Here is a 42,683-nt window from a genome sequence, read left to right as displayed (position 1 = left end):
CTAGTGTCCCGTTTGGTTAATTCGTTAGTCTACCTGGATTCTGAAGCCCTGGCTGCCATGGTGGATGCTCGTGGACAGTGGGAAGGTCCTGCCAGGGCTGCTTTCCGTAAAATGGCGACAACGTCGTAAATCTGCGACAATACCGCGCCGATTTTTCATCACGATACCTGATCCTTGAAGGGGAAGGCTCTGAATGACACCCTGGGAACGATACCAGCAAGACCTTGAGCGACCGGACTTTGAAAGGGATCCGGCGCAGGAAGATGCCGTAAGACGGTTGCAGTCTCTGTACGAGCGTCTGGTGGAGGCGGAAAATGAACGCGCCAGGCCACTGAAGAAATTTTCCCTGAAAGTACGCAAAAAGCGAGAGGAACCGGTCAAGGGCCTCTACTTCTGGGGTGGCGTGGGTCGGGGCAAGACTTATCTCATGGATACCTTCTACGAGTCGCTGCCTTTCGAGCGTAAAATGCGGGTGCATTTTCATCGTTTCATGCAGCGAGTTCACGGTGAACTGAGAAAGCTGAAGGGAGAGAAAAACCCCCTCGAGAAGGTTGCCGCACAGTTTGCCGATGAAGCCCGGGTTATCTGCTTTGACGAATTCTTCGTGTCCGATATCGGCGATGCCATGATCCTGGCCACGCTGATGGACGGTCTGTTCAGTCGCGGCGTATCCCTGGTGTGTACGTCCAACATCCAGCCGGATGGACTCTACAAGGACGGCCTGCAGCGGGCGCGCTTCCTGCCGGCCATCGACCTGGTAAAGAAATATACGGATGTAGTTAACGTGGACGGCGGAGTGGATTACCGGTTGCGGACGCTGGAACAGGCGGAGCTTTACCACTCGCCCCTGGACGAGCAGGCCGATATCAGTCTTCAGAGCAGCTTTGATGGCCTGGCAGTGGAAGCGGGCAGCCACTCCCTGAACCTGAAAGTTAACGGCCGGAAGCTCCAGGCCCGGGCCCACGCAGATGACGTGGTCTGGTTCGAGTTTCGTGAACTCTGTGATGGCCCCCGCAGCCAGAACGACTACATTGAACTGGCGCGGGAATTCCAGACTATCATTGTGTCGAATGTGCCGGTGTTGGGCCGTGACAAGGACGACCAGGCCCGCCGTTTCATCAATATGATCGATGAATTCTACGACCGGAACGTGAAGGTGATTATCTCGGCGGAGGCGCCGATCACCGAGCTTTATGCCGGGGGGCGCCTGGGCTTCGAGTTTGAGCGTACCGAGTCAAGGCTGCTGGAGATGCAGTCCAGGGAATACCTGGGGGCTCCTCACAAGGCATGAAGTCAAGGCAAGGAATGAGCCAGGCGTCCCTGCAGCGGGCGCCTGTTCAATCTGCCAGTGCCGTGTCCGGTGTCTTTCCGAAATCCGGCTGCAGCTGGTGTTCCGCTGCGGTCGCCAGCTCCAGCAACCCCTCGATATTATCCCTGCCCATAATGGTCTCCCGGTATTTCTGATCGTACCAGGCCAGGTTGTTGTAACGGATCATACTGCGAATTTCCTGAATATAGGCTGCTCCCCGCTCTGAGTAATGGCTGAGCCCGGCGGCCAGTTGGACCCCGGAGGGGTGTTCTCCCCGGTCATGGGTCCTGGCACGCAGGTCGCGTAAGGTCGTGTAGCTGGGGTGCCGGTTCAGGTTCTGTACATAGGCTCGTACCGAGTGATACGGGGAGCGGAAGCGGGCGACTTCGTGACTGGCACCTTGCGGGCGGTTAAGGGGGATCAGCCCGCAACCGGGGGAAAAGCACCACTGGCCGAACAGGTTGTTGCCCTGACGGGCGAATCGTGACGTGCCCCAGGCGGATTCATTGGCGGCCTGGGCAAGGACCAGGGAGGGGGGCACGGTGTCAAGCCTCCTGAACAGCAGGCGGAACATCTCATCACTGGCGTTATCTTCATCCACCCGCAGGCGTTCGGCCTGGGCGGCGAGCCATCGCTTGTCCTCTTCAGTGAGAGATTGCTTGTTCTGTAACAGGCGAAGATGGTGCCTTTCCAGCAGGATGCGGCTGTTTACCAGCACTGTACGGCTGTATACATAGGAAAAGAAAGCGGCTTTTTTTTCAGTGACGTCGTAGTAAAGGTCAAAGTTGGGCAGGGCGTCCTGGGTCCAGCGGGGCAAAGGAGGCAGGGTGGCCAGTTCGATATCATCGTCTGGCCCGGCCCGGTCCAGGGGGGGAGGGGAGTGTAGTGTGCCCCAGAGCGCGATAGCCGCCAGGGGCACGAATAACATCAGACTTCTTAAACCTGCAGACATTCGAATCCTCGTAGCCGGTACTGATAATCGGGAGTGTACCAGTGACTACGACGACAAACCTGTTCAGGTTTGTATCAGAAGAAGATCTTCATACCGGCCAGAACGCCTTCGTCCAGGTTAATATCTCCCTGGCTGTCATCCAGGTCGGTATTGACGTAGCGGTAACCCGCAAATACATCGGCGTTGCGAATAATCCGGTAGCTTGCGCGCAGCTCCAGGTTGGTCAGGTCATCAGAGTCGCCGAACGACAGGATGCTGGGGGCATAGTGAGCGCTACCGCTGAATGACAGCCCAGGAACATTGGGGATGTTTACAGTGGCGAAGCCGCCAATACCCACTGCGCCGCCATCCAGGTCATCGTCATCCCACGCCATACCACGGAAACCGATGCCGGCCGTGGTGGGCAGGTTGCCCAGTGCTGTGCGGCCCTGGGCATGGAAGTCACCGTTCATCAGGTGACGGCTGCCTTCATGGTAGGTATAACCTGCGCCAGCCTGGATGTCCGAGCGTGAATCAAAGAAGTTTACCTGGCCCTTGACGGATTCGTTGGTCAGGCTGAAATCCACATCCGAAGCGAATGCCGGCGCTGCGGCCAGTGAAAGCGCGACAGGCAGGGCAATGGCAGAAGTCCTGAACAGCATGATGGGATACCTCTGGAAAGTTGGTTAAAGCGTTTTTATCGAATCACAGTGATAACGCCAAGGCATACTACCGGCGGCAATGATGGCACTCAACTTAAAGTCCGTTCAGCTGGCGCGGGGGTCAGTGTGGTTTGTCGGTGCCCTGCTGCTGCAGGGACTCCAGCAGGTCATCCTCGGAAACCGGCTCCCGGGACGGAATACGGTAATCCTCACTGGCCCACGCACCCAGGTCGATCAGGCGGCAGCGATCAGAGCAAAAGGGACGGTGGGGGTTGCTGTCGTTCCATTCCACGGGGGTTTTACAGGTTGGGCAATCTACATACATCAGGTTTCTCGCACGGTATCCGGTTGGTGTTCCGCACAGTATTGTTCCAGAACTGCCCTGAGCATGTCGATGTTAACCGGCTTGGCGACAAAGATATCCATGCCAGCCTGCCGGCTTCTTTCTTCATCCTGCTCCATGGCACTGGCAGTCAGCGCAACCACCGGGGTATAGGGAACACCGGTGATCGCCTCCTGCTTTCGAAGTTGCCGGGTGGCCTCATAGCCGTCCAGGCCTGGCATCACGCAGTCCATGAAGATCAGGTCAAATCGGGCACCCTGCCAGGCCTGGAGTGCTTCCTGGCCATCGTTGGCGGTAGTGACCCGGCACCCCAGCTTCTCCAGCAGCCGCTGGGTCAGCGCCCGGTTGACCGGGTTATCCTCGGCCAGCAAGACCTGCATCGGGCCGCAGGGCAGGGGCGCCGGAGCAGGCAGGGGCGCCATCGGGGCCTGTAATGAGAAGCGGGTCAGGAACGGGCGCTTGCCCTGGTCCGCGTCCTTGAACAGCTGGTTAAGCATGGGAGCCAGGCGTGATTCCCTCAGCGCCTTGCTGAGGAAAGCATCGGCCCCGGCTTCGCGGAAGTGTTCGCCATCGCCCCGTTGCGGGTTGGCCGAAAGAATGAAAATCCGGGTATCTTGCCAGGCCGGATTTTTCCGCACCTTGCGACATAGCTGGTCGCTTTCCATGTCCGGGACAAAGCCGTCCAGGATAACTGCGTCAAACGGTGTTCCGGCTTCCTCGGCGGTCGCCAGGGCTGAGAAGGTCTCGGCGCCTGAGCGCGCCGCTTCGATATCCACTTCCAGTCGTGACAGCATTTCCAGGGTGATCTTTCGGGACAGTGCGTAGGAGTCTGCCACCAGGATGCGCCTGCCGCGGACGTGTCCCAGGCTTGTCCGGCTTCTGGGTTGCCGTTGGCTGGTTTCGGCCAGGGAGAGTTCCACCCAGAAGGTGGAGCCTTCGCCGGGGGAGCTTTCCACGTCCATGTGCCCCGCCATCAGCCGGACCAGCTGGCGGCAGATGGTCAGCCCCAGGCCCGCCCCGGGCAGCTGTCGCCGGTGCCGGGCGTCCAGCTGTACATAGGGCTCGAAAATCAGGGGCAGGTTGGCGGCGCTGATACCTGTGCCAGTATCTTCGACCGACAGGCGTAACTGCACCCGGTTTCCCTCGTGCCCCAGCACTTCGGCGCTGACCAGCACATGGCCTGAGTCGGTATAGAGTATGGCGTTGGATGTCAGGTTTAGCAGTATTTGCCGGACGCGGATAGGGTCGCCCATGACCTGCGCCGGCAGGTTATCATCGACCCTCAGTTCCAGTGCCAGGCCCTTTTCACGGGCCCGTGGGCCGAGCATGCTGACGAGATCGTTGAGGGTTTCCCGCAGGTCAAAGGGGATTTCATCCAGCTCAAGCTTGCCGGCCTCGATACTGGAAATATCCAGCAGGTCGTTGATGATCGCAGACAGACCTTCGGCGGCGTTGAGCAGCGTATCGATATAGTCCCGCTGCTCCTGGTCCAGGCGGGTGTCCTGCAGCAGGCTGGCATAGCCCAGTACCGACTGCAGGGGAATTCGCAGTTCGTGGCTGAGGTTGGCCAGGAACAGGTTCTTGGCGTGGTTGGCTCGAACCGCCTCGTCCCGCTCGTCCATGGACTGTCGGCTGGTCTGGCGCAGGTCTCGGGTTTCGTCCAGCAGGCGCTCCCGCATCTGGTTCAGGGCCTGCTCCATCTCGCTGAGTTCATCCGGGGATGGCGGTGGCTTACGCTGAAGCCGGAGCGGTTCTATCAGCGCATCCAGGTTGAGTCGCGTGGTCCAGGCGGCCATGGTTTCCAGGTGGCGCGAAAGCATGAATCGGACAATCACCAGCAGGCCCAGGGTGCCCAGCATGACAATGACAGACTGGAACAGTAACAGGGTGAATGCCCGCTCCCTTACGGCGGCCTTTACCTGGTCCGCCGATGAAGTCAGCACCAGCCGGCCGAGGGTCGGTGTATCCACCAGCGATGAGCCGCTGATGCGAAGCGGGTGTTCGTGGGTAATGGTGCTCCCATCCGGGAATTCGCCGATGCTGAACTGCTGACCGCTGGTCGTGGTGATTTCGGCGTGCCGGATAACCTCGAACGCCAGCAGGTCGTTCAGGGTGTTTTCCACCTCATCGAAGTTCATCAGCCACAGTTGCTGGCTGAGGTTGCCTTCAGTTATTTCGGCAGTTTTTTGCTGGAGGTGACGGATTTCGTCGACCCGCCGGCTGGTTTCGCCTGCCAGTTGAAGGCCGGTGGCCACCAGCGCCACCACGAGGCTGAACAGCAAAACATAGATCAAAAGGCGTGCGGCCAGGGGCCGGACACTGAGTATTCGGGTCAGGGCAGCGATCACTCTGGATGCAGACAAAGCACATGTTTCCCTGTGATACAGAATTCCAGAAGTCAGTCTAACAGACTGTCAATATAACGACACCGACCATATCGAACCTGAAACGGACGTTCAGGTCATAGAGGTGCGCGCCGTAAATTCGGTTCTCATCCTGCCTGCCCCGACGGAACGATGGGCGGGGATCGTAGCAGGTCACGTCTTCGATTAACCCTTGCAGGTCAGGGTAGTCGTCCGCGGGGAGAGCGGCAAGTTGCGCCCGGGCCTCGTCGGAAAATCGGACTGGCAGACGCTCCGGCGCGGTTTCGCCGGCCCAGCCAATCCGCGCATCCGGTATTGCATCGGCAAAGGGAAGGTAAGGTTTGATGTCGAGAATCGGTGTACCGTCGATCAGGTCATGGTCGCGAATCCGCAAGATCAACTCACCGTCCTTTCTGGTCAGTCCTTCATTGCGCACCACGGACAGTCCCAGACTGTTGGGGCGAAACGGGGAGCGGCTGGCGAACACGCCGACCTTGCGGTTTCCCCCCAGCCTTGGTGGCCGCACTACGGGGCGCCAGTCAGCCCGCACCGCTTCATGGAACTGGAACGTCAGCCACAGGTGTGTGCAGGTTTCCAGGCCCCGGAAAGCATCTTCCCGGTTGAACGGGGGACGGATAACCAGGTCGGCCCAGGCGTGGCGGGTCAGGCCTGGCTGGCGAGGCACGCCGAACTTGTCCCGGAAGCAGGAACGTGTGATGGCAATGGGGGTCAGGGTAAGGGCTTCATCTGCAGGCCTGGCTGGATGGCGTGGCACAGTAGCTCCCGGGGTCTGGTAATGGTCAGCGTGACAGGATACTGCCGGAAAAGTACATTTCCAGGCGCAGGAGGAACGAGGTGTGTTCCTTGAAGTCGTTGTCCCGCCGGAACTCCACCGAAGGGATGACTTCACCGTACAGCCAGTTCTGGTAAAGGCGATAACGCCAGGTGACGTCGGCGAAGTAGCCGGTTTGGCGCCATGTTGGCTGGCTTTCACCCAGTACGCCCAGCCGGGGGTTGAGTTCGGAGCGGTTATTGAGCCGTTTATGGAAGTCCAGAATCTGGGCAAGGTCAAACTGTCGCTCGTCATGTACCCAAACGGCTTCTGAACTGGCGAGGAAGGTCCAGCCTTTACCAATGTCCTTGCCGAACCCTAACCAGGTGGAGGCGCCCCAGCCATCCTGGTGGAAGTAGTACACCCGCTGCCGGGCACCCAGGCGCCAGCCATCCAGTTTCCAGTTCCCCCGTGCAGTGGCCCGCCAGAAGGCATCCGGGGGAAATCGGAGGCGTGCGCCCAGGTCGTTGCTCAGGTTAATGGTGTCGGAGATCACTGACAGGTAGCGCAGGGCGCCCGTAGCATCGGTATCAGAGCGCTGGTCATCGGTGAGCTGGCGACTGCGCCGGCGTTCGCCCAGGGGGATAAGTTCATCACTCTCGCTCTCCAGTACCACCCGGAGCTGCTCTTCGGCAGTGGGCAGGTCAATGCGGAAGCGAGCCTCCGGTTCAATGCTGGCCAGCCTGCCGGTTTCGGATTCGGCAGCGAGGCCCAGGCGCAGGTAGCTTTCGTTGCCGGGCAGGGCGCGGGGGTTGCCGGAGAGCGTGCGGTCTGCCCAGGCACCCAGGGCCTGGATACGATCAGACTGCACCTGCTCCTGGCGAATGACCCAGTTGGAGAAACTTGTCCAGTAGGTGTCCCTGGGTTCCAGCCAGAACTCGTCCGGGCTGAAGGTATAGAAATTCCCCGGCAGGTTTTCCGGTGAAAGCATGTCTGAGGCTGACTGAGCCGACGCCGTTGCCGGGATGCCAGCCAGGCTGGCAATGAATGCCAGCATCAGGTGCTGGAGCAGGATGGTTCGATGGCGCACCCGTAGCTAATCCCGACAGATGTCCAGGAGTTGCTGGTGCAGCTCCTGCACCTGTTGTTCCACCTCGGGCAGGGGGCGGTCGTTCCGGATGATGTGATCCGCACGGCCCAGGCGGTGCTCCCGGGGCATCTGGGCGGCGATGATCCGCTCGACCTGGTCGCGATCATTGTTGTCGCGGCTCATGGTGCGTTCGATCTGGGTCTCAACGGGTACGTCAACGACGATAGCCCTGCTCGCCAGTGTATGCTGATCCGTTTCCAGCAGCAGCGGCGATACCAGCAATACGTAGGGCAGGTGGTAGTTCTCCGGTTGAAGCTGGCGGGCCAGTTCGTCGCGGATGGTGGGGTGCAGCAGGGATTCCAGCCATTCCCGCTCGTTAGGGTCCTTGAATACGATGGTACGCAGGGCCGCCCTGTCGAGCTGGCCGTCATCCTGGAGGATCTCTGCGCCGAAGTGCTCGGCAATTTTCCCGAGCGCAGGCGTGCCCGGCTCCACGACTTCCCGTGCCACGATGTCCGCATCGACCCAGTGCACGCCCAGCGCGCCAAACATCTTTGCCACGGTGGACTTTCCGCTTCCTATACCGCCGGTCAGGCCAATGACTGCAGGGTTGCTCATCAATACCTCGGGTTCTTCTTCAGTGACAGGCCGGAGTCACAGGGCCGGCCAGGCTGGTCAATGGGAGGGGATTCTGCCATGGACCAGCCCCGGGTTGCACCTTTGTTTGCTGTCGAATCAGCCCAGCCTTGCCAGAACCGAGTCACCGATGGCCCGGGTATCCCGACGCTGGTTGCCATTTTCGGCGAGGTCTGCGGCAACGGCATCAAACAGCTCCTGCCCCGCCCTGGCCAGCAAGGGCTCCCTGCGTCCGAGCCATTCCAGCATGCGGGCGGCGGTGAACAGCATGGCGGTCGGGTCGGCGAGGCCCTGGCCGGCGATATCCGGGGCACTGCCGTGTGTTGGCTCGAACATGGAAGGCATGTCCGGGTTGTCCGGGTTCAGGTTGCAAGAGGGGGCCACGCCCATTCCGCCGGAGAGCACGGCCGCCAGGTCGGTGAGGATGTCGCCCTGGAGGTTGCTGGCAACCACAACGTCAAATGCCCATGGCGCCTGGACGAACTTCATACAGGCAGCATCTATCAGTTCGTGGTGGGTGGCTACATCCGGGTAATCCCGGGCAACGTCTTCGAATACCTCGGTATACATATCGCCCCAGTAGCGCAGGGCGTTTCGCTTGGTGATGATGCAAACCTGACTTTCGGCGACCTGGCCATGGTGACTGCGAAATTCACGCTGGCGGCCTTCGGCCCGTCTTGTCTCGGCTCGTAACCGCGCCTGCTCAAACCCGTACCGGATGATGCGCTCGGTGCCCCGGCGGGTGAACACCTCCATCTGTGTGGCCACTTCGTGCTCGGTGCCCTGACGAAGCCGACCGCCCTGACCGACATATTCTCCTTCGCTGTTCTCACGAATGACCAGCATGTCGATGTCCCGGGCCCGGTCGTCGGCCAGGTACTGCCTGGCGCCGGGCAACAGTCGTGCCGGCCGCTCACAGACCCACTGGTCGAACCCCTTGCGCATGTCCAGCAAGGGGGCGAGTGAAACACTGTCAGACAGCAGGTAACGTTCCGGGTCGTCCGCGGGACCTGGATCACCCAGGGCCCCCAACAGGATGGCGTCATAATGGGCCAGTTGTTCAAGGGCGTCAGCCGGCATCACCTCGCCATGTTGCTCATGCCAGGCGTGGGATGGCCAGGGAAACCGGGTCCACTCCAGGGGGAGCTGGTGCTTTTTCCGCAAACGTTCCAGACAATTAATCGCCTCGGCCACGACTTCCGGGCCAATTCCGTCGCCGGGTGTAACGGCGATGCGCAGGGGCTGGGGCATAGAGCGACACTCCAAGAGCTACGAATTTACAAGTATTTGCAAAAGCGGCACCAGGTTACAGGTACCCTTGTCATATTGGCATAGACCCTGACACCGGACGTTGTCCGGTGTCCTTGGCCCAGTGTAGTCAGCGGGGCAGGATTCGTCAGTCTTTAATGCGTTTACGGACCCCTGAAGGGTGTCTATAGTGACTCGGTGCGTCTTTGTATAAACCGGATTAACAAGAGCAGGGTCTCCCTGACTCACCAGCCAGATAGGAGCATGCGTGGAGCGGCCAGAAGTTTTGTATGATGAGTCTCATTGCGGCCAGTGCGCCTGTGGCGAGGGTCTGGATTTTCAGTTTTCATTTGCTTACCAGCCCATAGTAGACGTCTCCGACAAGAGCGTATTTGCCTATGAAGCGCTGGTCCGGGGCACCTCGGGTGAGAGCGCCTGGAGCATCCTTTCAAAGGTGAACGACAGGAATTGCTATTCGTTTGACCAGATCTGCCGGGTCAAGGCGGTCAAGCTGGCCTCCCGCCTCGGGATGGATACGATGCTCAGCATCAACTTCATGCCCAACGCGGTGTACCAGGCAGAATACTGCATCCGGACGACCCTGGCGGCCGCGAAAACCTATAACTTCGACACCCGGAAGATTATCTTTGAACTGACTGAAGGCGAAGACCTGTCATCGGTGGATCACCTGGTGTCAATTATCAAGGCCTACCAGAGCATGGGCTTCAGCACGGCCATCGATGACTTTGGTGCAGGCTTTTCCCGCTACAACCTGATGACCGCCAGCCCTCCGGAGCTGCTCAAGCTGGATATGGGCCTGATACGTGATATTGACCGGGAGCCCAACAAACAGGCGGTGGTCAATGGCATCGTGACCATGATGACCCAGCTCGGTGGCCGCATTGTTGCCGAGGGCGTTGAAACCGTTGAGGAGTATGCCTGGCTCCACGGGCGCGGTATTCGGCTATTCCAGGGCTACCTGTTTGCCCGACCGGGTTTCGAGACCCTGCCTGAGCCGTTTTTCCCGGACATTGGCGAGGGGGCCTGACGCCAGTGCTCTATCGTCTGGTCACCCTGGTTGGCGGCATTGTCTTTGTTGGTGTGCTCTATGGTTTGATCTGGCTGCTTTGCCGGAAATTCCTCCAGGGCCACCAGGTCACGGAAAACCTTAACGACCGTGCCACGGCCCTGGCAACCTGGACCTTTACCGGCGTTTGCCTGGGATTGGTGTTTGCCATTTTCGGCGCTTTCCTGCTGGGCCCCTGGGCGTTTTATCGAACCGTCAGGGCCCATGATGTCGGGGTTTCCGACGGGGCGGCCGTGTGGTGGGGGCTCGGCGTGGTTACCCTGGCCCTGGCAATCACCGGGGCCGGGTTTGCCGGCTTCCTGTGGGTCGTGGGTGTTTTCTGAGCCCGGCCAGCCATTTGCCCGGTAGACATGATGCCGGGCAACTGCCGCGCAGCGGTGCAGGCGTTCTGCCTCGCAGACCCGTCGCGCCCTGGTTCAGGTGGCTGCCTGGTACTCCGCCGCCACGGCATGGAACTGCTCCCTGAGCCAGAGCAGGGCGGGCTCTTTCTCATAGGCCCGGTGCCAGTACAGTTGGATGTCCACGTCCGGCAGCCCGGGTGGCGGGTTAAGAATGCAGGTATCAGAGCGGGTTGCCATCTGGCGGGCGTAACCCTCCGGCATGGTCAGTAGCAGGTCAGAGCTCTCCACCACCTGGCAGGCGGCGTAATAGTGCTGGCAGCGCAGACGGATTTGCCGTTGCAGGCCCATACGGGACAATTCGAAATCTTCGATGCCCGGTCCCTCATTCCGTGATGACACCAGGATGTGCTTTGCTGACAGGTAATTGTCCATGGTCAGGTCCTGCCCTTCCAGTGGGTGTCCTTTCCTGGCGATAACCACTCGCCGGTCCTTGCGCAGCTGCTCGTGGGCAGTCTGGTCACCAATAGGCAGCAGCACATCCACGGCATAATCCAGCCGGCCCGCCGCCAGCAGACTTTCCATATCCCGCCTGGCTACCCGCTGACTGTTGATCTCGATTTCCGGGTAGTCGTTCAGCCGGGTAACCAGTTGCGGCAGGAACGTCGACTCCAGCACGTCCCTGAGCGCCAGGGCAAAGGTCTTGCGGTGGCTGGACGGGTCGAAGGCGTGGAACTGGTTTACAGCACTGTGGATCTGGTTAAGTCCCGGCCGCATGGATTCCACAAAGCGACGTGCCAGCGGGGTGGGTACCATCCGGTTCCCTTGCCGGGAAAACAATGGGTCATCGAAGTGTTCCCGCAGCCGGGCAAGGGAATGACTGACCGCCGGCTGGGTCAGGTTGAGGGCTCGGGCGGCGCGGGTAAGGCTGCCTTCCCGGTAAATGGTATCGAACACGTGAAGCAGGTTAAGATCTAGCCGGTTTGAGGCCATGGGAGCAGTGTCTCGTAAATGAATCAATCTCGATAATGGTACGGAATTAAAACAATTCAGTCGCGTAATACAGTGCATGTTACTAGACTGGCCCGTTACGACAAATTTGAGTGGGTTTCGGAATGTCCCAGAGAATATTTATAACCGGTGGTGCCAGGGGCCTGGGCCGGGCGCCGGCGCTGGATCAAGTGAATGGCGGGGGTGATCCATGGCAACCATCTATCTGATCCGGCACGGTCAGGCAAGCTTCGGCGAAGATAACTACGATCAGTTATCAGAAACCGGCTGGCAGCAGGCCCGGGTTCTGGGGCGCTGGCTGGCAGGGCGGGTGCACCCGGACGTAGTGATCGGTGGCGATATGCAGCGCCACCGGGAAACGGTGGAAGCCATTGCCAGCGGCTATCGCGGGGCGTTCCCGGATATGCAGGTGGCAACCGGTTTCAACGAGTTTGACCATGCCAGGGTAGTTTTCCGTTTCCGGCCCGAATGGGCAGACCGTGAGCGGATGCAGGCTGACCTGGCCGCCACGGGCCATCCGGCAAAGGCGTTCCAGCAGACCTTCACCCAGGCTGTTCAGCGTTGGGTGAGTGGCGACCACGACGAGGATTACCCTGAGACGTGGCTACAGTTCAAGGCCCGGGTTAATAAGGCACTGGACGACCTGGTCAGCTGGGCCAACGGTGGTGATGTCTTTGTATCCACCTCTGGCGGACCAATTGCGGTGATCCTGCAAAACCTGCTGCAACTGAGCGACAGCCGGGCGCTGGCGTTGAACGAGGTTATTGCCAACACCAGTGTCACCCGGGTTCTGTATTCAGGGGACAGGCGCAGCCTGGCGGTTTTCAACAACTACAGCCACCTGGAGGCGGAAGGGCAGGAACTGGTCACCTTCCGCTAAACGGAAGAAAGTTCGACTGAAAGGAAAGAGAACATGAGCAAGAAGAATCTTTTTGACCTTGCAGGCAAGGTCGCCCTGGTTACCGGTGCCAGCCGTGGTATCGGTGAAAGCGTTGCCCGGCTTCTGGCAGACAACGGAGCACATGTCATTGTCAGTAGTCGCAAGATTGACGGTTGTGAAGCGGTGGCGAGCAGTATCCGGGATAACGGCGGCAGCGCTGAAGCTGTTGCCTGCCACATCGGTGAGATGGAGCAGCTGGAAGCCATTTGGAAGCATATCCGTGACAAGCATGGCAAGCTGGATATCCTGGTGAACAATGCGGCCACCAATCCGTATTTTGGCAAGATTGAAGAGACCGACCTGGGCGCCTTCCAGAAGACGGTGGACGTCAATATTCGCGGTTATTTCTTTATGTGCGCGGAAGCCGCCAAGTTGATGAAAGAGCAGGGGCAGCCAGGGGCCATTGTGAACGTGGCGTCGGTGAATGGTGTTACCCCGGGCTTTATGCAGGGTATCTACTCCATTACCAAGTCAGCGGTGATTGCCATGACCCGGGCCTATGCCCGCGAGTTGGGACCGGATAATATCCGCGTCAATGCATTGTTGCCGGGGCTGACTGACACGAAGTTCGCAAGTGCCTTGACCACCAACGACAGTATTCGTGACCGGGCGATGGAGCATATTCCCATGCACCGGATGGCACACCCGGATGAAATGGCTGGCACCATTCTTTACCTGGTATCCGAAGCGTCGAGCTACACCACCGGCACCTGCGTTAACGTGGATGGCGGCTACCTGACGGTCTGACCCAACGGATGGTGACCAAAAAGCCCCGGCTCTGACCTCAGGCCGGGGCTTTTTTCGGGTTGTTACTGGACCGTTGGTGATCCGGTTTCCGCCTGGGAAATGGCAGTACCGGTGGGCGGGTTGCGGTGGAGCGAGTACAGCACCTTGTCCAGCAGGGCCTGGCCGTTCCAGGCCGGGGAGTGGTTGACGATACCTACCACGGCCCAGGTAGTGTTATTTGCGTCCCGGGTGTAGCCGGCTACAGAACGCACGTCCTGCAGCAGGCCGGTCTTGATGCGCCCCATACCTTCCATGCCCAGGTTGCGCAGGCGCCGTGCCATGGTGCCATCCATGGCGGTCAATGGCATGGATGTCATCAGGTCCGGGCCGTAGGGGCTTGCCCATGCCTGTGTCAGGATGCTCGACATTTGCCGTGTACTCATGCGGGCGTGCCTGGAAAGGCCGCTACCGTTGTCAATCACCATGCCCCGGGTGTCGATTCCTTTACCTTCCAGCCAGTCATAGATTGCCCGGATGCCGGAAACACGGTCATCATTGTCGGCCGCGTGGCGATTCCGGGCCCCGATGGTCAGCAACAGCTGGCGGGCCATGACGTTGCTGCTCCACTTGTTAATGTCGCGGACCATGGTCACAAGGTCCGGTGAGGTGGTGCTGGTGACCAGGCGTGTACCGGACGGGATGGTGCCTGTGCGCCAGCTTCCGGTAATTGCACCGCCAAGCTCACGCCAGAGGGAGATGAGTATCTCGCCGCTGTACTGGTCGTGGGGTAACAGGGACAGATAGTTTGTGGTGCGGCAGCCCTCGGGCAGCTTGCCCTCTACACGGACGGTGACCTTGCCGGCCTGGTCAAATACCGGCGTCCAGTCAATCTGGCGGCGTCCGGGGCAGGACCCTTCCTCGACAGGGGTGATGCGGTTGTCGATGCTGACAGATGGCAGGGCCGGCGTGGTCCAGGCACGAGTGCCCCGCTCATCCGCCCGTACCTGGAAATGTACCAGGTTCATGTTCAGCAGCACCGGCGAAGGTTCGACCAGGAACGGCCGGTGGGGGTTGTTGCCGTTATCATGGAACCGTGGCAGTCCGTCAGGCAACAGGAAGGCCCGGTCACTCAGCACGATATCACCCTCGATGGTTGTCACACCCAGCGAGCGAATGTCGTGAATGACGGTCCAGAGCCGCTCGATAGTCAGCTTGGGGTCGCCACCAAAGCGGACGTAAAGGTTACCCTTGAGGGTCTCGCCCTCGAAGGTGCCATCCGTAAGGAAGCTGGTTGTCCAGCGGTGGTTGGGGCCGAGGATTTCCAGTGCGGCATAGGTGGTCAGTACCTTCATGATGGACCCAGGACTCATGATGGCGTCCGCATTGATGTACTGCTCAGTGCCGGGGCCGTCCATGGGTATCGCGGCCACGCTCAGGCCGTTCAGGTCATCCAGGGATTCCTGCGCGAAGCTCCTCACCTCACTGCCCCAGACCCGCTTGTCCAGCTCCCCTGCGGTGGCTGTAACTGCGAGCAGGGCGCCTGAAATAAGGCCCGCCCCGATTGAACGGACCGTGTTTCGGGCCAGGGAGCTTAGTCCGGTGCTAGTGAGTTTTTGAAGTGGCATGGCAGCAACGTCCGTCGTGGTGGGTACTTATTTTCTAACCATAGCTTAATTTTTGGACGACGACTATGTTCTCGTCCTATACATAACGTTAAAAAATGACAGCAGGGTTTCGGAATTTAAGCACTTTTGTGACGGCCCGTTACAGAGTGTGGCGCCACGGTTACCCCGTTTCGGGCAATCAGGGGGATTTCAGGGCTGCCGGGCCTGGCGGACGTTGCTAGAATGCGCCGGACAAAACCGTATTTCATGTCGTTGAATCAAGGAGTTGGATAAGATGCTGACAGGGCACTGCCTGTGTGGTGAGGTAACCTTTGAATACGACGGGCCCCTCGGGCCAGTCGCCCTTTGCCACTGCAGCCAGTGCCGCCGGGCCCATGGCAGCGCGTTCTCTGCCAGCGCGCCGGTGCAGCGGGTTCATTTCCGCTTTACGGGCGGCGAAGAGCGTATTACCGAGTTTGAGTCCAGGCCGGGAAAATACCGGGCTTTCTGTAATCGCTGCGGTAGCCAGCTGTACAGTCGGGTGGATGCCATTCCCGGCATCCTGCGGCTCAGGGTCGGTGTGATCAACGAGCCGCTGGGCAAGGGGCCGGCTGGCCATGTTTTCACCGGCTCAAAAGCAGACTGGTTCGCCATCAACGATGACCTGCCACAGCACGAAAAGACCGAAAGGGCCAACGACCCCCACTGAACGACCCCCACTGAGTGCCGCGCCTGGTCAAGTCGCTGGCTGACTGCGTGACGCGGAGGCTCCAGTTCAGGGCGTCAGTCGCAGGACCTCACCGTTGCCGGAGTCGGTCAATAGCCAAAGCTTCCCGTCTGGCCCCATGGACACTGCCCTGATGCGCTTGTTCAGGCCGCTGAGGAGGTCCTCCGTTCCGGTAATTTCCTGGCCTTCCAGCTCCAGGCGTACCAGCTTCTGCATTTTGAGCGCGCCAACGAACAGGTCCCCCTGCCATTCGGGAAAGTCCTCACCGGTATAGAACGCCATCCCCGACGGGGCGATGGAAGGGTCCCAGTAGTGCAGGGGCTGGGCCATGCCGTCCTTTTGGGTCTGGTCGGTGATGGACGTGCCGTCATAGTTGATGCCGTAGGTGATCTCCGGCCAGCCATAGTTGCTACCGGCCTCGATAATGTTTACCTCGTCGCCGCCCCGGGGGCCGTGTTCATGGCTCCAGATTGCGCCGGTCTGCGGGTGCAGTGTCATGCCCTGGATGTTCCGGTTGCCCTTGGTGAACAGCGTATCCCGGGCTCCGTCCCGGTCTGCAAACGGATTGTCTTCCGGAATTGCTCCGTTGATGGTAATCCGGTGCACCGCGCCGGCGTCGTCACCAAAGTCTTGCGCGCGGTTCATTTCGCCACGATCTCCCACTGCTACATACAGGTAGCCATCCCCGGGAATAACCATACGACCAGCGAAGTGCCGGGTCGTCCCTGAGCGGGGCTCTGCCTCAAAAATTACCTCAAGGTTTTCCAGGGCCCTGTCGTTCATTTCGGCCCGCGCTACGCGGGTTGTCATGCCTTCGTCACTGGCATGGGCATAGCTGAGAAACAGGAGCCGGTTCTGATCAAAGTCAGGGTGAAGAAGGATATCCAGCAGGCCTCCCTGACCACGGGCTGCTACCTCCGGCACGCCAGATACCGGTTCCTCTTCCAGCTCACCATTACGAATGATCCGCAACCTGCCCGCACGCTCTGTGACCAGTTGGCTGCCATCGGGCAAAAAGGCGATAGCCCAGGGGTGTTCAAGGCCTGATGCGACAGTGGTTACTTCGAACCTGGCCTGGTCTGACTCGTGGGTCGTTGCTGTTGCCAGCGGCACAGCTGTGGTGGTGGCCACAAGGAGTACAGTGGTACAGATGACGTTTCGCATGGGTACTTCCTCCGTAAGCGGGGGGCGCTACACCCCTGAGCTTACCAACCCTGTGAGGTGCGGCGACAGTTCCCTCATTACTGTACGTTAACGTATACGCCATACGGGCAGTACCGGTTTGATTAAAGTGCCTTCAGGGTAGCTCGCTGGCCTCCTGTCTTGTTTTTTTGCAAACGCGAATCAGTTGCATTAAGGTAGGTAAATGAGGGCAGCACTGAGGTCGCTGCCAATATCAGATCAGGGGGAACAGGGTATGTTCGAACAGGAAGCGAAAGAGGGGATCAAACTCGCCGGGGTGGCCCTGGGGATTATCCTGGCAGTGGCACTAATCACCTTGCCCGCCTTATGGGGGTGAACCAGTGAGGCTTGGGTACACGTAACTGATGTCGACCGTTGAAGTTCAGCAGTCACGACTACACTGACGGTGTGAGGTTACTCGAAATGCCCGTACAGGGTGTTTCTCACGCGGAAAACGACAGGAGGTAATTCCATGTCAGATCATCACGTGTACAAGAAAACCGAAGTGGTAGGTTCCTCGAAAACCAGTATTGAAGACGCCATTGAGAACGCCCTGGCGGAATGCGCCAAAAGCATCCGTAACATGGAGTGGTTCGAAGTGACCGAAACCCGTGGACATATCGAAAACGGCAAGGTCGGCCACTACCAGGTCAGCCTGGTGGTCGGTTTCCGGATCGAGAACAGCTGACCTCGCTGGTCGGCGTAGCCGGCACCCGGTGGCGTGGATTCGTCGGTCGCGGGGTGCCGGTTGCTTCGTAGCCGGTTTACTTTTCCTGTCTGGCCTGTCGTCCTGACAAGCCTTTACATTCAGGGTTTGCGGTGACTCTTCTGGAGCCAGCGGTCCAGCTGGTCAGCAAACTCCTTGCGGTCCTGCTGACTGAACGCCGCCGGCCCACCGGTCACCTGGCCCGCATTGCGCATCTCCTCCATAAAGTTCCGCATGGCCAGGCGCTGGCGAATATTCTCGCGGGTGAAAGCCTGCCCACGTGGATTGAAGGCATCAGCACCCTTGTCGATGGCCTCAGCGGCCAATGGAATATCCTGGGTGATAACCAGGTCCCCTGTGGTCAACTGCTCAACAATTTCCTGGTCCGCCACATCGAAGCCGTGGGGAACCTGGCGGGCGTGGATCCAGGGGCTGGGGGGCAATCTGATAACATGGTTCGCTATGAACGTGGTATTGATCTGCCAGCGGGTTGCTGCCCGGCAGAGTATTTCCCGGATGGGGACGGGGCAGGCATCCGCATCGACCCAGATAGGCATGGTAGTGGTTCCGGCTGTGACCTTGGCGGGAGTGTAACCGCCAGCAGGTAGTAATGATAGTCGGTGGTCCGCCAGGCGCAGGTCGCTAGCGAGAATCATGTCTCGTTCCCGTTGAACAATTGCTGACCATCGACTAGAAAATAAGGACAGGCCCGTGAGATCCACGGGGTACCCACCAACAGCCATCGTGATGCAACAGGCCACAAGCCCGGGAAGCCACGGTGTGAGGAGACGGGGATGAAAAACCGTTATGAGTTTACGATGGACTATGTCCGCTACCTGGACGATGCCGGTGATCCGCTGGATGAATTGCCGGCACTGGCCGCCGATGCCGGCCGTCTGATCGATGCCTACCGAAACATGGTGCTTGCCCGCACCCTGGACCAGAAAATCATTGCCCTGCAGCGAACTGGCAAATGTGGCACCTACCCTTCCGTGCTGGGCCACGAGGTCATAGGGACCGCCATTGGTCAGTGCATGGACCGCCATGACGTATTTGCACCCTATTACCGTGACCAGGCCACCCAGCTGCTGCGGGGTGTGCCCATGGTGAACATGCTGCTTTATTGGGGCGGCGATGAGCGAGGCAGTGCCGGCTGGGAGCTGTGCCCGCAGGACCTGCCCATTTCGGTTCCCATTGCCACCCAGTGCTGTCATGCGGTGGGCATTGCCGCCGCCATGCGTATCCGGGACGAGCAACGGGCCGTAGTTGTCACCCTGGGCGACGGCGCCACCTCCAAGGGGGATTTCCTTGAAAGCGTCAACCTTGCAGGCGCCTGGCATCTGCCGGTGGTGTTCGTGGTGGCGAATAACCAGTGGGCCATCTCGACCCCGCGTGGCCTGCAGACCGGCAGTGAAACCATTGCCCAGAAGGCCATCAGCGGCGGGCTGCCCGGCCACATCGTTGATGGTAACGACTATTTCGCGGTCAGCGAGGCCATGGAGCATGCCCTGGATCGCGCCCATGGGGGCAAGGGAGCGACGGTTATCGAAGCCGTTACCTACCGCCTTGGTGACCACACCACCGCTGATGATGCCACTCGCTACCGCAGCGCGGACGAATTGCGAAGCGCCTGGGACAGGGATGGCATCAAGCGCTTGCAGAGTTACCTGCACCACGCCGGGCACTGGGATGCGGCCAGGGAAAAAGACCTGCAGGCCCACTGCCGGGACAAGGTGGAGAAGGCTGTCCACGTCTATCTTGAGAAAGCGCCTGAGCCTCCTGCGGCCATGGTGGACTATCTGTTCGAGTCCTTGCCCTCGTCGCTGGCTGGCCAGCGTGAGCGGCTTGCCCGCAAGGTGGAAGGAGGTGTGTCATGAACGCATCCGCAGAGAAAGCTATCCGTCAGGACGAGGCCGCACCGATCTCCCACAGGGTTACCCTGGTGGAGGCGGTCAACCTGGCCCTGGCAAGGGAAATGACCAACGACGAATCGGTGGTCGTTCTTGGTGAGGACATCGCCACCAATGGCGGTGTGTTCCGGGCCACCGTGGGCCTCAAGGAGCGTTTTGGGTACAAGCGCGTGATGGACACGCCGCTGGCAGAGAACCTCATTGCCGGCGTCACTGTGGGGATGGCTACCCAGGGATTGAAACCGGTGGCGGAGTTCCAGTTCATGGGGTTCATCTATGCCGGCTTTGAGCAGATCATCAGTCACGCGGCCCGCATGCGTAACCGCACCCGGGGCCGGCTCCATTGCCCGCTGGTCTACCGTGCGCCTTTTGGTGGTGGCATCCATGCGCCCGAACATCACAGTGAAAGTACCGAAGCCCTGTTTGCGCATATTCCGGGGCTAAGGGTGGTGATCCCCAGTTCGCCCCAGCGTGCCTATGGCCTGCTGCTGGCTGCCATCCGGAACCCGGACCCGGTGATCTTCCTGGAACCGAAGCGCATCTACCGGGCCGTAACCCAGACGGTAACGGACAACGGCGAGGCGTTGCCCCTGGATACCTGTTTCACCTTGCGGGAGGGCGACGATGTCACCCTGATAAGTTGGGGCGCGTCCATCATGGAAACCCTGCAGGCGGCCGATCGACTGTCAGAGCAGGGCGTTTCGGCAGAAGTCATTGATGTGGCCACTATCAGTCCGCTGGACCGGGAAACCCTGCTGTGCTCCGTGGCCAAGACCGGCCGGGCGGTGATTGTCCACGAGGCCTGTCGCAACGGCGGTGTCGGGGCCGAGGTGGCCGCCTCTATCGCGGAAGGCGCCTTCCTGGACCTGCAGGCCCCGGTGGTACGGGTGACCGGTTACGATACGGTGATGCCCTATTATCGCAACGAACAGCACTACCTGCCGCAGGTAGAAGACATAGTGGCGGCGGTAGAGCAGGTGATCGCGCTCTGACCGGGGAGGTTTTCCATGAAGTACTTCAAACTGCCGGATCTGGGCGAAGGCCTGCCGGAAGCCGAGATCGTCGAGTGGCACGTGAAGGTAGGCGATACCGTGGAACTGGACCAGGTGCTGGTGAGTGTCGAGACCGCCAAGGCCATTGTGGAGGTGCCCTCTCCGGAGGCCGGTACCATTGCCAAATTGTTCGGCGAGGCGGGGGATATCATCCATACGGGGGAACCCCTGCTGGCCTTCGAAGGTGCAAGCGAGGACACCGGTACCGTGGTGGGCGAGCTGAAGTCTTCCGGTTCCGGGGAAAGTGAAGGCGAGGTCGATTCGTTCATTATTGGTGCGGCGCCATCCAGCAAGCGGGCCCGGGCCAACCGGGCAACGCCGGGCGTACGTGCCCTGGCGGAACGATTGGGAATCAGCCTGGAAAATATCAGGGGTAGTGGCCCCGGTGGCCTGATCACCAACGACGACGTACATCGCCAGGCCAGCCACCAGAAACAACTGGGCGAGGCTGAAGCGCTGCGGGGGCCGCGGCGCACCATGGCGAAGAATATGGCTCTGTCCCACGCCCAGGTGGTACTCGTGTCCATCTTCGAGGATGCGGATATCCATGACTGGAAAAAGGGCACAGACATCACCATGCGCCTGGTCCAGGCCATTGCCCGTGCCTGCGAGGTGTCACCGGCCCTTAATTGCTGGTTTGACGGGGATAATCTCAGCCGGCGCCTGCTGGACGAGGTGCATATAGGCATTGCCGTGGATACCCCCGACGGGCTTTTCGTGCCCGTGCTGCGGGACGTCAATCACCGATCCATGGAAAACCTGCGCCAGGGCCTGGAAAACCTGCGGGAAGCGGTGGCGACCCGAAAGATCCCGCCACAGGAGATGCAGGGTGCCACCATCACCCTGTCCAACTTCGGCACTCTGACTGGCCAGTACGCCAACCCTATTGTCAGCCCGCCGCAGGTGGCAATCGTGGGGGCCGGGAAAATACGGGAGAAGGTGGTGCCACACAAAGGCCAGCCCTCCGTGCGGCGGATCATGCCCCTGTCAGTCACCTTCGATCACCGGGCGGCCACCGGTGGCGAGGCAGCGCGTTTCATGGCTGCCGTGGTGGAGGCGCTCGGTTCCGAGGCGTCCGGATAACAATTCCGGTGACGGTTGAAACGGTGCGTTGGACGGACCATAGTAGCGAGTATGACAACACTGTTCATTATACTGGTGGTTCTCTTCGCAGCCCTGTTTATCCTGGTGCCCTTGCTGGAGAAACATGCCTCGAAGGGGGATGCGATTAATGAGAGCCGGATTTCCCGGTGGATCATTCCGCTGATGGCTGCGGTTTTGATTCTGGGGATACTGAGGCATTACTTCGGATAGGGGCAGGTCTGCCCGTCAGTACGTTATTCAGGGCGGGGCACAGGCACAAAAAAAGGCAGCCGAGGCTGCCTTTTTTGCGTGTTGTGGCCTGTTATTTACAGGGCAACAACGTTTTCCGCCTGCGGGCCTTTCTGGCCCTGAGTAACGGTGAACTCAACCTGCTGGCCTTCTGCCAGGGTCTTGAAACCGCTGCTCTGAATAGCGCTGAAGTGAACGAATACGTCGGGGCCGCCTTCACGAGTGATAAAGCCGAAGCCCTTGGATTCGTTGAAGAACTTGACGGTACCGGTAACTGTAGACATATCTTTTAATATCCTGAAATCAATCTGATTAATGCGCCGCCAGGGACCATTGTTGGGCTGGTCAGCATTGTGCGGAAAAGAAACGCGCGGGATCAAAAACAGGACGTACACTACAATTACTGACAGGGCGTCTTATTGATGAACTGCTTTGCTAACTCTTTCCTACGCCGCCCAATCTACGCACCTTATTCGGGAAAAGCTACTGTTATTTTCACCGGTGGGTATATTTACGCATCCCGGGGCGGACCAGGGGGACGAACCAGGGGTTCGATAGCGCCCCTGCTGGTCTACACTGCATTCCCAGTGCCGTACCCGGCTAACAACAATTTTGAGAGCGAGGTTCCATGTCAAAGCGGCAAACCTGGTCCCACATAGTGCTGGCCTTTGCCACCGCCCTGGTTATCGGCGCAGCACTGGGTTCCATCGTGCAGACCCAGATCAACCTGTTGGCTCTGAGGGGGTTGGGGGTAGAGATCGGCGCAGGCGCCTGGTTTGCCACCACGCTGGAGGACCTGGCCAAGTTCGGACCGGTTTACCTGGTAATGTTCGGCGTGGGCTTCCTGCTTTCCCAGCTGGTTGCCATGACCCTGACCCGCCACAAGCTGCACGCCTGGCGCCGGCTGGTTTGTTCTCTGGCAGCGGTGGTTGGCCTCTGGGCCACCTTTACACTGGTGGATGCCCTGGCGCCACCACCCACCCTGATCGCCGCCACTCGCAGCTCGGGCGGTATGCTGGCCAAGCTGGTTACGGCTGCCATTGCCGGTTGGCTGTTCGCCACCATGGCCACAGAATCGTCCGGTAGCAACCGCAAAACCGGTTCGGCCACAGCACTGCTGCTGATTGCCTTGCTGGTAGCCCCGTCAGACCAGGCCCTGGCCCAGTCCGGACCGGGCTATCGACTGGAGACAGTGGTATCCGGCCTGGAACATCCCTGGTCCCTGGCTTTCCTGCCGGATGGCCGCATGCTTGTTACTGAGCGCCCCGGCCGGTTGCGTATTATTACCGCAGACGGCGAATTGCAGCCTGAGCCTGTAGCCGGAGTGCCCGAGGTATTCAGCGAGGCCCAGGCGGGGCTGTTTGAGGTCCTGCCGGCCCGGAACTTCCCGGAGAGTGGCCATATTTACCTGAGCTACGCCTGCGGAGCCGCGCAGGCCAACCATACCTGCCTGGCCCGAGGCCGTCTGGAGAGTGGCCGGTTGGAAGACGTGGATGAGCTGTTCCGGGCCAGTCCGGCGAAGGTGGGGGCGGTCCACTATGGCGGCCGCATGGCCTGGCTCGAAGACGGCACACTCCTGCTGACCCTGGGTGACGGTTTTGACTACCGGGAGCAGGCCCAGCGCCTGGACAGTCACATCGGTACCATCGTGCGACTGAACGCGGACGGCTCGGCACCGGAAGATAACCCCTTTGTGGATAACCCGGAGGCACTTCCGGAAATCTTCAGCTATGGCCATCGCAATGTACAGGGGCTGGTTGTCGACAAGAGCAGCGGACAGGTCTTCGCCCATGAGCATGGCCCCCGCGGGGGCGATGAGATCAACCGTATCGAAGGCGGGAAAAACTATGGCTGGCCGGTGGCAACCCATGGGCTGGATTACACCTGGGCCCGGGTCACACCTTTTACTGAGTACCCCGGCACCGAACAACCAGTTTTGCACTGGACGCCCTCCATCGCGCCCTCGGGCATGACACGGTATGACGGGGATCAGTTTCCTCAATGGCAGGGTGATCTCCTGGTTGGCGGCCTGGTGACCCGCGCAGCCCACCGGGTTGAAATGGACGCCGATGGCGCCAGAGAAAGGGAAAGGCTGTTCGAAGAATTGGGCGAGCGTATCCGCGATATACGTACCGGACCCGACGGAGCTGTTTATCTGTTGACAGACAATGCTGATGGCAGGCTCGTCAGGGTTGTTCCCGAACCGCAGTGATCGCTGATGCCGCTGCTGTTGTACAGGCCCCGGGCGGGCCTTCAGCAGGAACGATTGATCAGAAGTACGTAAGGGGGAAGGTTGAGGCAGCTAAAAAAGGTTGCACTGGTCACAGGTGGTGCCCGGGGTATTGGCCGCGGTATTGCCCGGTTTCTGTTGCGCGAAGGCTGGCGGGTCGCAATATGCGATGTTGACGATGGGGCAGCCGAAGAGTTCGTCGCATCGCACCGGGGCAGCGACGACGTCTGTTTCGTTCAGGTTGACGTCTCAAGCGAAGACCAGGTGGAGCAGGCGATCAGTAAGACCCTGGCCTGGGGCAGGCGCCTTGATGCCCTGATTAACAACGCGGGGCTGGCAGACCCTGAGACCGGGCCGGTGGACCAACTGGACCTGTCAGTGTGGCAACGCAGACTGGACGTTAACCTCACCGGTCCGTTCCTGATGACCAAGCACAGTACCAGGTACCTTCGAGAAACCCGGGGGAGTATCGTTAACATCGCTTCCACCCGAGCGCTGCAGTCCGAGCCTGACACGGAAGCCTACGCGGCTACCAAGGGCGGATTGGTAGCGTTGACCCACGCATTGGCGGTCAGCCTGGGGCCGGAGATCCGGGTGAACTGTATCAGCCCGGGCTGGATCGATGTGCGGGGCGAACAGCCGGGTGGCGGAGACAGCCCTGAACCCTTGGCGGAACGTGATCACAGTCAGCATCCTGTGGGGCGGGTAGGCCGCGCCGACGACATTGCGGCTACCGTGGCGTTCCTCCTTTCAGAAAACGCCGGTTTTGTCACCGGGCAGAATATCGTGGTGGATGGTGGGATGACCCGCAAGATGATCTACGAGGACTGACCAGGAGGGCTATGTGAAATTTATCTTCGAGGTTCGAATCAGGGAGGGCCATACCGCTGAGGAGTACGCGGATGCCTGGGTAAGGGCCAGTGAGCTGATCCAGCAGGCTCCGGGCGCCCGGGGTACGGAGCTGCACCGCAAGATTGGTGATCCCAGTACCCTGATCGCCATTGCCAGCTGGGAAAGCAAGGCCCAGCGGGATGCGATGGAAGGGCAGCATAACCCTGAAATCGCCGAGATTATCCGCAGTGCGGCGCCGTTCGTGGAAATTACGCCCATTGGTGAATTTGAAGACCCGGAGTGGGTGGTGGTGCCCCCCGACCGGAAGGAGTCCTGATATGGCCGGAGGCTGGTCAAAGGACGGTGCGGTTCAGGACCAGATCGACAGCACCGTGGAAGACGCCCTCGAACGGGCTCGTGCCAATCTTCCTCAAGGCGAGAGCCTGACGCATTGTGAGGAATGCGACGAGCCTATCCCCGAGGCTCGCCGACAGGCCCTGCCAGGCGTTCGACTGTGTGTGCGTTGTCAGAGTGAGCGGGACAGGGAACAGGCGGATAATAGCCTGTTCAACCGCCGGGGCAGTAAGGACTCCCAGCTTCGCTGAGGGCACTCGCCACACCCGGTAACCGGCTCCTGGTTCAGGCCAGGGCTTCCTCCACCATCCACAGCCGGTCCTGGCCGAAAAACATGTGGTCGCCCACGAACAGGGTCGGTGCCCCGAACACACCCCGATCTACCGCTTCGGTCGTTATATCCTTCAGGCGTTCCTTCACCGCCGGGTCGCTGGCACGAGCCATCACATCGTCCGGGTCGAAACCGGCAGCGGTGAGCACGCGGGTGACCACGTCGGGGTCGCCCATGTTCTCTTCGTCCACCCACATGGCGTTAAACACTGCGGTCAGGTAATCATCGAAACGGGGCGTGTCCAGAAAGGCCACGGCGCCGCGCATCAGCTGAAGGGTGTTCACCGGAAAGTAGGGGTTCTGGTTCAGGGTGACGCCATAGCGCCTGGCGAACCGCTGCATATCCATGCGGGAGTAACGGCTCTTGGCTTCAATGGCGGCCGGGGACTGGTTGCCGGTGGCCTGGAAGACGCCGCCGAGCAGCATCGGCTTCCATACCAGTTCGGCGTTGTGCCGCCGGGCAAGGTCAGGCAATTGGGTCCAGGCCAGGTAGCTGGCGGGGCTGCCTACGTCAAAGTAACACTCGATGGTCTTGCTCATGGATTGTCTCCGGTTTTGTTTTCGGTCAGAAGGTTTCCATCCAGGGGCGCAGGTCCAGTTCGTGGGTCCAGGCATCCCGGGGCTGGTTATGGAGTTGCACATACTGCTGGGCAATGTGATCGGGGTTCAGGATGCCATCCTGGTCCTTCAGGGCGTAACGGTCCGGGAAGTTGCTCCGGATGAAGTCGGTGTCGATGGCGCCATCAATAATGCTGTGGGCCACATGGATGCCTTGCGGGCCCAGCTCCCGGGCCATGCTCTGGGCCAGGGCCCGCAGAGCGAACTTCGCGCCGGCAAAGGCCGAAAATCCGCTGGCGCCTCGAAGGGACGCCGTGGCGCCGGTAAAGATGATGGTACCCCGCTGGCGGGGCAGCATGACCCGAGCCGCTTCCCGCCCGGTGAGGAAGCCCGAGAAAGCTGCCATTTCCCAAACCTTCCGGTAGACCCGGGCGGTGGTTTCTGTGATGGGAAAGCGGACGTTGGCGCCAATGTTGAACACCACGACGGCCACCGGGCCGACGTCCTGCTCAATGTGATCGAACAGGCGGGTCATGGCGTCTTCATCGCGGGCATCACAACCGAAGGCATGGGAGGCACCGCCATCGGCCGTAATCGCTTCGGTAAGCGGCGCGAGGGCCTCAGCGGTGCGCCGGGTGACACAGACGGTATAACCTTCCCGGGCGAAACGGCGAGCTATGGCGCCACCTGTGGCGTCGCCTGCGCCGATGACTACGGCAACTTCATTGGTGGGCATGATGGGTCCTCCGGAATGTTTTTAGGGTTCTTTTTTGGAACTAACCAATAGTCGGTTCCAAAAAAGAACCTGTCAAGTTATTCTGTATCTGAATGTCTTGGTGAGGTCATCCATGCGCTGGCAAGAGCTTGATCAACAACCCTGTTCCCTGGCCCGAACCCTGTCAGTAGTCGGAGACCGGTGGACCCTGATGGTCCTGCGGGACTGCTTTCTGGGCATCCGGCGGTTTGATGAGTTCGAGAAGCGGCTTGGAATCACCCGGCACGTGCTCACCGATCGACTGAAGAAGCTGGTGGAAGAGGGCGTACTGAAGAAGGTTCCCTATCAACAGCGGCCCTTACGTGAGGAATACCGGCTCACCGAGAAAGGCCTTGACCTGCACCCGGTCATCCTGGCGCTGGTGAACTGGGGTGACCGCCACATGGCTGACGAGCGTGGCGCACCCATAGCGCATGTTCACAAGGCCTGCGGCAAGGTCATGCAACCGGTAACCGTATGCTCGGAATGCGGGGAACCTGTCACAGCGCGGGATATTCATGTGCAGGTGGGCGCTGGTTGGGAGCCGGAAGACGAAGCCGAACAGGTTCTGCCCTGATCACATCACCTTGCCACGAAGGGCCTTGGTCTTTCCCCGCTGGGTCTTTTTATCCACCCGTTTGCGCTGGGACGAGCGGGTAGGTCGTGTTGGCCGGCGTTTTTTCTGAATTTTCACCGCATCCCTTATCAGCACCTGAAGCCGGTCCAGAGCGTCCTGGCGGTTCAGTTCATAGGTGCGGAAGGACTGTGCCTTGATAACGATAACCCCATCCTTGGTGATGTGGTGATCGGACAGGGCCAGCAGACGTTCCTTGTAGAAGGGCGGCAGGGAGGACCGGTTGATATCAAAGCGCAGGTGAACCGCGCTGGCCACCTTGTTCACGTTCTGTCCGCCGGCCCCCTGGGCGCGGATCTGGGTGATCTCCACTTCCCAGTCAGCCAGTTCTACGTAGTTTGAGATTTGTATTAGTGTTGCCATGGAACGTTTTCGTCAGTATCGGCGTTGCAGTGTAACAAATCCATGGACGGGGCTGATCCGGGACGGGATGGGATCATGGCCCCCAGGCCGCCAGCAAGGTATTTGTGAGTCGGTCCATAAGGTTGCCTCCATGTCTCCAGAAGTGCCAATAAAGGGGAACATCAAGCTGTTTGCCGGGGACGATACTGGACAGGATGCCTGATTCCAGTTCCTGGCGCGCCTGTATCTCCGGCAGCATACCGTAGCCCATGCCGCTGGTAGCCAGTCTGAGAAAGCCTTCTGATGAGGGGCATAAGTGATAGGGAAAGCGACCATGGTAGCCGCACTGGGCCAGGAACCGGTGCTGAAGCTGATCGTTGGGGCCGAATACGATAACCGGCGCTGACTGGAAAGCTTCCAGGGTGGGGCCGTCCGGAAAGTAACGAGCCTGGTAGGCCGGGGTGGCCAGCGGCAGGTAGACCATGCTGCCCAGCGGCACGCAGCGGGCTCCCGCCACCGGCTGGGGGCTACTGCACAGGCAGGCAGCCACGTTGCCTTCACGCATTCGTTGCAGGCCGATGTCCTGATCCTCTATTACAAGATCCAGGAGCAGTCCTTCCTGCTGGCAGAAGTTGCTGATGGCGCCCGCCCACCAGGTGGCAAGGCTATCGGCATTCAGGGCGATACGCAGACGATTGGTGGATTCGGCCAGGGTTGGAATGCTTCGCGCCAAGTCTCGTTCAAGCAGTTTTACCTGTTGTACATGGTTCAGCAGTTGCTGGCCCGCCGGCGTCGCCCGGGGCATTGGTGAGCGGATCAATACTGGCTGACCGATCCGGATTTCCAGAGAGCGAAGTCGTTGGGAGACGGCTGACTGGCTGATACCCAGTGACTCCCCGGCACGCTCGAAGCTGCCGTGTTCAATTACAGCTGAAAGGGCCTCCAATAATTTGTAGTCGATCATAAGAAAAACTGATGTGGCAGTAGGAATATGATTTCTGAGTATAGCCGGGAGTCGCTATGCTTGCTTCGCTTTCATACGCGAGAAAAAGAGGATGACATGTTAGAAAGTTATCTCACCGGATTATTGGTGTGTGGCGGCATCATTATTGCCATCGGCGCCCAGAATGCCTACGTGCTGAGCCAGGCCATCCGGCGGGAGCACCACTGGTGGTCTGCCGGGCTTTGTATGATTTCGGATGTCGCCCTGTTCAGCGCTGGAATGCTCGGGGTCAGCGCGGCGTTGATGGCCGTGCCGGAAGCGCTGGAGGTGCTGCGCTGGCTCGGCGTCGTTTTTCTTGGCTGGCTGGCGGTGCAGGCGTTTGTCCGGGCAGGCCGGGGGCGGAACCGGCTGGAGACCGGCGAAGCCGGGGCAAAGAGTCTGAAAGGGGTGTTGTTCACCACTCTGGCGGTCACCCTCCTAAATCCCCAGGTATACCTGGATACGCTGTTGCTGATACCGGCCATTGGCGCACAGCAGGAGAGTGCCACCACGTTCGTCGCCGGTGCCAGCAGCGCATCCATCCTATGGTTCGGGGGGCTGGCCTGGGGTGGTTCAGCGCTGGCCCCGTTGTTGTCCCGACCGATGGCGTGGCGGGTCATCGATGGGCTCATCGGTTTGATGATGGCGGGTATCGCCCTGCACCTGGCGATCAGCGGGCTGGGTTGATCTCCCGGGTTCTCAGTGTGTCGCCGTGCCACCACTGACCTTGAGACCTGGCGGCTTCGGCTCCCGGTCGAGAATGCGGTCCGCATCCAGGGAGGCAATGGGTACCCGCTTGTCCGCCGGCACCTCGCCACTGAGCTGCAGGGCCAGGTAGCGCATGGCACACACGCGCAGGAACGAGGTGAAGTTCCCCAGATCGTGCCCCGCGTCAATGGACTCGTGGTACAGGCGGGTGATGAGTTGCGGAACGTTCATGCCGTCCCGCTCTGCCAGTTCTGCCAGCACCGTCCAGAAGGTGTTTTCCATTCGAATGCTGGTGACCATGCCGTCAATGCGCAGGGAATGGGTGCGACTGACCCAGAGGTCCGGGTCAGCGTTGATAAAGAGTTTGCACATGGGTTCCTCTCCCTGAGGCACGTGAGGGCCGGCACCCGGCCCACGTTAAACCCGAGACTCAGCGGTCCAGCAGTTTGAAGAACTGGGCCAGCCAGGCCGGGTGCGCAGGCCATGCCGGTGCTGTTACCAGATTAGCATCGGTGACGGCCTCGTCCACTTCAATGCGTGCAAACTGACCGCCTGCGAGCTCCACTTCCGGCTGACACGCGGGATAGGCAGAGCACTTTCGTCCCTTAAGAACCCCCGCTGCTGCGAGGATCTGGGCGCCATGACAGATGGCCGCCACCGGTTTTTCCGCCTCGAAAAAGTGGCGAACCATTTTCTGAACCTGGTCATTCAGTCGCAGATATTCCGGCGCCCGGCCGCCAGGAATCACCAGGGCGTCGTAGCTGGCAGGATCCACCGACTCGAAATCCGCCGTCAGCGCGAACCGGTGGCCCGGTTTCTCGGTATAGGTCTGATCGCCCTCGAAATCATGGATCGCCGTTGCCACCGTGTCGCCGGCCTTCTTGTCCGGGCAGACGGCATCCACCGTATGGCCGACTGCCTGCAGGGCCTGGAAAGGCACCATGGTTTCGTAGTCTTCGGTGAAGTCACCGGTAATCATCAGAATCTTTTTGCCGCTCATGTCTTTCTCCTTGTTGTTGCGTCGGACAGCGATATTCAAATTAGCAGGGTGGGCCCACATGCGGGTATTAATGGGCTACTACAGTGCCCGGCCTGCGTGTGACCAATGCTCCGTATCCTCGTCTTTATGGCGGAGGAGAGGGCGGGTACAGTGGGCCCCTTTATTCTCACGAGGATCCAGTGCCATATGGCCAGACGCGCACGGGGAAGGTTTTCACCGCTGATGGGGTTGGTTTTTCAGGCAGGTATTGTGTTGTTGGGGCTAATCCCTTTGTGGCTGTTTGATATTCCGGTTGCTACTGAAGGTCTGCCGGTGTTGGGCTATCTTGCCTGGGGCGTTGCCGGTGGTGTGCTGACCTATGGATTGCTGTTGCTGCTCTCGGTCATGGATGTGCTGTCCTCCGACAGCTTGCAGAAACATATCCGTGACCTGCACCGCTTTGTGCGATCCCAGTCATGGCCTGTTCTGATCGGCCTTGCGGTATTAGCTGGTGTTGGTGAAGAACTGTTGTTCCGGGCGGTCATTCAGGGCTGGGTCGGGGAGCATATGGGAACGGCGGCAGGTGTCCTGGCAGGGGCGGTCGTGTTCGGGCTTGCCCATGCCATGTCGCGGGCCTATTTTCTGGTGGCGACGGCATTGGGGGCGGTGTTCGGGGTGGCCTATGCACTCACCGACAGTATCCAGCTGGTGATGGTGTGGCATGCGGTCTATGACCTGGTGGTGATCCTGGTGTTGCGGCTTTACCCGCAATTGTTCGGGATCAGTCGAAGCGTCGGGCCTGGGTGAAGCGGTCCCGCCAGTAATAGCCATTCAGGGACGAACGGGTGACGCCTACCGACGTGGACGCATGGATAAAGTCGTCGCCGCCCATGAAGATGCCCGCGTGTTGCTCCTTGCCCCGGATCCGGAAAAACACCACATCGCCCGGCTGAAGCTCCTGCGGCGACACAGGTGTTCCGTGGCTGAGCATGGCCGAGGTGGTTCGGGGCAGTTCCATGCCAAACGCTTCCTGGTAGGCCTGTCCGATAAAGCCGGAGCAGTCAAACCCCCGGGGCGTGGTGCCACCGTAACGGTAGGGTGTGCCCTCATACCGATCGAACACGTCCTGCAGTCGGATCACCCGCTCGTTATCGCCTGCCACTGGCGTGCCGTAAACCGGGGCTGGTGACTGGCGGCGCTCCACCACGTCCGGCGAGGACGCACAGCCGGTCAGCACTACTGCCAGAACCAGCAACAGCGCATTCCGCGTTGCACGGACGTTGGCCTTGACCGGAATCTGGTGGAGTGTGGGCATGGATTCAGTCCTGCTCGGTTTCTGTCAATTGAAGACTTTACCTGCTCGGGGCAAACCTGTCAGGCCTTCGCTGCCAGTTTTGCGGAGTCTTTACAATCACAGTGCCAGCAGCGCGATCTCTCCCGAGGGCCAGTCGACCCTGACGGACCGGGGCGGTCCGTCAGGTAGGGGTGCTATCTCAGTGCGCCCAGTAGCCGGTCCACCGAATCCTTGGCATCGCCGAACAGCATGTGGCTGTTTTCCCGGAAGAACAATGGGTTCTCCACTCCGGAGTAGCCCGTGGCCATCCCGCGCTTGAGGATGGTTACCTGCCGGGCCTTCCAGACTTCCAGCACCGGCATCCCGGCAATCGGGCTGTTCGGGTCCTCGGCGGCGGCCGGGTTAACCGTGTCGTTGGCACCAATCACGAGGACCACGTCAGTTTTGGGGAAATCGTCATTGATTTCGTCCATTTCCAGCACGATGTCATAGGGCACATGGGCTTCCGCCAGCAGCACGTTCATGTGACCGGGTAGCCGGCCTGCCACCGGGTGGATGCCGAAGCGCACGTTGATGTCCCGCTCCCGCAACAGTTTGGTGATCTCGCTGATCCCGTTCTGGGCCTGCGCTACAGCCATGCCGTAGCCGGGGACGATAATCACCGAATCCGCATTGCGCAGTTCCTCGGCCAGCTCCTCTACCGAAATCTCCTGCACGGCCTGGTCCTCATCCGCTGTCGCACTGCTGGAGGAGGTCTGGCCAAAGCCCCCCAGGATCACGCTGATGAACGAACGGTTCATGGCCCGGCACATGATATAGCTGAGGATTGCACCACTGCTGCCCACCAGGGCCCCTGTCACAATCAGCAGATCGTTGCCCAGCATGAAGCCGATGGCGGCCGCGGCCCACCCGGAGTAACTGTTGAGCATGGAAACCACCACCGGCATATCGGCGCCGCCGATTGCCATGATCAGGTGCACACCCAGTACAGCCGCGATTACGGTCACCAGTACGAGAATGGCGATGCTCAGGGCCATGCTGTCGCTACCCAGGAACCCGGCGCCAAGCAGGACGCACACGATCACGGCGGCCAGGTTCATCCAGTGGCGCCCGGGCAGGGTAAGGGCCTTGCTGTCGATTCGTCCATCCAGCTTGCCGCAGGCCACCAGTGAGCCCGTGAAGGTGACGGCCCCGATAAAGATGCCCACAAAGATTTCCACCAGCTTGATGGTGTGTTCGGCCCCCACCATGATCACCAGCGGGTCGATATAGCTGGCAAAGCCCACCAGCACAGCGGCCAGGCCCACGAAGCTGTGCAGCAGGGCCACCAGCTGGGGCATCTGGGTCATTTCCACCTTGTTGGCAATGGGCAGCCCGATAGCCGCACCGATTACCATGGCGGCGATAACCCAGGTCAGGTCGGCGGTCTCGAACCCGGCCATGGTCGCGGCGAGCGCAATGACAATACCTGCGACCCCGTACCAGTTACCCCGGCGGGCGGATTCCTGGTGGGCGAGGCCCCCCAGGCTGAGGATAAAGAGAATGCTGGCCACCACATAGGCGACGCTGATCAGTCCACTACTCATGGTTCACGCCTCCTATCGATGGAACATCTTGAGCATGCGGTGGGTCACCCGGAACCCACCGGACACATTGATCATGGCAATCAGTACCGCCACGAAGGACAGGATGCCCACCGCTGCATGTTCAGCCTGGGCCAGGTGGAGCAGGGCGCCAATTACGATGATGCCGCTGATGGCGTTGGTCACGCTCATCAGGGGGGTGTGTAGCGAGGGTGTGACATTCCAGATCACCTGCCAGCCGATGAAACAGGCCAGCACGAAAACCGTAAAGTGCCGCAGGAAGCTCTCCGGCGCATAGGCCCCTACACCGTAGAGAGCCAGTGCGGTTACGGCCAGCAGGGCGATTTTTCCCGTCAGGCGCTTGGCCGGTGATGGGCCCTTCGTTGCGGTTGCTGTCGCCGGGGAGGGCTCTTCCGTACCAGGGGGTGGTGCGGTGCTGGTGGGCGCTTCCGGTTGGGGTGGCGGCCAGGTGACATCGCCCTGGTGGACCACGGTCACCCCGCGAATCACCGCGTCCTCCATATTCACCACCGGCTGGCCATCCTTCTCTGGTGTCAGCTCGGTCATCAGATGGACCAGGTTGGTGGCGTACAGGTCACTGGCCACCTTGGCCATGCGGCTGGGCAGGTCGGTATAACCGATCAGGCGTACACCGTGCCTTTCCACCACCTTGCCGGGCTCAGTCAGTTCGCAGTTGCCGCCCCGTTCGGAGGCGAGGTCCACAATGACACTGCCGGGCTTCATGGATTGCACCATCTCGGCGGTGATCAGCTTCGGCGCGGGCTTGCCGGGGATCAGGGCGGTGGTGATGATGATATCCACTTCCTTGGCCTGCTCGGCGAACAGGGCCATTTCTGCCTTGATGAACTCATCGCTCATCTGCTTTGCGTAACCACCGCCACCACTGCCTTCCTCGTCGCCAAAGTCCAGTTCCAGGAACTCGGCGCCCATACTTTCCACCTGTTCCTTGACCTCCAGACGAGTGTCGAAGGCCCTCACCACGGCCCCCATACTGTTGGCGGTACCGATGGCGGCCAGGCCGGCCACGCCGGCGCCGATGACCATGACTTTCGCCGGGGGCACCTTGCCTGCGGCGGTGACCTGGCCGGTAAAGAAACGCCCGAACTGATTGGCGGCCTCGATCACCGCGCGATAGCCGGCGATGTTGGCCATGGCGCTGAGGGCATCCATTTTCTGGGCCCGGCTGATACGGGGGAGGGCATCAATGGCGAAGGCGTTGACCTGCTTCTCCGCCAGTTTTTCCAGCAGTTGGGGATTCTGGGCTGGCCAGATATAGCCGGCCAGGTGCGCACCCTCTCGAATCATGTCGAGTTCGTGTTTGTGAATGCCGGGATGCTCTGTCGGTGCCCGCACCTTAAGGATAAAGTCCGACTCCTTCCAGAGGGAGAGCGTGTCCACAGCGATGGCGGCGCCGGCATCCTGGTAGCTCTCGTCGCTGTAATCGGCCGCTTCGCCGGCACCAGCCTCGATGACTACCTCGTATCCAAGTTTGATGAGTTTCTGCACCGAGGGCGGCGTTGCAGCCACCCGTCGCTCGTCGGGATAAACCTCCCGGGGGATTCCGATTTTCATGGTCTTACTCCTGCCGTCTGACACTTTATTGTTGGTGCCTGTGACTACAGTTAAGCCCGGAATCCGCCCTTAGTCATCTTTTGAGCCTGTTGAAGGCGTCTCAGAACCTCGTGGCGCCGGTTACACGGGCGTTACGCCAATCAGCCACTGGTGTGCCCAGAGTACGAACAGGACGTAGACCGCCAGGCCGACCACCACAGCGATCAGGTCATTGAACGACGTCGCCGGCAGGGTAGGAGTGGCCCGGGCGGTTCGGCGCTTCAGGGAAATCCGGTCCACGACGGCCCAGGCCAGGAAGGCTCCGAACAGGAGAACATCGTGGGCCATGCCGTTGGCCAGCAGGTGGGCCACTGCCCATAACTTGACCGCCACCAGCATCGGATGCTTGAGGGCTCGGCTGATTCGGCCCGGAAAATAGGCGGCGAACAGCAGTGGAAATACCGGCACCAGCAACAGCATGGCCAGGTGCCGAAGCCAGGCTGGCGGACTGTAGATCAGTACCGGGTCGAGCCGCGCTGCACCGTATCCCCACACAATCAGCACCAGGCCTAGAAGGGCAATGAGGGAGTAAACGCCCTTGAATGCGCCTTCCCCCATAGACTGCAGCAACCGGTTACGCAGGGGCTCATTGACGATGGAGAGGGAGTGGATGCCGAGAAAAATGATCAGTCCGAGTACAAGTATGCCCATGACACAAAGTCCTTGAGATCCGGTGTGGAGTGTTGTCCCGCAGTATAGTTCCCTGTGTCGCGGATTCGCGAACCGGCAGGCATGGGATCGAAGTGAATGACGACTTCGTAAACAAGGGGCAGGTGCCTGGTGAACTGACTACACTGGGAGTGTACCCGGAGGGTTACGGTTGCTTCGGGGCGTTCCCGTACCCAACAGGGGAGACGGATGATGCAGATTGCCTACAATGCCCGGGACCTCACAGAGGCTCATATCATCGCCGGTCTGCTGGGTTCCCATGGTATCAGAGCCCATGTGGGTGGCCATTACCTGCAGGGTGGACTGGGGGAGATCGGCGCCGCCGGTTTCACCAACGTACAGGTTGATGATGACGATTACCTGGAGGCCCGGCGACTGATTGCCGAGTACGAAGGTGCCGCCACGGAAGACGGACGCCGCATTCCTCCGGTGAACGATGCCGGTGAGTTCTATGCCCGATGGTTTCTGCTGCTCATGCTGGCCGTCGCGGTTGGTTTTGTGCTGACGCTGTGGTGACCCGGTATACCGTCATGGCACTTTGGCTGCTGGTTGCAAGTGGTTGCGGCACCGGCATGCCGAAAGAAGGCCGTTACCCCGGCGATGCCAGTGAATGTGATAGCCTGCCCCTGTACGAACGTATGGAGTGCCGGGAACGGCACCCACCGCTCCATGAGTCCTACGACCTGAGAAAGCCGGGATACTAGGTAGTGCGCATCCGAATTACCCACCAGAGAATCACGTTATTCCTGCAGTTCATCCTGCTGCTTGAAGTGGTGGCCGCCATCTGGACGGGACGCTGGTTTACCGGCTTTTTCACCGCCCTGATTATCGTGGTGACCTTCCTGCCGGTTCTGCTCGAGCGACGGTTCCGGATTCACATCCCCCCGGAACTACAATTACTGGCCATCGGCTTCGTGTTTGCCTCCTTGTTTCTCGGTGAGGTGAGAGACTATTACACCCGGTTCTGGTGGTGGGATATTGCCCTGCACACCAGTTCCGGCGTCCTGCTGGGTATTCTCGGGTTCCTGCTTGTGCATATCATGAACGAGGTGAAGCGGATCGAGGTGCACATGAAGCCGGGATTCGTCGCCTTCTTTGCCTTTCTCTTTGCCCTCGGCATTGGCGCCCTTTGGGAAATCTTCGAATTCACCATGGATTCGCTGTTCGGCATGAATATGCAGAAGCCCATGCTTGGCGACCCTTCAGGACTTACCGATACCATGTGGGACCTGGTGGTGGATGCACTGGGGGCGCTGGCCATTTCCCTTTTGGGTTGGCGCTATCTGCGGAATCCCGAGAAAGCCTCGTTTCTGGAACGCTGGATCGGAACCTTTGTCGAACGTAACCCGAGGTTTTTCAGGAAGTAGAGCCAGGAGGCCCCTATGGAGTCAGACAAACTCCCTGACCTCGAAACGATCCGGCAAGCTGCAGAGCGATTGCAGGGCGAGGTGGTAAGGACGCCGGTGTGGCGTTCTGAGGACCTTGAGCATGCCACAGGCCATTCCGTTCAGATGAAATGCGAGAACCTGCAGCGCACAGGCAGCTTCAAACCCCGTGGTGCCCTTAACTGGGTGCTGACCGCCGCTGAGTCGGAACTGGCCGGAGGCCTTGTGACGGTCTCCGCCGGCAATCATGCCATTGCCCTGGCCTGGGCAGCTGCCACGATGAAGACGCCACTTACGGTCGTCATGCCGGAAGGTTCCAGTGAGCTGAAGATCCGTCGGAGCCGGGCTCTGGGGGCGGAGGTTATCGTCCATGGCCGCATTCAGCAGGCTGTCGAACTCTGCCATGAGCTGGTCGCAACCCGGGGGTTGACCCTGGTTCACCCGTACAACGACCTTCGCGTTATGACAGGCCAGGGCGCCGTGGGGCTTGAGCTACTGGATCAGTGCCCGGATATGCGGCGTATTCTCTGCCCGGTGGGTGGCGGCGGCCTGGTTTCCGGGCTGGGGCTGGCGGTCAAGGCCTGCCGCCCGGATCTGGAAATTGTCGGGGTGGAACCGGTGGGGGCTGCCACCATGGGGCATGCCTGGCAATGTAACGATCCCGCTGCCAGCCTTGATGACGTCTCCACCTGGGCGGCGAGCCTGGCGCCAGCCGTGGTTGGCGAGCATACCTGGCGGGCTTCCCGTCAGGTGGTAGGCCGGATGGTGACGGTCAGCGAGGCCGCCATCCGGGAAGCCACCCGGCTGTTGCTGACCGAGGCGCGACTCTTTGTGGAGCCCGGCGCCGCTGTCGGTCTTGCCGCGTTGTTGGAGGGTACCGTTGAACCGGCACCGCAGGGCGGTGACCTCCTGGTCATTACCGGCGGCAATCTTGATCTCGACCAGGTCAGTCAGTGTGAGTCCGGCGGATGATCTGGCAGTGGCTGGCGGATGCCGTTCTCACGGTTCATGTGGGTATTGTGCTGTTTGTTGTGCTGGGACTGGTCCTGGTACTGGTCGGCAATCGCCGTGGCTGGCCCTGGGTGAACCACCTCTGGTTCCGGCTGGCGCACCTTGCGGCGATTGCGGTGGTGGTCGCCCAGGCATGGCTGGGCGTTATCTGTCCGCTCACCACCCTCGAGCTCTGGTTGCGCCGCCAGGCCGGGCAGTCGGGGTATGATGGAAGTTTTATCGAGTACTGGCTGCAGCAGGTGCTCTATTACGATGCACCCGCCTGGGTGTTCATCGCGCTCTACACCGGGTTTGGCTTGCTGGTCGTTGCCAGCTGGTGGTGGTTTCCACCCCGGCGTCGCCCTCGTACCCGCGGGTCCATGTCCGAACAGGAGTGAACCATGCCACGACTCTTCCTCGGGCTCGAGTTGCCACAGGAAACAGGCGACGTCTTACTGGGCTGGCGCACGGATATCGAGGGTGCGCGCTGGCAGCGGCAGGATCAGTTGCACCTGACCCTGTGTTTTATGGGGCAGGTTGATCCGGAACAGGTCCCGGCGCTGTTCCGGGCGATGGAGAGCCCGGGACCAGAGGGCTTTTGTTTCACTCCGACCGGGGCGGGCTGTTGCGGAGATCCAGACCGGCCCCGGAACCTGTGGGCGGGCGTAGAGCCGGAAGCGCCGGTCATGGGATTGTATGGATGGGTATCCCGCCGCCTGGCGGAGCAGGGGTTCCGGGTGGAAGGGCGTAATTTCCGGCCCCATATCACGCTGGCCAGGTTTGGTCGCCACCAGGCAGGGTCTGCCCGGGACTTCCTGGCGCAGCACCGGGGGCGTTGCGCCCCGGAGGTGGTGGTGCGGCATGTCAGCCTGTTCCTGAGCAACACCAGCCCGGAAGGCTCCCGTTACCAGGTGTTGGCGAGGTTCCCGTTGAAACAGAGCTCGATGCCCCACATGCTTTGATCAGGCCTCACTAACCGGAGGAGTCGTTATATGGCCGCTACATCAGAAACACTCCGGGTTTTCTACGACGGCTCATGCCCGAGCTGCATTCGTGATCGCCGACAATACGAAAAGCTGGCGGGGCGAGCGGCCGAGAACGTGGAGTGGGTCGATATCACCGGCCGGGACGAGGAGCTGCAGTCCCTGGGCATTCATCCGGATGACGCGCTGCAGGAACTGCATGTACAGGACAGCAGCGGGCGTATACACCGGGAACTGGACGCCTATATCCTGTTGATGTCCCGGGCGCCGGTGCTCAAACCCCTGGCGTGGCTGATCGGCTTGCCCCTGATCCGGCCGGCACTGGCCCGGGCGTACCACGCCATGGTTACCCGGCGCCTGGAGCGAACCGGGCGTATGCCCGGTAAATAGTGGCCCAGGCGCTACCGCTTGCGGTGGGCGCAGTTCAGTAGGCTTCTTGCCCTATGGCAGCGAGGGCCTGGCGCAGGTTGTCGACCGTCCGCTCAATATTGTTGAGCTTTTCCAGCCCAAACAGGCCGACCCGGAAGGTCTGGAAGTTGTCCGGTTCGTCGCACATCAGGGGCACGCCGGCAGCGGTTTGCAGACCCTGCTCCCGGAACAGGCGGGTATTGTGGATATCCGGGTTTTCGGTGTGCAATACCACCACCCCCGGTGATTCAAATCCTTCCGCTGCAACACTGAGGAACCCGGCCTCGGCAAAGAGTGCCCGCACCTGCTGGCCAAGCTGCCATTGCCGCTCTTTCAGGACGTCAAAGCCGGTATTCTCTGTGTCGGCCATGGCATCCCGCAGGATGGCCAGGGTGTCCGTGGGCATGGTGGCGTGGTAAGCGTGGCCGCCGTCCTCATAGGACTGCATGATATTGCGCCATTTCTTCAGGTCAGCGGCAAAGCTGCTGCTGGTGGTGGCGTCCAGCTTCTCAAGTGCCCGGCCACTCAGGGCGATCAGGGCCGCGCAAGGGGACGCACTCCAGCCTTTCTGGGGGGCGGTAATCAGCACATCCACGCCACAAGCCTTCATGTCGACCCAGAGCGCGCCGGAGGCCACGCAGTCCAGCACAAACAGTCCTCCCACGCTGGATACGGCCTCGCCCACCGCCTTCAGGTAGTCGTCCGGCAGCACCATGCCTGAAGCGGTCTCTACATGAGGCGCAAAAACCACATCAGGCTTGTCATCCAGAATCTGGCGGACGACCTCTTCTACCGGGGCCGGTGCCCAGGCTGACTGGTGCCCCGATGCAACCGGGCTGGCCTTGAGCACCGTGGAGGATGACGGAATCCGCCCCATGTCGAATATCTGGGTCCAGCGGTAGCTGAACCAGCCATTACGGATGACCAGGCACTGGCGGTCGTGGGCAAACTGGCGGGCCACGGCCTCCATGCCGAAACTGCCTCCGCCGGGCACGACTACCGCGCCTTCTGCGTTATAGGCACGCTTGAGCGTGCCGGATATATCCCGCATCACCTGCTGGAACACCGCTGACATGTGGTTGAGGGAGCGGTCATTGAATACAACGGAGTATTCCAGTAACCCTTGCGGGTCGACCTGGGGAACCTGTCTGGACATGCTGATAATCCTGCTTGGGGCAACCAGTGGCTGCCTGCTGTTGTTTGGTGGCTAATAATAACGATGACCGTATTTTCTACTGTCACGGCCAGTTCCGCAAATCCGTCGGCATAACAGGAATTTCATCTGTCGGGGTGGGGGCAGCACTGTTGGGACGCTACAGTGAAAGGGAGGCAGGCCTGATTGTTATGGCGGTCTTTACCCTTACATCCGGTTTTCACGACAGGGAAGCAGCAAACCCATGGAACATACCATCCAGATACTCGCCCGTGCGGGTTATGCATCCCGCGGAATCCTCTACCTGGTGGTTGGCCTCCTGGCCCTGTTATCAGCTGCGGGCATGGGCGGCCAGACCACCAGCGCCAGGGGCGCGCTGGAGGAAATCCTCTCCCAGCCGTTCGGTCGCACCCTGCTGGGGCTGATGATCGGTGGACTGGCCGGCTTCGCCCTGTGGCGTGCCATCCAGGGCCTGTTTGATGCGGATCATCATGGCCGGGGCGCCAAGGCCCTTGTGATACGCGCGGGCCACCTGCTCAGTGCATTGACCCACGGATTCCTGGCCTACTGGGCAATCAGGTTGATGCTTGCCATGGGCAATGGCGGTCAGGGCGGGCCCCTGTCCGGTCTCGATGAGCGAACAGCCATGGCTGTCATGGTGTCTGCGGGTGCGCTGTTGACTGGTATCGGCGTTGCCCATGTTTTCAAGGGCTGGACGGCCCGTTTCGAGCGGTATATGACTTTTCCGTCGAGTCATGAAGCCTGGGCCCGGCACGTGTGCCGCTTTGGACTGGTGGCTCGGGGCGTGGTCTGGTGCATTGTGGGTGGCATGTTTATTCACTCTGCAATACGCCTGAACGCGCGGGAAATCCAGGGTACCGGGGAAGCCCTTGACTGGCTCGCAGGCTCGCCCTATGGGCAGTGGTTGCTCGGCATCGTTGCTGCTGGCCTGGTAGCTTTCGGGATATACAGCTGCCTGGAGGCGAGGTATCGCCATATCCGCTCGTGAGCACTGCCTGGTGCGGCGGCCAGAAAGAAGGGCGCGGCAATATACCGCATGTGGCGGGGTTGTATTCGGGCCATGTTAGGGAAAAACTGTCCGCTTTATGGCTTCCTGACCACGGGACTGATACCCATGACTTCCAGAACACGCTTACTTCTTGCGATTGGCCTGACTGCCTTCTCTCTGCCAGCGCTGGCCGGGGATTTCCGGCTGGGCGACATTGCTATCGACCACGCCTGGTCGCGGCCAACGCCACCCGGCACCCCGGTAGGTGTCGGCTATATGACGATACATAACCATGGTGACCAACCCGTTACGCTGGTTGCTGGGGAGACGCCGGTGGCAGAGCAGGTCTCTATCCACGAAACCCGCATGCACGAAGGCCTGATGAAGATGCAGCCCATGCCAGAAGGGCTCACGGTCCCTGCCGGAGAAACCGTGGTGCTCAAGCCCCACAGCTATCACCTGATGCTGGAACGCCTGGAGCGCCCCCTTGCGGAAGGGGAGGAAGTGCCCCTGACCCTGCAGTTCGAGGGGCTGGATGCCATGGACATCACCCTTGACGTCCGGCGGATGGACGCCATGCCTGCTGAAATGGACCACTCGGGACACTAAGCTGGCCGATCCAGGGGAGCTAACTGTTTAAAATTGTAACTATCGGGGTGCATGGTCATATTTTTTCTGGCTATTCTGTGATCCATTGTTATCTTGTGCATTAACTTTTGGAAAACTTTTTGCCGTGGATTGGTGTGCCAATTGGCACACCGGATTCTGGCCTGGAAGGACGAATAGTCATGAGCAGTCATCGCCCCTCCGATGCCGACCAAAGCATCGATACCCCTCAGCACAGTAACGACCAGGACGACACCGTTGCGGTAGCGTCAGAGCCTAGTGTCCCGTTTGGTTAATTCG

The 42,683-nt window shown here is 60.3% G+C and carries 51 protein-coding genes; 27 read left to right on the top strand and 24 right to left on the bottom strand.

Annotated features, from left to right (window positions below):
* Positions 1 to 193: 193 nt before the first annotated feature.
* Positions 194 to 1,291, top strand: coding sequence for a cell division protein ZapE (gene zapE / locus MLC59_RS15350; RefSeq protein ID WP_248235941.1), 1,098 nt, complete (start codon positions 194 to 196; stop codon positions 1,289 to 1,291).
* A 46-nt stretch (positions 1,292 to 1,337) separates the two neighbouring features.
* On the opposite strand, the gene MLC59_RS15345 is transcribed toward zapE, so the two are convergent.
* From MLC59_RS15345 to MLC59_RS15310, 8 genes are all read right to left on the bottom strand, one after another.
* Complete coding sequence (locus tag MLC59_RS15345; protein WP_248235932.1) at positions 1,338 to 2,237, bottom strand: glucosaminidase domain-containing protein; 900 nt, start codon at positions 2,235 to 2,237, stop codon at positions 1,338 to 1,340.
* Between the two features lie 98 nt (positions 2,238 to 2,335).
* The gene (locus MLC59_RS15340; RefSeq protein WP_248235930.1) at positions 2,336 to 2,902 is read right to left on the bottom strand and encodes a YfaZ family outer membrane protein; all 567 of its coding nucleotides are present in this window, start codon (positions 2,900 to 2,902) and stop codon (positions 2,336 to 2,338) included.
* 121 nt (positions 2,903 to 3,023) lie between these two features.
* On the bottom strand, positions 3,024 to 3,227 hold the full coding sequence (yacG, locus tag MLC59_RS15335) for a DNA gyrase inhibitor YacG (protein ID WP_248235929.1): 204 nt from the start codon (positions 3,225 to 3,227) through the stop codon (positions 3,024 to 3,026).
* A complete protein-coding gene (locus MLC59_RS15330; protein ID WP_248235926.1) occupies positions 3,227 to 5,608 on the bottom strand; it encodes a response regulator in 2,382 nt (793 codons plus the stop codon). The genes yacG and MLC59_RS15330 overlap by 1 nt, the downstream gene beginning before the upstream one ends.
* Before the next feature lie 40 nt (positions 5,609 to 5,648).
* Positions 5,649 to 6,383, bottom strand: coding sequence for a tRNA (N6-threonylcarbamoyladenosine(37)-N6)-methyltransferase TrmO (gene tsaA, locus MLC59_RS15325; protein ID WP_248235921.1), 735 nt, complete (start codon positions 6,381 to 6,383; stop codon positions 5,649 to 5,651).
* Positions 6,384 to 6,408: 25 nt separating this feature from the next.
* On the bottom strand, positions 6,409 to 7,470 hold the full coding sequence (locus MLC59_RS15320; protein ID WP_248235903.1) for a hypothetical protein: 1,062 nt from the start codon (positions 7,468 to 7,470) through the stop codon (positions 6,409 to 6,411).
* 6 nt (positions 7,471 to 7,476) lie between these two features.
* Positions 7,477 to 8,088 carry a dephospho-CoA kinase gene (coaE, locus tag MLC59_RS15315; RefSeq protein WP_248235901.1) on the bottom strand — a complete coding sequence of 204 codons (612 nt, stop codon included), beginning with the start codon at positions 8,086 to 8,088 and terminating at the stop codon, positions 7,477 to 7,479.
* Between the two features lie 117 nt (positions 8,089 to 8,205).
* On the bottom strand, positions 8,206 to 9,357 hold the full coding sequence (locus tag MLC59_RS15310) for an isocitrate/isopropylmalate dehydrogenase family protein (protein WP_248235898.1): 1,152 nt from the start codon (positions 9,355 to 9,357) through the stop codon (positions 8,206 to 8,208).
* Between the two features lie 265 nt (positions 9,358 to 9,622).
* On the opposite strand from MLC59_RS15310, the gene MLC59_RS15305 reads away from it, so the two are divergent.
* Entirely contained in the window at positions 9,623 to 10,402 is a 780-nt protein-coding gene (locus MLC59_RS15305; protein ID WP_248235896.1) for an EAL domain-containing protein, read from the top strand.
* A 5-nt stretch (positions 10,403 to 10,407) separates the two neighbouring features.
* Positions 10,408 to 10,764, top strand: coding sequence for a hypothetical protein (locus MLC59_RS15300; protein ID WP_248235890.1), 357 nt, complete (start codon positions 10,408 to 10,410; stop codon positions 10,762 to 10,764).
* Positions 10,765 to 10,857: 93 nt separating this feature from the next.
* On the opposite strand, the gene MLC59_RS15295 is transcribed toward MLC59_RS15300, so the two are convergent.
* Positions 10,858 to 11,772, bottom strand: a complete 915-nt coding sequence (locus MLC59_RS15295; protein WP_248235889.1) for a LysR family transcriptional regulator — start codon at positions 11,770 to 11,772, stop codon at positions 10,858 to 10,860.
* Positions 11,773 to 11,980: 208 nt separating this feature from the next.
* Between MLC59_RS15295 and MLC59_RS15290 the strand changes: the two genes are divergently transcribed.
* Entirely contained in the window at positions 11,981 to 12,670 is a 690-nt protein-coding gene (locus MLC59_RS15290; protein ID WP_248235886.1) for a histidine phosphatase family protein, read from the top strand.
* Positions 12,671 to 12,703: 33 nt separating this feature from the next.
* Positions 12,704 to 13,477 carry an SDR family oxidoreductase gene (locus MLC59_RS15285; protein WP_248235884.1) on the top strand — a complete coding sequence of 258 codons (774 nt, stop codon included), beginning with the start codon at positions 12,704 to 12,706 and terminating at the stop codon, positions 13,475 to 13,477.
* 62 nt (positions 13,478 to 13,539) lie between these two features.
* Here the strand turns inward: MLC59_RS15285 and dacB are convergent, their stop codons facing one another.
* On the bottom strand, positions 13,540 to 15,081 hold the full coding sequence (gene dacB, locus MLC59_RS15280; protein WP_248235881.1) for a D-alanyl-D-alanine carboxypeptidase/D-alanyl-D-alanine endopeptidase: 1,542 nt from the start codon (positions 15,079 to 15,081) through the stop codon (positions 13,540 to 13,542).
* A 274-nt stretch (positions 15,082 to 15,355) separates the two neighbouring features.
* On the opposite strand from dacB, the gene MLC59_RS15275 reads away from it, so the two are divergent.
* The gene (locus MLC59_RS15275) at positions 15,356 to 15,769 is read left to right on the top strand and encodes a GFA family protein (RefSeq protein ID WP_248235861.1); all 414 of its coding nucleotides are present in this window, start codon (positions 15,356 to 15,358) and stop codon (positions 15,767 to 15,769) included.
* A 66-nt stretch (positions 15,770 to 15,835) separates the two neighbouring features.
* Here MLC59_RS15275 and MLC59_RS15270 read toward each other — a convergent pair whose 3' ends face one another.
* Entirely contained in the window at positions 15,836 to 16,951 is a 1,116-nt protein-coding gene (locus tag MLC59_RS15270) for a PQQ-dependent sugar dehydrogenase (protein ID WP_248235857.1), read from the bottom strand.
* A gap of 490 nt (positions 16,952 to 17,441) precedes the next feature.
* On the opposite strand from MLC59_RS15270, the gene MLC59_RS15265 reads away from it, so the two are divergent.
* Positions 17,442 to 17,657, top strand: coding sequence for a dodecin (locus tag MLC59_RS15265; protein WP_248235853.1), 216 nt, complete (start codon positions 17,442 to 17,444; stop codon positions 17,655 to 17,657).
* Between the two features lie 119 nt (positions 17,658 to 17,776).
* Here MLC59_RS15265 and MLC59_RS15260 read toward each other — a convergent pair whose 3' ends face one another.
* Complete coding sequence (locus MLC59_RS15260) at positions 17,777 to 18,232, bottom strand: YaiI/YqxD family protein (protein WP_248235943.1); 456 nt, start codon at positions 18,230 to 18,232, stop codon at positions 17,777 to 17,779.
* A gap of 237 nt (positions 18,233 to 18,469) precedes the next feature.
* Here MLC59_RS15260 and MLC59_RS15255 point away from each other — a divergent pair, with 237 nt between their 5' ends.
* From MLC59_RS15255 to MLC59_RS15240, 4 genes are read left to right on the top strand one after another with little or no spacing between them, the layout of a single operon-like run.
* Positions 18,470 to 19,552: a thiamine pyrophosphate-dependent dehydrogenase E1 component subunit alpha gene (locus MLC59_RS15255; RefSeq protein WP_248235850.1), complete on the top strand. Its 1,083-nt coding sequence runs from the start codon at positions 18,470 to 18,472 to the stop codon at positions 19,550 to 19,552.
* Entirely contained in the window at positions 19,549 to 20,577 is a 1,029-nt protein-coding gene (locus MLC59_RS15250; protein WP_248235846.1) for an alpha-ketoacid dehydrogenase subunit beta, read from the top strand. Before MLC59_RS15255 ends, MLC59_RS15250 begins: the two co-directional genes overlap by 4 nt.
* A gap of 15 nt (positions 20,578 to 20,592) precedes the next feature.
* Complete coding sequence (locus MLC59_RS15245) at positions 20,593 to 21,720, top strand: dihydrolipoamide acetyltransferase family protein (protein ID WP_248235843.1); 1,128 nt, start codon at positions 20,593 to 20,595, stop codon at positions 21,718 to 21,720.
* A gap of 51 nt (positions 21,721 to 21,771) precedes the next feature.
* Positions 21,772 to 21,951, top strand: coding sequence for a hypothetical protein (locus MLC59_RS15240; RefSeq protein ID WP_248235841.1), 180 nt, complete (start codon positions 21,772 to 21,774; stop codon positions 21,949 to 21,951).
* Between the two features lie 95 nt (positions 21,952 to 22,046).
* Here MLC59_RS15240 and cspE read toward each other — a convergent pair whose 3' ends face one another.
* Positions 22,047 to 22,253 carry a transcription antiterminator/RNA stability regulator CspE gene (cspE, locus tag MLC59_RS15235; protein ID WP_091849065.1) on the bottom strand — a complete coding sequence of 69 codons (207 nt, stop codon included), beginning with the start codon at positions 22,251 to 22,253 and terminating at the stop codon, positions 22,047 to 22,049.
* A 344-nt stretch (positions 22,254 to 22,597) separates the two neighbouring features.
* Here cspE and MLC59_RS15230 point away from each other — a divergent pair, with 344 nt between their 5' ends.
* The 4 genes from MLC59_RS15230 to MLC59_RS15215 all read left to right on the top strand — a co-directional run bounded on the left by MLC59_RS15230 (position 22,598) and on the right by MLC59_RS15215 (position 25,635).
* On the top strand, positions 22,598 to 24,181 hold the full coding sequence (locus MLC59_RS15230; RefSeq protein WP_248235836.1) for a PQQ-dependent sugar dehydrogenase: 1,584 nt from the start codon (positions 22,598 to 22,600) through the stop codon (positions 24,179 to 24,181).
* Between the two features lie 81 nt (positions 24,182 to 24,262).
* Positions 24,263 to 25,030: an SDR family oxidoreductase gene (locus MLC59_RS15225; RefSeq protein ID WP_248235834.1), complete on the top strand. Its 768-nt coding sequence runs from the start codon at positions 24,263 to 24,265 to the stop codon at positions 25,028 to 25,030.
* Between the two features lie 13 nt (positions 25,031 to 25,043).
* Complete coding sequence (locus MLC59_RS15220; protein WP_248235822.1) at positions 25,044 to 25,367, top strand: antibiotic biosynthesis monooxygenase family protein; 324 nt, start codon at positions 25,044 to 25,046, stop codon at positions 25,365 to 25,367.
* 1 nt (position 25,368) lies between these two features.
* Positions 25,369 to 25,635 carry a DksA/TraR family C4-type zinc finger protein gene (locus MLC59_RS15215; RefSeq protein WP_248235820.1) on the top strand — a complete coding sequence of 89 codons (267 nt, stop codon included), beginning with the start codon at positions 25,369 to 25,371 and terminating at the stop codon, positions 25,633 to 25,635.
* 34 nt (positions 25,636 to 25,669) lie between these two features.
* Here MLC59_RS15215 and MLC59_RS15210 read toward each other — a convergent pair whose 3' ends face one another.
* Complete coding sequence (locus MLC59_RS15210; protein ID WP_248235817.1) at positions 25,670 to 26,254, bottom strand: 2-hydroxychromene-2-carboxylate isomerase; 585 nt, start codon at positions 26,252 to 26,254, stop codon at positions 25,670 to 25,672.
* 25 nt (positions 26,255 to 26,279) lie between these two features.
* The gene (locus tag MLC59_RS15205; protein ID WP_248235814.1) at positions 26,280 to 27,008 is read right to left on the bottom strand and encodes an SDR family oxidoreductase; all 729 of its coding nucleotides are present in this window, start codon (positions 27,006 to 27,008) and stop codon (positions 26,280 to 26,282) included.
* A 112-nt stretch (positions 27,009 to 27,120) separates the two neighbouring features.
* On the opposite strand from MLC59_RS15205, the gene MLC59_RS15200 reads away from it, so the two are divergent.
* Positions 27,121 to 27,603 (top strand): winged helix-turn-helix transcriptional regulator, encoded by a 483-nt coding sequence (locus MLC59_RS15200; protein WP_248235810.1) that lies wholly within the window; start codon positions 27,121 to 27,123, stop codon positions 27,601 to 27,603.
* Here MLC59_RS15200 and arfB read toward each other — a convergent pair whose 3' ends face one another.
* Positions 27,604 to 28,023 carry an alternative ribosome rescue aminoacyl-tRNA hydrolase ArfB gene (arfB, locus tag MLC59_RS15195; protein WP_248235807.1) on the bottom strand — a complete coding sequence of 140 codons (420 nt, stop codon included), beginning with the start codon at positions 28,021 to 28,023 and terminating at the stop codon, positions 27,604 to 27,606.
* Positions 28,024 to 28,096: 73 nt separating this feature from the next.
* Positions 28,097 to 28,966 (bottom strand): LysR family transcriptional regulator ArgP, encoded by an 870-nt coding sequence (locus MLC59_RS15190; protein WP_248235803.1) that lies wholly within the window; start codon positions 28,964 to 28,966, stop codon positions 28,097 to 28,099.
* Between the two features lie 96 nt (positions 28,967 to 29,062).
* On the opposite strand from MLC59_RS15190, the gene MLC59_RS15185 reads away from it, so the two are divergent.
* Positions 29,063 to 29,671: a LysE/ArgO family amino acid transporter gene (locus tag MLC59_RS15185; RefSeq protein WP_248235795.1), complete on the top strand. Its 609-nt coding sequence runs from the start codon at positions 29,063 to 29,065 to the stop codon at positions 29,669 to 29,671.
* Positions 29,672 to 29,683: 12 nt separating this feature from the next.
* On the opposite strand, the gene MLC59_RS15180 is transcribed toward MLC59_RS15185, so the two are convergent.
* Positions 29,684 to 30,064: a ribbon-helix-helix domain-containing protein gene (locus MLC59_RS15180; protein WP_248235791.1), complete on the bottom strand. Its 381-nt coding sequence runs from the start codon at positions 30,062 to 30,064 to the stop codon at positions 29,684 to 29,686.
* Positions 30,065 to 30,122: 58 nt separating this feature from the next.
* Entirely contained in the window at positions 30,123 to 30,692 is a 570-nt protein-coding gene (locus tag MLC59_RS15175) for a DJ-1/PfpI family protein (protein ID WP_248235790.1), read from the bottom strand.
* A gap of 186 nt (positions 30,693 to 30,878) precedes the next feature.
* Between MLC59_RS15175 and MLC59_RS15170 the strand changes: the two genes are divergently transcribed.
* Positions 30,879 to 31,478: a CPBP family intramembrane glutamic endopeptidase gene (locus MLC59_RS15170; RefSeq protein WP_248235787.1), complete on the top strand. Its 600-nt coding sequence runs from the start codon at positions 30,879 to 30,881 to the stop codon at positions 31,476 to 31,478.
* On the opposite strand, the gene MLC59_RS15165 is transcribed toward MLC59_RS15170, so the two are convergent.
* The 4 genes from MLC59_RS15165 to MLC59_RS15150 all read right to left on the bottom strand — a co-directional run bounded on the left by MLC59_RS15165 (position 31,453) and on the right by MLC59_RS15150 (position 35,831).
* Positions 31,453 to 31,986: a C40 family peptidase gene (locus tag MLC59_RS15165; protein WP_248235785.1), complete on the bottom strand. Its 534-nt coding sequence runs from the start codon at positions 31,984 to 31,986 to the stop codon at positions 31,453 to 31,455. The two genes, MLC59_RS15170 and MLC59_RS15165, sit on opposite strands and share 26 nt — an antisense overlap.
* Positions 31,987 to 32,159: 173 nt before the next feature.
* Complete coding sequence (gene pntB / locus MLC59_RS15160) at positions 32,160 to 33,551, bottom strand: Re/Si-specific NAD(P)(+) transhydrogenase subunit beta (RefSeq protein ID WP_248235783.1); 1,392 nt, start codon at positions 33,549 to 33,551, stop codon at positions 32,160 to 32,162.
* A 12-nt stretch (positions 33,552 to 33,563) separates the two neighbouring features.
* On the bottom strand, positions 33,564 to 35,141 hold the full coding sequence (locus tag MLC59_RS15155) for a Re/Si-specific NAD(P)(+) transhydrogenase subunit alpha (protein WP_248235775.1): 1,578 nt from the start codon (positions 35,139 to 35,141) through the stop codon (positions 33,564 to 33,566).
* Between the two features lie 120 nt (positions 35,142 to 35,261).
* A complete protein-coding gene (locus MLC59_RS15150) occupies positions 35,262 to 35,831 on the bottom strand; it encodes an NnrU family protein (RefSeq protein ID WP_248235766.1) in 570 nt (189 codons plus the stop codon).
* 207 nt (positions 35,832 to 36,038) lie between these two features.
* Between MLC59_RS15150 and MLC59_RS15145 the strand changes: the two genes are divergently transcribed.
* The 7 genes from MLC59_RS15145 to MLC59_RS15115 are packed head-to-tail and all read left to right on the top strand — an operon-like array spanning position 36,039 to position 39,597.
* Complete coding sequence (locus MLC59_RS15145) at positions 36,039 to 36,365, top strand: putative signal transducing protein (RefSeq protein ID WP_248235764.1); 327 nt, start codon at positions 36,039 to 36,041, stop codon at positions 36,363 to 36,365.
* A gap of 14 nt (positions 36,366 to 36,379) precedes the next feature.
* Positions 36,380 to 36,553, top strand: coding sequence for a hypothetical protein (locus tag MLC59_RS15140; RefSeq protein ID WP_248235762.1), 174 nt, complete (start codon positions 36,380 to 36,382; stop codon positions 36,551 to 36,553).
* A 3-nt stretch (positions 36,554 to 36,556) separates the two neighbouring features.
* Complete coding sequence (locus MLC59_RS15135) at positions 36,557 to 37,216, top strand: DUF2238 domain-containing protein (RefSeq protein ID WP_248235761.1); 660 nt, start codon at positions 36,557 to 36,559, stop codon at positions 37,214 to 37,216.
* A 15-nt stretch (positions 37,217 to 37,231) separates the two neighbouring features.
* Positions 37,232 to 38,206 carry a threonine ammonia-lyase gene (locus tag MLC59_RS15130; protein WP_248235758.1) on the top strand — a complete coding sequence of 325 codons (975 nt, stop codon included), beginning with the start codon at positions 37,232 to 37,234 and terminating at the stop codon, positions 38,204 to 38,206.
* Positions 38,203 to 38,622, top strand: a complete 420-nt coding sequence (locus tag MLC59_RS15125; RefSeq protein ID WP_248235757.1) for a DUF2784 domain-containing protein — start codon at positions 38,203 to 38,205, stop codon at positions 38,620 to 38,622. The genes MLC59_RS15130 and MLC59_RS15125 overlap by 4 nt, the downstream gene beginning before the upstream one ends.
* A 3-nt stretch (positions 38,623 to 38,625) precedes the next feature.
* Positions 38,626 to 39,186 (top strand): RNA 2',3'-cyclic phosphodiesterase, encoded by a 561-nt coding sequence (gene thpR, locus MLC59_RS15120; protein ID WP_248235756.1) that lies wholly within the window; start codon positions 38,626 to 38,628, stop codon positions 39,184 to 39,186.
* Between the two features lie 30 nt (positions 39,187 to 39,216).
* Entirely contained in the window at positions 39,217 to 39,597 is a 381-nt protein-coding gene (locus MLC59_RS15115) for a thiol-disulfide oxidoreductase DCC family protein (protein WP_248235755.1), read from the top strand.
* A gap of 34 nt (positions 39,598 to 39,631) precedes the next feature.
* Here MLC59_RS15115 and MLC59_RS15110 read toward each other — a convergent pair whose 3' ends face one another.
* Positions 39,632 to 40,771, bottom strand: a complete 1,140-nt coding sequence (locus MLC59_RS15110) for an aminotransferase class V-fold PLP-dependent enzyme (RefSeq protein ID WP_248235754.1) — start codon at positions 40,769 to 40,771, stop codon at positions 39,632 to 39,634.
* Between the two features lie 241 nt (positions 40,772 to 41,012).
* Between MLC59_RS15110 and MLC59_RS15105 the strand changes: the two genes are divergently transcribed.
* Together MLC59_RS15105 and MLC59_RS15100 are read left to right on the top strand one after the other, a co-directional pair.
* Positions 41,013 to 41,777 (top strand): DUF1206 domain-containing protein, encoded by a 765-nt coding sequence (locus MLC59_RS15105; protein WP_248235753.1) that lies wholly within the window; start codon positions 41,013 to 41,015, stop codon positions 41,775 to 41,777.
* Between the two features lie 126 nt (positions 41,778 to 41,903).
* A complete protein-coding gene (locus tag MLC59_RS15100; protein ID WP_248235752.1) occupies positions 41,904 to 42,386 on the top strand; it encodes a copper chaperone PCu(A)C in 483 nt (160 codons plus the stop codon).
* Positions 42,387 to 42,683 lie beyond the last annotated feature (297 nt).

The organism is Marinobacter bryozoorum (assembly GCF_023156245.1).
Classification (GTDB): domain Bacteria; phylum Pseudomonadota; class Gammaproteobacteria; order Pseudomonadales; family Oleiphilaceae; genus Marinobacter; species Marinobacter bryozoorum.
This window is presented reverse-complemented; position numbering and strand designations above follow the sequence as displayed.

Coding starts and splice junctions, on each gene's coding strand:
- zapE (WP_248235941.1), top strand. CDS start 194: ATGACACCCTGGGAACGATACCAGCAAGACCTTGAGCGACCGGACTTT.
- MLC59_RS15345 (WP_248235932.1), bottom strand. CDS start 2,237: ATGTTATTCGTGCCCCTGGCGGCTATCGCGCTCTGGGGCACACTACAC.
- MLC59_RS15340 (WP_248235930.1), bottom strand. CDS start 2,902: ATGCTGTTCAGGACTTCTGCCATTGCCCTGCCTGTCGCGCTTTCACTG.
- yacG (WP_248235929.1), bottom strand. CDS start 3,227: ATGTATGTAGATTGCCCAACCTGTAAAACCCCCGTGGAATGGAACGAC.
- coaE (WP_248235901.1), bottom strand. CDS start 8,088: ATGAGCAACCCTGCAGTCATTGGCCTGACCGGCGGTATAGGAAGCGGA.
- MLC59_RS15310 (WP_248235898.1), bottom strand. CDS start 9,357: ATGCCCCAGCCCCTGCGCATCGCCGTTACACCCGGCGACGGAATTGGC.
- MLC59_RS15295 (WP_248235889.1), bottom strand. CDS start 11,772: ATGGCCTCAAACCGGCTAGATCTTAACCTGCTTCACGTGTTCGATACC.
- MLC59_RS15290 (WP_248235886.1), top strand. CDS start 11,981: ATGGCAACCATCTATCTGATCCGGCACGGTCAGGCAAGCTTCGGCGAA.
- MLC59_RS15285 (WP_248235884.1), top strand. CDS start 12,704: ATGAGCAAGAAGAATCTTTTTGACCTTGCAGGCAAGGTCGCCCTGGTT.
- dacB (WP_248235881.1), bottom strand. CDS start 15,081: ATGCCACTTCAAAAACTCACTAGCACCGGACTAAGCTCCCTGGCCCGA.
- MLC59_RS15275 (WP_248235861.1), top strand. CDS start 15,356: ATGCTGACAGGGCACTGCCTGTGTGGTGAGGTAACCTTTGAATACGAC.
- MLC59_RS15270 (WP_248235857.1), bottom strand. CDS start 16,951: ATGCGAAACGTCATCTGTACCACTGTACTCCTTGTGGCCACCACCACA.
- MLC59_RS15265 (WP_248235853.1), top strand. CDS start 17,442: ATGTCAGATCATCACGTGTACAAGAAAACCGAAGTGGTAGGTTCCTCG.
- MLC59_RS15260 (WP_248235943.1), bottom strand. CDS start 18,232: ATGCCTATCTGGGTCGATGCGGATGCCTGCCCCGTCCCCATCCGGGAA.
- MLC59_RS15255 (WP_248235850.1), top strand. CDS start 18,470: ATGAAAAACCGTTATGAGTTTACGATGGACTATGTCCGCTACCTGGAC.
- MLC59_RS15250 (WP_248235846.1), top strand. CDS start 19,549: ATGAACGCATCCGCAGAGAAAGCTATCCGTCAGGACGAGGCCGCACCG.
- MLC59_RS15245 (WP_248235843.1), top strand. CDS start 20,593: ATGAAGTACTTCAAACTGCCGGATCTGGGCGAAGGCCTGCCGGAAGCC.
- MLC59_RS15240 (WP_248235841.1), top strand. CDS start 21,772: ATGACAACACTGTTCATTATACTGGTGGTTCTCTTCGCAGCCCTGTTT.
- cspE (WP_091849065.1), bottom strand. CDS start 22,253: ATGTCTACAGTTACCGGTACCGTCAAGTTCTTCAACGAATCCAAGGGC.
- MLC59_RS15230 (WP_248235836.1), top strand. CDS start 22,598: ATGTCAAAGCGGCAAACCTGGTCCCACATAGTGCTGGCCTTTGCCACC.
- MLC59_RS15215 (WP_248235820.1), top strand. CDS start 25,369: ATGGCCGGAGGCTGGTCAAAGGACGGTGCGGTTCAGGACCAGATCGAC.
- MLC59_RS15210 (WP_248235817.1), bottom strand. CDS start 26,254: ATGAGCAAGACCATCGAGTGTTACTTTGACGTAGGCAGCCCCGCCAGC.
- MLC59_RS15205 (WP_248235814.1), bottom strand. CDS start 27,008: ATGCCCACCAATGAAGTTGCCGTAGTCATCGGCGCAGGCGACGCCACA.
- MLC59_RS15200 (WP_248235810.1), top strand. CDS start 27,121: ATGCGCTGGCAAGAGCTTGATCAACAACCCTGTTCCCTGGCCCGAACC.
- arfB (WP_248235807.1), bottom strand. CDS start 28,023: ATGGCAACACTAATACAAATCTCAAACTACGTAGAACTGGCTGACTGG.
- MLC59_RS15190 (WP_248235803.1), bottom strand. CDS start 28,966: ATGATCGACTACAAATTATTGGAGGCCCTTTCAGCTGTAATTGAACAC.
- MLC59_RS15185 (WP_248235795.1), top strand. CDS start 29,063: ATGTTAGAAAGTTATCTCACCGGATTATTGGTGTGTGGCGGCATCATT.
- MLC59_RS15180 (WP_248235791.1), bottom strand. CDS start 30,064: ATGTGCAAACTCTTTATCAACGCTGACCCGGACCTCTGGGTCAGTCGC.
- MLC59_RS15175 (WP_248235790.1), bottom strand. CDS start 30,692: ATGAGCGGCAAAAAGATTCTGATGATTACCGGTGACTTCACCGAAGAC.
- MLC59_RS15170 (WP_248235787.1), top strand. CDS start 30,879: ATGGCCAGACGCGCACGGGGAAGGTTTTCACCGCTGATGGGGTTGGTT.
- MLC59_RS15165 (WP_248235785.1), bottom strand. CDS start 31,986: ATGCCCACACTCCACCAGATTCCGGTCAAGGCCAACGTCCGTGCAACG.
- pntB (WP_248235783.1), bottom strand. CDS start 33,551: ATGAGTAGTGGACTGATCAGCGTCGCCTATGTGGTGGCCAGCATTCTC.
- MLC59_RS15155 (WP_248235775.1), bottom strand. CDS start 35,141: ATGAAAATCGGAATCCCCCGGGAGGTTTATCCCGACGAGCGACGGGTG.
- MLC59_RS15150 (WP_248235766.1), bottom strand. CDS start 35,831: ATGGGCATACTTGTACTCGGACTGATCATTTTTCTCGGCATCCACTCC.
- MLC59_RS15145 (WP_248235764.1), top strand. CDS start 36,039: ATGATGCAGATTGCCTACAATGCCCGGGACCTCACAGAGGCTCATATC.
- MLC59_RS15140 (WP_248235762.1), top strand. CDS start 36,380: ATGGCACTTTGGCTGCTGGTTGCAAGTGGTTGCGGCACCGGCATGCCG.
- MLC59_RS15130 (WP_248235758.1), top strand. CDS start 37,232: ATGGAGTCAGACAAACTCCCTGACCTCGAAACGATCCGGCAAGCTGCA.
- MLC59_RS15125 (WP_248235757.1), top strand. CDS start 38,203: ATGATCTGGCAGTGGCTGGCGGATGCCGTTCTCACGGTTCATGTGGGT.
- thpR (WP_248235756.1), top strand. CDS start 38,626: ATGCCACGACTCTTCCTCGGGCTCGAGTTGCCACAGGAAACAGGCGAC.
- MLC59_RS15115 (WP_248235755.1), top strand. CDS start 39,217: ATGGCCGCTACATCAGAAACACTCCGGGTTTTCTACGACGGCTCATGC.
- MLC59_RS15110 (WP_248235754.1), bottom strand. CDS start 40,771: ATGTCCAGACAGGTTCCCCAGGTCGACCCGCAAGGGTTACTGGAATAC.
- MLC59_RS15105 (WP_248235753.1), top strand. CDS start 41,013: ATGGAACATACCATCCAGATACTCGCCCGTGCGGGTTATGCATCCCGC.
- MLC59_RS15100 (WP_248235752.1), top strand. CDS start 41,904: ATGACTTCCAGAACACGCTTACTTCTTGCGATTGGCCTGACTGCCTTC.